Source organism: Streptomyces sp. NPDC056222 (assembly GCF_042264065.1).
Classification (GTDB): domain Bacteria; phylum Actinomycetota; class Actinomycetes; order Streptomycetales; family Streptomycetaceae; genus Streptomyces.
Genome location: NZ_JBHJTL010000025.1, coordinates 1 through 54,123 on the forward strand (window position 1 = coordinate 1; position 54,123 = coordinate 54,123).

Consider the following 54,123-nt stretch of genomic DNA (forward strand, 5'->3'; position numbering starts at 1 on the left):
CGTCCGGAAGGAGCTTCCGAGGGGTGGGGGTGTCGGGTTCGGCCATGGTGGTCCGCCTGCCTGCGCGGGGCCGCCGGCACCTGATGGCCGGCGAGGTACTGCCGTGGTCTTCACGGTACTCCGCGCGCCTGTGGTCCTGCCCGCGGAGTACCGGCCCAGGCAGTGCCCGGTGGAAATCACCTGGTCGGAACGGCTCGTCCGACCCCGGCGCGGAGTAGGCTGAGGGTACCGGGAGTAACTCGAACACCCGCTCCCACGCGGACGTCGTTTCCGGCGATCAAGACACTGGGCCGCCCTGCAGGACGGCCCGGAGACGGGTCCGCGATCATGACGACCTTCGCACCCCCTCTTTCGGTGCGCCTTTCGCTGACGCCGAAGACCACACTCACCGGCCTGTTGGACGGTGCCTGGTGGCCTCGCTCGCGTGACCTCACCGCCGAACTTCCGCCCCTGGTCGACGCGCTGGAGGGGCGCTACGGGCGCATCACACGCGTCATGGTGAACCCCACTCGTTGGCCCGTCGTCCCTCACAAGGTTTCTGTCACCGGGCACATCGTGCACGTCGGCTGGTTCACCGAACAGGATCCCGACAAGATGATCCTGCTCTCCTACACCGTCGGCCGCTGCGATCTGCTGGTGATCCCGCCCGAGAGCGAACCCGCCGCAGCCGCCCGGCTCATGACCGCCGCCACCGTTCCCGGCAGCGCCCTCACCGCCGGTGTGCTGATGTCCGACGAAACCTCGACCGGCCGCCGTATGCGGGACACCCGAAACAGCGAGGACGCCTGGGAGACCGAAGGCGGGTCCGCCCTGCCGCCGCTCCGGCACCCGATCGTCGGAGCGCGGATGATCCCACTACCGGGGAACCCGCGGAGGTGACGTCATGGAGACCTTGATCGCGCTCGCGGCAGGCGCCCTCCTGATCGCGCTCGGCATGCGCCTGATCCACCAACTCAACGCCCAGCACGACGCACGCATCGCGGCCTACCACTTCAGCGACCCCTATCCGGCCATCGCCCGTCCACCCGGCCACAGCCACCGCAGTTCGTCAGGGCAAGCGCCCAGCCGCAGGCGTACGGGCACCTGGCCCTGACCCCAGACCACTCCTCCGACCGAAGGCCGCGGGTGGGGCACCCGACACCCGGGACAACCCACCCGCCGGCCTCTCGCTCACCCGTGAAGGGACCCTGCCCCTTGCACCCCGCCGACACGGCGAGCGTCGGCCGTTCCTCACGAACATGAAAGGACTCGGTCATGGCGACACTCCGCGAGCGACAGGTCTACCGCGAACGGGTCCTGACCGCCCTCTACGAAGCCACCGAAGGCAACCGTCTCCTCGGAGTCCCGGGGCCGAAGCTGCGGAACGACCTCCGCATCCCGGAGGAAGACCTGGCCGCTGCCTGCACCTACCTCGCCGGCGAGGACCTGATCACCGTCGACTGGGAACCGGGCAACACACCCGCGATGGTCTCCCTCACCCACCAGGGAATCCGCCGCATGGAGGCCGAAGAGGAAGAACGCAGCTGAGCCGGACTGCCCACGGGCCCGCTGTCCCTCTCGGCCTGTCCGGTCCGCGGTCGTAGAATGGAACGTGGATCGAGCACGCTCACGTGTGGCGATCCGGAAGGGCGGCCTCGGCGGAGTGAATGCGCTGGGGCCGTTGTGACGACCGCCGCCATGAGCCCCGCGCGGGCGCTAGTCGTGGAAGCCTCCGACCGGTGGGCACCGTAGGCATGTCCCTCCTGGGAGCCCTCTGGGAGCCGACTTGCTCCCCAAACCCCCGCGACACCGCCCGAGCCCGCCGCACACCAACGCTGTGACCAGGCGAAACGACAAACCGGCCGGATCACTTCCAGCTGGACGCCGCGGCCGGAAAGCAGGGACACGAAGCTGTGCCGGAACTCCCGAGGCGTCCACTCGTCGGCAGACGGCAGGTCGCCATCGGGCGCAGTTCCGGAGACCGCAGCGTCGTCGCCATGCCCCGTACGTGCCCCGGTCAGACCGCTCAGTCCCCGATGAACCACAGGTACCGGTGTGTTCCACTTTGAACGACCTGGCACAACTCCCGAGCCTGGCCCACCCACTCGCCGCCGTGTGCTTCGGGAAGTCGATCAAGCTCTGCCAGCAGCAACGGCACCTGCCGCTTATTGAAGATGGCATCCCCGTAGGGATCCAAGGCCCACAGCATCGGGAAGTTCACCGGGTCCAGCGCAGGAAAGAGGTCCGTCCACTCCAGTCCGACCTGGGCACGAGCTATGGGTTTTCCCAGGTCTCCACGCACGTTCATGTTGATCACGGGCCGACCGTACTGGCAGTTCCGCACGTCCGCATCGAAGTCGCCTACGGATTTCGTGGGCGGCCTCCGGCGTTGTACATGACCCGGCGCTCATGGGCTCCGTCACGGTGTCGATCAGTGGGGCCTCGCGCCCGGTGTGCGGGAAGCGCCGCGGGGGCGCCCGTCGTGGGGGACGCGGGGGCTCGTGGACGAGATGTCGATCAAGCGGCTCTACCCTGGAACGGCATCGGGCGCCGACAGCGGAGTACGGCGACGCGTGCTCTGTCAGGTTGGCTTGCCTGTCAGGTTGGCTTGCCGTCGAAAGGCTGGGTCTCAGGTGCTGGTCGCGGACCGATATCGGCTCCACTCGTGTGTCGGGCGTGGCGGCATGGGCGAGGTGTGGCAGGCCACCGACGAGGTGCTCGGGCGGGCCGTGGCCGTGAAGTTGATGCTGGGTCATGGGACCGACCCCTCGGCGGCCGACCGGTTCCGGCTGGAGGCGCAGACGGCGGCGCGGCTGAGTCATCCGCATGTGGTCGGCGTCTTCGACTTCGGTACGTGGGACGGAAAGCTGTTCCTCGTCATGGAGTTGGTCGAAGGGGAGAGCCTCGCCGGAAACCCGGGGACCCCGCTCGTGCTGCCCGCGGAGCGGGTGGCCCACGTCGCCGCCCACGCCGCCGCCGGGCTGGCCGCCGCGCACCGGGAGGGGGTCGTGCACCGGGACATCAAGCCCGGGAACCTGCTGCTCGACGGCGACGGGACCGTGAAGCTCGCGGACTTCGGCATCGCCCGCTTCGTCGACGACCCCTCCGCCGGGCTCACCACCACGGGGCAGATCGTCGGCACCGGTCTCTACCTCGCCCCCGAGCGTGCCCTCGGCCGGCCCGCGTCGCCGGCGTCGGACGTGTACTCGCTCGGCTGTGTGCTGTACCAACTCCTCACCGGACGGCCTCCGTTCCAGGGCGACACCGCGACCGCCCTGCTGTACCAGCACATCGACACGCCGCCGGCGCCGCCCCGGCAGCTCGGGGTGGGGTTGCCGGCCGCGTTCGAGGAGTACCTCCTCACGCTGCTGGCCAAGGAGCCCGAGCAGAGACCCCCCGCCCAGGCGATCGCGGACTGGTTCTCCTCGGGCGCCTGGCGCGGTCACCCTCAACCGCATCCCCAGCGCCGGCCTCAGCAACGCCACCCTCAGCCGCACCAGCACCCCCAGCAGGGCCGCCACCAGCAGGGCCGGCCCCAGCAACCCCGTCACACGCCGGCGCAGCCGCCGTCACCACCGCACTCACGGCCCCGGCCTCAGGCTGCCGTCTCCGCTCCGCGACGACAGGCGCGTCGCAACGAGGGCGGTCTCGCCGCCCTCTCCCGGCGCCGTCCCAGGAAGACCGCCGCCGTGGCCGGCGGCATAGCCTTCGTCGTGTTCCTGCTCATCGGTATGGCCTGGCTGTCCTAGGCTCCGACGCGGGCGCGCATGCGAGTTGAACAGCGTTCAAGACGGTCGGATACGCTGAGCCCATGCCGCGTGAGACCTTGACCCGGGACCAGATCGTCCGAGCCGCCGTCGAGCTGCTCGACAGCGAGGGCATCGACGGCCTGAGCATGCGTAAGCTCGGTCAGCGGCTGGGTTCGGCGGCGACGGCCATGTACTGGCACGTCGGCAGCAAGGAGAGCCTGATCATGCTCGCGGCCGACGCGGCATGGAGCGAGCTGACGTTCCTCGACCCGGCCGAGCTCGGCTGGCGCGCCGCCGCCCGCGCGCTGGTCCACGACACGTACGCGCTGGGCAAGCGCCACCCGTGGCTCATCCCGGCCATCAGCTCGCACTTCGTCTACGGCCACGGCATGGCCCGCTTCCAGGACCACTCGTGCGCGATCTACCAGGCGGCCGGTTTCAAGGGCTGGGAGCTCGACTGGGCCGTGAACTCCGCCTTCACCTTCGTGGCCGGCACCCTGCTCGTCGACGCGACCGAGGCCACGATCGCCACCGCCCAGGCACCCCGGGGCAAGGGCGACGAGGGGAAGCCGGCGCAGAGCGTCACCGAGTGGGCGTACGGGATCGCGGCCCAGTACCCCCGGCTGCGAGCGCGCATGGAGGAGCAGCGGGGCGTCGACCCCACCACGATGGCGGGCGAGAAGTTCGAGTTCGGCGTCGAGGCCATCCTCGACGGCCTCGAAGCCCGGCTCCGCACCACTGCGCACGACACCGCCTGAGCCCCGGAGCCGGCTACGGATCACGCCCGTCTGCCCTGACGTAGACACCGCCTGAACCCGGAGCGTCCACCCCGGACCTCCGACACGGCCTGAACCCAGGGCCGCCCGCCCCGGACCCCGACCCCATCAGAGCCCGGGAACCGCCCGCCCCGGACCCCGAACGGGGTCCGCCGGGTGGCCCGGTGGCTCCCGTTCCGGTCCCCTGGGGACATGCACCCCCTCCAAACAGCCGCCGAGGCGGCGGCCACCGTTCCCGCCGATGTCGTCTCCGACTCCGGCCCGTCCGCCCTCGCCCTCGGCCTCGGCGCCGCCGCACTCGCCGGCGCCATCGGCACCGCCGTCGTCCGCAGCCGTCTGTCGAAGACGATCAGCGGATCACACCGGCAGACACCCCCGGCGGGATCGCCGTCGGACACCACCCGCGGCTGACCACCGCGTGCGCGAGCCCTGCCCATTCCGACCGGCGTGACGGACAATGACCGCCATGGAGTTCGCCGTGTTCGTGACGCTGCCGGGGCTGGTCATCCTGCTCACCGTGGTCGCCTTCGCCGACCAGATCCTGCGCGCGACCGGGCGCGGCCGCCGGAGCGGCCAGGTCTCCTCGACCGGCTTCGAGCAGCTGCACGCCACCTTCTCGCAGGGCAAGCAGAACGAGCTCAAGGAGCGGCAGAGCGCGCTCGTGCTGCGCGACGACGAGGAGGACGGCGCTCCGCCGCACCGCTCCACGGTGGACCTGGCCGGCGGTCGCGCGGTGATCCGCGTCAGCGGGGGCGGGACGCCTTGAGCGAGTACATCAGCGGGATCCGCGGCCGGTCGGCCGAGAAGCGGTAGTACCCGTCCTCCTGCCGCTGAAGCGTCTCGTACCGGGGGTAGAGCGAGACGTCGTGCTCGTGGAGGAACTCGATGCGCAGCCCCGCCTTGGCGACGGCCGTGACGACCTCGCCGACCGGGTGCACCCACTCCACGCTCCGGTTGTGGACGGTGGCGGCCTCCATGTCCGCGTACGTGCCCGAGCTGGAATCCACCCAGGGTTCGCGGACGAAGTAGTCGTTGACGATCCGGCTCCCCGTCTCGTCGTCGAGGGAGTCGGTGAGCGGATGGAACTCGGCGACGTACAGGAATCCGCCCGGGGCGACGAGCGAGGCGGCGGTCTCGGCCCAGCGCTCGATGTCGGGGAGCCAGTTCAGCGCCCCTGTTCCGGTGTAGACGATGTCGTACGAGGAGTCCGGGACGGCCTCGGCGGCGTCGTACGCGTCGGCGGCGACGAACGCGGCCCGGTCCGTGGAGAAGCCGAGGTCCGTGGCGAGCGAGCGGGCCGTCTCGACGGCGGGCTCGGAGAAGTCCAGGCCGACGACGTGCGAGGCGCCGTGCCGGGCCCAGGACAGGGTGTCCAGGCCGATGTGGCACTGGAGGTGGAGGAGGGAACGGCCGGTGACGTCGCCGACCTCCGCGAGCTCGAAGTCGCGCAGCACCTCCTTGCCGGCCCGGAACGCGTCGAGATCGTAGAAGGCGCTGGCGGCGTGGATCGGGACACGTTCGTCCCAGCGGGCGCGGTTGGCCTCGAGCCAGTCGTCGGGCGTCGGTGCGTACATGCCCGGGAGGTTATCCACAGGTTGCGGACGATGCGAACGGATTGTCGGCGGATCGGAGCATCATGGGGCCATGACTGAGAGCAATGAGACGGCGGACCGACCGGGCGAGATCGCGGACGGCTCGGGCCCTTCGCCGGAGATCCCGGTGTGGGAGCAGCGGTTCCGGGCGCCGCGTGTGTCCCTGCCCGAGTGGGCCGAGCAGGCACCGGACCGTTCGCTGTTCGTGTCCAATGCGACGGGGACGTACGAGCTGTACGCCTGGGACCGGGCGACGGGCGCGCAGCGGCAGGTGACGGACCGGCCGAACGGGACGACGGACGGCACGCTTTCCCCGGACGGGCAGTGGATCTGGTGGTTCTCGGACACGGACGGGGACGAGTTCGGGGTGTGGATGCGCCAGCCCTTCGAGGGCGGCGCGGACGAGCCCGCGGTGCCCGGGCTCGCGGCCTCCTATCCGGCGGGTCTCGCGATCGGCCGCGACGGCACGGTCGTCGTCGGCCGCTCGACGGACGACGAGGGTTCGACGGTCCATCTCGTACGCGGGGGCGCGGTGCCGCTGGAGATCTACCGGCACCGGGAGTCGGCCGGGGTGGGCGACCTCTCGCACGACGGCTCGCTGATCGCGATCGAGCACACCGAGCACGGCGACGCGATGCACTCGGCCCTGCGGGTGCTGCGCGCCGAGGACTCCTCGGTGGTGGCCGAGCTGGACGACTCCGAGGGCGGTACGGAGGAGCTGGGCCTCGCGGTGCTGGGCTTCGCGCCGTTGGACGGGGACACGCGGCTGCTCGTCGGGCATCAGCGGCGGGGGCGCTGGGAGCCGCTGCTGTGGGACGTGGCGACGGGGCAGGAGACCGATCTCCGGCTCGATCTGCCGGGCGACGTGTCGGCGGAGTGGTACGAGGACGGCACGGGTCTGCTGATCGTGCACAGCTTCGAGGCGCGCAGCGAGCTGTGGCGGTACGACATCGCGACGGGCGCGCTGGTGCGGGTGGAGACCCCGGCCGGTTCGGTGTCGGAGGCCACGACCCGCCCCGACGGCACCGTGGAGTATCTGTGGTCCTCGGCGGCGCAGCCGCCGGTGGTGCGCTCGACGGACGGCGGGATCGTGCTGGACCCGCCGGGCGCGAAGGCGCCGGGTTCGGTGCCGGTCGAGGACGTGTGGGTGGAGGGGCCCGGCGGCCGGATCCACGCGCTCGTGCAGCGGCCGACCGAGGGCGAAGGTCCGTTCCCCACGATCTTCGAGGTGCACGGCGGGCCGGCCTGGCACGACAGCGACGCCTTCGCCTCCGGCCCGGCGGCCTGGCTCGACCACGGTTACGCGGTGGTCCGGGTCAACTACCGCGGCTCGACGGGCTACGGCCGGGAGTGGACGGACGCGCTCAAGCACCGGGTCGGCCTGATCGAGCTGGAGGACGTCGCCGCGGTCCGCGAGTGGGCGGTCGCCTCCGGTCTCGCCGACCCGGCGAAGCTGGTCCTGTCGGGCGGCTCGTGGGGCGGGTATCTGACGCTGCTCGGGCTCGGCACGCAGCCGGACGCCTGGTCGGTGGGGCTCGCGGCCGTCCCGGTCGCGGACTACGTGACGGCGTACGAGGACGAGATGGAGGCCCTGAAGGCGCTGGACCGGACGCTGTTCGGCGGTTCGCCGGAGGAGGTGCCGGAGCGGTTCGAGGTCTCGTCCCCGCTGACGTACGTGGACAAGGTCACGGCTCCGGTCTACATCTCGGCGGGCGTGAACGACCCGCGTTGCCCGATCCGGCAGATCGACAACTACGTGGACCGGCTGGCGGCCCGGTCCGCGGTGCACGAGGTGTACAGGTACGACGCGGGGCACGGCTCGCTGGTGGTGGAGGAGCGGATCAAGCAGGTCCGTCTGGAGCTGGCTTTCGCCGCGCGCCACCTGGGGACCCGCCCGGTCGGGGGGTGAGGCGGCTGCGTACCGTGGAGGGGTGTACCGGTTCCTGAAAACGCCCCGCTGGTGGGGGATCAACGTCTTCGTCCTGATGGCGATCCCGTTCTGCCTGTTCATGGGGACCTGGCAGATGGGCAAGTTCGAGGACCGCGTCGACTCTCACCAGGAGGCGGAGCGCGCCCCGGACCCGGGCACCCTGAGGACCGAGCCGCTGGACGACCTGCTGCCGGTGGACCAGGAGACGTCCGGCCGGCACGCGCAGGCGAGCGGCCGGTACGGGGAGCAGTTCCTGGTACCGGACCGTGAGCTGGACGGCCGACGCGGCAGCTATGTGCTGACGATGCTGAAGACGGACGGCGGCAAGTCTCTGCCGGTGGTACGGGGCTGGCTGCCGGCCGGCGCGAAGGTGCCGGCCCCGCCGTCCGGCGAGGTCACCGTGGTGGGCGCCCTCCAGGCGTCCGAGAACGCGGGGACCAAGGGCGTCCACGCGGCGGGCGGGCTCCCCGAGGGCCAGCTCGGCATGATCAGCGCGAGCGCCCTGATCAACCTGGTCACCGACGAGGTCTACGACGCGTGGATCACGGTCGTGGACTCCCCGGCCGGGCTGACGCCGGTCCCGGCGGCCGCCGCGGCGGGCACGTCGCTGGACCTGAAGGCGTTCCAGAACCTCGGCTACACGGCGGAGTGGTTCGTCTTCGCGGGCTTCGTGGTCTTCATGTGGTTCCGCCTCCTGCGCCGCGAGACGGAGGCCCAGCGGGACGAGGCGCTGGGGCTCTAGGCCCCACCGGCTCCGCTCGCGAGGCGCCCGGCCGGATCGGCACGTCGTACGCCCTGCCGATCCGCACGTCATGCGCCCGGCCGGCTCGTACGCCGAGCGCCCGGGTCCCGAGCGCCGACTCCCGGGCCCGAGCGCCGGCTGCCTGGCCCCGCGGGCCTCGGCGCCGGATGACCGGCACCTGGCCCCGGGGGGCACGGACGCCCAGGCCTCCCCCCGGAATCCTGGCCCCCGGACAGGAGGACACCCCCAGGAGTCGGCCCAGGGCGCCCCAGGGGCGCCTCCGCGGCCTCTAGGAAGCGTCGAGGACGCCGGTGCGGTAGATCGTGCCCGCGCAGGCGTTCGGGATCGTCGTGGCCGCCTGCGGGCCGCCCGGCTCCGCGGTGTGGTTGACCGCGACGCTGCCGTCCACGGTCCCCTCCGCGCCGAGCTGGGTCGCCGCGCCGTCGGTTTCCGCACCGTTGCCGGTCGAACCCGTGGCCCCCGCCGACGTACCGCCCGCGCCGTCCGTCGTCGTGCTCGGGTCCGGGGAGGGATTGACGGTCGGGCAGGTCTCCGAGGGGACCCAGGCGAACTTCACCTCGTACGCGTTGTCCGGCTTGAGGACCAGCGTGGGCGACTCCTGCGAGGGGTCGGGAAGGCCGCTCGCCGCGTCGCCGGGCGCGTGCGCCACGACCGAGATCTTGGAGCCGTCCGCCGCCCCCAGGGCCTGGAAGCCGACGCTGCCGCCGCCGCTCACCACACACTCCTTGCCGGAGACGTTGGCGATGCGGAAGGTGCCGTAGACCTTGCCCTCGGCGTCCGGTCCGCCCGCCTGTGCCGAACTGACGCCCAGCTGTCCGGCCTCGCACACCGGTGAGGAGGAGTCCGGCAGGGAGTCCTCCGGTGCCTTCGAACCGGTGCCCGTGCCACCCGACTTCCCGGCCTCGGACTGTTCGGGCGTGCCCGCCCCCTCGGCCGCGCCCTGGCTCGGGCTCGCGGCGCCGGTCGGCGTGCCGGCGGTCTGCTGGCCGCCCTCGACACCGGTCTCGGAGCCGGTGCCGCCCTGGGCCTGCTCGCCGTGGCCGGCGTTCACGGCCTGGTCGGCGGTGATGCCACCCGAGTTGGCGACGTGCACGAAGGCGGGGACGGCCGTGCCGATCAGCACCGCGGCCGCGGCGAAGCCGACGATGGCCTGGCGCTTGCGGGTGCGCCGCACGGGAACCGCACGACGCAGGTGGTCCAGTGCGCCCTCGGAGGGGTTGAGATCCGCCACGGCGCCGTGGAGCAGACGCCGCAGCGCCAGTTCGTCGCCCGCGAAGGGGACGTCGCCCCCGAAGAGGTCGGCGGCCCGCTCGTCGCCGTGCACGCCGTCGCCCGACTCACCGTCGCCGAGCACGCCGCTGCCGGAGGCTGTGTCGTCCGACGTCCAGTTGCCGAAGGCCCCGCTGCCGGACGCCCTGCCATCGGAAGCCCAGCTACCGAAGGCCCTGCTGTCGGACGCCCTGTCGTGGGACACCTCGCCGTCGGACACCCCGCTGCCGGAAGCCCTGTCGCCAGGCATGCCACCAGAGGTCGCCCCACCGTCGAGAGCCCCGCCGCCGGACGCCCCACTGCCGTTGGCCACACCGTCGGACGGCGCACCGTCGGACGCCCCACCGTCGAAGGCCCCGTTGTCCGGCCCGTCGTTCACAATGCCGTGCCCCATGTCGTCGCGACGCTCGTCGGGCAGCCCGCTCGTCGCATCCGGGCCCCTGTCGTCCGGGCCCTTGCCTTCGGAGCTCATGCCGTCGCCTCCATCGCGACGCGCAGCGCCGCGATGCCACGCGAGCCGTACGCCTTCACCGACCCCAGGGATATGCCGAGTGTCTCGGCGACCTGTGCCTCCGTCATGTCCGCGAAGTACCGGAGCACCAGTACCTCGCGCTGTCGCCGCTGCAGCCCTCGCATCGCCTTGATGAGCGCGTCCCGCTCCAGCTGGTCGTACGCGCCCTCCTCCGCGCTCGCCATGTCCGGCATCGGCTTGGACAGCAGCTTGAGTCCGAGGATGCGGCGGCGCAGCGCGGAACGGGACAGGTTGACGACCGTCTGGCGCAGATACGCCAGCGTCTTCTCGGGGTCCCGGACCCGGTTGCGGGCGGAGTGGACGCGGATGAACGCCTCCTGGACGACGTCCTCGCAGGAGGCCGTGTCGTCGAGGAGCAGCGCGGCGAGGCCGAGGAGCGAACGGTAGTGCGCTCGATACGTCTCGGTCAGGTGATCGACGGTGGTGCCCGCGGCCACGATGCCTTCAGCGCTCTCGCGCGGCGAGGGGATGCCGATCACACCGGACGTCCGGGTTCCGGTGGGCACGGGAGCGATCACCGGCATGCCGCCGGCCGGACGCGGGCGCCTGAGAGGGCGCGCCGCCGTGCCGCGTACGGGGACCGCGAGTCCGCCCCGCAAGGGGACGACTGCCGCGCCTCGGAGCGGGACGACCGCTGTGATGTCGAGTACCTCTGCCACGCCTGTTGGACACGCTTCCCCCCGTCAGGGTTGTACGAGTACGCCACCGTTTTTGACGGTGAGCCACTTGTCATCATGCGTACCCGATCTTCCCCAATGCCCCGTTTTGACAGCACCTCATGCGATACACCACCAGAGCGCACGCAGAGACGCGGCCCACCCAACTACCGGTTGCGGCAAGCGGGAAGAGCATCGTCGAACATGCCGTCACCCCAGTTCAAGGGGCATCCGTCGCCGACTTGCTCACAGGGTGTTCACAGATGCTACAAACTCGAACGATCCTGTGTCGCCGATTTCCGGACACTCGGGGACGCTCAGGGGCGCTCGCGATCATCCAGATGGTCTGGACCATTAGGACGCTCCGGGCGAATGATCGACTCCGCGATCTGTACGGCGTTCAGCGCCGCGCCCTTGCGGAGGTTGTCGCCGCAGACGAAGAACTCGAGCGCACGCTCGTCGTCCATCGATCGGCGCACCCGCCCCACCCAGACCGGATCCGTGCCCACGACGTCGGCGGGCGTGGGGAAATCGCCCGAGGCCGGATCGTCGTAGAGGACCACACCCGGCGACGTCGCCAGGATCTCGTGCGCCCGCGCCACGCTCACCGGCTGCTCGAACCGCGCGTGGACGGAGACGGAGTGCGCGGTCACGACCGGCACGCGCACGCACGTGGCCGCCACCGGAAGCCCGGGCAGGTCGAGGATCTTGCGCGTCTCCTCGCGGATCCGCAGCTCCTCGGAGGACCAGCCGTCCTCCCCCAGGGACCCGGACCACGGCAGCACATTGAGCGCGACGGGACCGGGGAAGGGCCCGGTGTCGTCACCGACGGCCCGCCGTACGTCGCCGGGATGGTTGCCCAGATCGGTCCCGGCCACCAGCGACAGCTGCTCGCGCAGGGCGGCCACACCCGCCTGCCCGCCCCCGCTCGCGGCCTGCTGGGCGGTCACCACCAGCTCACCCACCCCGAACTCGGCGTGCAGGGCGCCCACGGCGACGATCAGCGCCAGCGTGGAGCAGCCCGGGCTCGCCACGATGCCCCGGGGCCGTACCCGTACGGCGTGGGGGTTGATCTCCGGGACCACCAGCGGCACGTCCGGGTCCGCCCGGAACGCGACGGAGGTGTCCACGACCACCGCGCCCTTGGCGACGGCGATCGGCGCCCACCGCGCCGCGATGTCCTCGGGCACGAGGAAGAGCGCGAGGTCGACGCCCTCCAGGACGTCCTCGCTCAACGCGAGTACCTCGACCTCCTCCCCGCGCACGGCCAGCTTGCGGCCGGCCGAGCGCGGGGAGGCGACGAGTCGGATCTCGCCCCAGACATCTGCGTGCTGCGACAGGAGCTGGAGCATCACCGCACCGACGGCCCCGGTCGCTCCCACGACCGCGAGCGTCGGCTTGGCGGTCATCGGTTCGTCACCGGCCGGTGCCGCCGTAGACGACGGCCTCGTCCGAGTCGCTGTCGAGCCCGAACGCGGTGTGGACGGCCGTCACGGCCTCGTTCACGTCGTCCGCGCGGGTGACAACCGAGATCCGGATCTCGGAGGTCGAGATCAGCTCGATGTTCACACCGGCGTCGGACAGCGCCTGGAAGAACGACGCGGTGACGCCCGGGTTCGTCTTCATACCCGCGCCGACCAGGGAGATCTTGCCGATCTGGTCGTCGTAGCGCAGCGAGTCGAAGCCGATCGCGCCCTTCGCCTTGTCCAGGGCGTCCATGGCCTTGCGGCCCTCGGCCTTGGGAAGCGTGAAGGAGATGTCCGTCAGACCGGTGGAGGCGGCGGACACGTTCTGCACGATCATGTCGATGTTGATCTCGGCGTCCGCGACGGCCCGGAAGATGGCCGCGGCCTCGCCCGGCTTGTCCGGCACACCGACGACGGTGATCTTCGCCTCGGAGGTGTCGTGGGCGACGCCCGAGATGATGGCCTGCTCCACCTTGCGGTCCCCTTGCGGCTCGTTGCTGACCCAGGTGCCCTGCAGCCCCGAGAAGGACGAGCGGACGTGGATCGGGATGTTGTATCGGCGTGCGTACTCGACGCACCGGTGCAGCAGCACCTTGGAGCCGGAGGCGGCGAGCTCCAGCATGTCCTCGAAGGAGATCCAGTCGATCTTCTTCGCCTTCTTCACCACGCGCGGGTCGGCCGTGAACACACCGTCGACGTCGGTGTAGATCTCGCAGACCTCGGCGTCGAGCGCGGCGGCCAGCGCGACGGCCGTCGTGTCGGACCCGCCACGCCCCAGCGTGGTGATGTCCTTCTTGTCCTGGGACACGCCCTGGAAGCCGGCGACGATCGCGATGTTGCCCTCGTCGAGGGCGGTACGGATCCGGCCCGGCGTGACATCGATGATGCGCGCTTTGTTGTGGACCGAGTCGGTGATGACACCGGCCTGGCTGCCCGTGAACGACTGGGCCTCGTGGCCCAGGTTTTTGATCGCCATGGCCAGCAGGGCCATGGAGATCCGCTCTCCGGCGGTCAGCAGCATGTCGAACTCACGCCCGGCAGGGATCGGGGATACCTGCTCGGCGAGATCGATCAACTCGTCCGTCGTGTCGCCCATCGCGGAAACCACGACGACCACCTGGTGGCCGTTCTTCTTGGCATCCACGATCCGCTTGGCGACGCGCTTGATGCCTTCGGCATCGGCAACGGAGGAGCCTCCGTACTTCTGCACGACAAGGCCCACGTGCGCTCCTCGCTCAGTCTCTGCCGCAGTCATTACTGCGGTCGGCTCAGTTTAACGAGCGGCCCGGAATCGCCGACCGTATATCAGATCCTGAGATGTCCCGCTCAGGAAGTGATCTCGGCCGAACGCCCGGGCCGCCCATGGAACACCGTCTGCCCGGGAGGGCCGTGGGTACGCGGGGTTGTGGGCGGCCTCACACGCGGAGGTCGCCCGGCGGGGCGGCCGGCCCGGTGGGCGGACGTGCCGGAGGCCCGGTCAGCCCGGTGGGCGGACGTGCCGGAGGTGGGCGGTGAAGGGGTGGTCGTCCCCCAGGAACCGGACACTGTCGTCCACGATCCGCCCGAACTCCTCCGCCGCCCGGTCGCCCTGCCCGACCACCTCGTACATCCACACCAGATTGAGCCGCGAGGTCAGCGTGTCCGGATGCCCGGGGCCGAACTGCGCCCTTCGCCGCTCCAGGGTGCGCTCGTTCAGCGTGATCGCCCGCTCCGGACGTCCGTCCTCCTGGCAGGCGACGGCCAGGTTGTTCATCGCCCACAGGGTGTCGCGGTGGCCCGGCCCCAGCAGCCGTTCGAGCCCGGCGACCGCGCCTTCCAGGAGCTCGATCGCACTCCGCGTCTCGCCCATGTGCCGCATGGTGACCGCGAGGCGGCTCCGGGCCCGGTGCGTCTCGGGGCGCTCCTCTCCGAGGGCCAGCTCAAGATCGGCGACGGCCCGTTCCTGCAGCTCGGCGGCATCGAACAGCGCCCCTTCCCTGGCCCATGCCTCGGCGATGCCCTCCCTTCCGCAGGCCGTCAGCCAGTGATCCGCACCGAACAGCCGCTCCCGGCACTCGACGACCCGGTCGAACAGCTCCACGGCGGCCGCCAGGGAGTCCCCCCGGAACAGCAGGAACCAGCCCGCGCGGCCCAGCAGCTCCGCCGTGCTCCCGGTGTCCTTCTCGGCAGGGACATGCTGCGCGTACGTCTCGATGTGCGGGAGCAGCTCCCGCCAGGTCCCCCACTCCGCCGCGCTCCCGCTCTCCACCGGCGCCACCAGGCCCAGCGTGTCCTCGGCGACGAGCCGGGCCGCCTCGATGTCCTCCGCCCGCCGGTGCGGATCGCTGTCGTCCGCCGTGCGCGCGACGGCCTGCACGAGCCGGTGCACGGACACCGCACCGTCCTCGTGAAGCGTGAGCATGCTGTGCGAGGCGAGCCGGCCGAGCGCCCGCCGGACGGCGAAGGGTGCGGCGATCCGGTCGAGCAGGCTGCGGGGGATCCGGTCCGGCCCCCACCAGGCGAGGACCCGCAGGATCGTCCCGGTGAGCGGGTCGGCCGTCGCGAGGCGGTCGAGGGTCAGCCTCCAGGTCCAGGCGACGGCCTGCCCGCCGTCGACCCCGCCCTCGACAGGAATCTCGTACAACTTCCCCGGGTACTGAGCGAGTTGCTCCAGGTACTCGACAGCGGACGTACGGGTCTCCGCGCAGTACGCGGCCGCCTGCGCCACCGCGAGCGGCAGCTGCCCCAGCGTCGCGCACAGGGAGTACGCCCCGGACGTGTCGCGCGGCCCGGCGTGCGTGAGGATCCGGGTGAACATCTCGACGGACTCGCTCCGCTCCGGCACGTCCAGCGTGAGGACCCTCGCGATCCCGTACCAGCCGCCGGCCTGCCGGGTGGTGATCAGGACCTTCCCGCGGCCGACGCGGGCCAGCAGGGGCTCGATGTCGGCGGGTTCGGAGACGTTGTCGAGAACGAGCAGCCAGGTGTCGTGGGAGGAAAGCCACTGCAACGCCCGCTCGCGCAGAGCCTCCTGGGTCAGTACGTCGATGAGGGCGGGCTGCATGGCGGCGGCGAGGCCGGCGAGCCCGGCATCCAGCTCCGACCGGTTCTCCGCGGTGATCCACCAGACGAGGTCGTGGTCCTCGGTCTTCCCGGAGACCCAGCGTGCGGCGAGCGTGGACTTGCCGACACCGCCGAGCCCGCAGATGACGAGGACGTCGAACCGCTCGTCGAGGAGCGCGATTTCGCGCTGCCTGCCGACGAAGTGGGCATGGCGCCGGGGCACGTTCAGCAGTCTGTCCGGGTACGCGGACGAGACCAGCGCCTCGGGCGGCAGCAGGACCGCCCGCTCGACCTGGGTGACGTGGTCCCCGGTCGTGACCCGCCCGATGTTCCCGCCGGCGGCGACCGACCGGTCCCCGGAGGCTTCGGCGCCGCTCACGCGTCGCCCGTCGACACGCTCCCGATGTCTCCACCTGCGGCGACGGACCGGTCCCCGGACGCGGTGACGGACCCGGGAGCGGGGGCGGGCGTGGTTCCAGGGGCGGGAGCGGGTGCAGCAGCGGGCGCGGGCGCGGTTCCAGGAGCGGTAGCGGGGGTCGGCGCAGGGGCCGGTGCGGGGCTCGTACCGCTGCCCGTCGACACGGACCCGATGCTGCCCCCCGCCGCGACGGCGCCCGCACCCGAAGCGGTCACGCTCGTACCGGTCACGGTGGGCGCTGTCGCCCCGCCCCGGCCGAACTGTCCCCAGAGGGAGAGCCCGAGACCGACGGCGGCCAGGACAGCCCCGACGACACTCGCGATCTGGTCCGCCTTCCCCAGGTCGCCGACGGCGACCGCGATCAGCGCGACGGCCCCGGCCGCTCCGAGAGCGACACCCGTCCACAGCAACGTTCCTGACTGTCCCCCAGCTGCCATGCGCCCATCATGACAGCGCGGGGGAGCCCGGCGGGACGGACCCCGGAGTCTCGCGGCCCACGAACAAGCGCGTGCGCTCCGGGAGATGGACCAGTCCCGCCGGGGAGACCGTCAGCGCCTCCGGCGGCAGGCGCTACTTCTTCAGCGTGCCCAGCCCCAGCGGTCCCGCGATCTCCTCCGCCATGACCCGGCCCGCCTCCTCCGCGAGGTCGTCCTCGGCCAGGTCCTCGTCCGTGTCGAGGCCGTCCAGGGCCGCCAGCGGCTGGTCGAGGCGTACGTGCGCGACGAGCGACTGCAGCGCCCGCAGGGTCGCCGAGGCCGTCGGGCCCCAGTTGGAGAAGTAGGAGAACTGCCACCACCACAGCGCCTCGCTCACGCGCCCGGCCCGGTAGTGGGCCAGACCGTGCCGCAGATCGGTGACGATGTCGGCGAGGTTGTCGGAGATCCGGGCCGGAACCGGCGCCTTGCGCGGCTCGTACGGGTCGAAGACCTCCGAGAAGACGTCCACCGGGTCCAGCATCACCGCGAACCGCTCGCGCAGGTCGTCCACGTCCGGCTCCGGACCCGTGTCGGTCTCGTACCGCTCGTCCGGGACGATGTCCTCGTGCGCGCCCAGCCGGCCGCCGGCGAGCAGCAGCTGGGAGATCTCCAGGAGCAGGAAGGGCACCGCGCTGTCGGGCTCGTCGCCCTTGGCCACTTCCGTGGTGGCCACGATGAAGGACTCGATCGAGTCGGCGATCTGGACCGCGAAGTCGTCCGGATCCTGCGTGATCGCGTGCAGTGTGGCGTCAGACATCGCGAGTGCCTCCTTCGGGCGCGGGCGCGCGAACCCTGTCGTCATACATCTAGCAGTCGCCGCCCCTCGAAGGCACGCCCCAGCGTGACCTCGTCGGCGTACTCCAGATCGCCGCCGACCGGCAGCCCGCTCGCCAGACGCGTGACCTTGAGGCCCATGGGCTTGATCATCCGCGCCAGGTACGTCGCGGTGGCCTCGCCCTCCAGGTTCGGGTCGGTCGCGAGGATCAGCTCGGTGACCGTCCCGTCCGCGAGCCGCGCGAGCAGCTCACGGATGCGCAGGTCGTCCGGGCCGACGCCCTCGATCGGGCTGATCGCGCCGCCGAGCACGTGATAGCGCCCGCGGAACTCGCGCGTCCGCTCGATCGCCACGACGTCCTTCGGCTCCTCGACGACACAGATGACCGACAGGTCCCGGCGAGGGTCGCGGCAGATGTTGCACTGCTCCTGCTGCGCCACATTGCCGCAGACCGCGCAGAACCTGACCTTCTCCTTGACCTCCAGGAGCGCGTGCGCGAGACGGCGTACGTCGGTCGGCTCGGCCTGGAGGATGTGGAAGGCGATCCGCTGCGCGCTCTTGGGACCGACGCCGGGCAGCCTGCCCAGCTCGTCGATGAGGTCCTGAACCACGCCTTCGTACAACGGAACGCCCTTCTGAGAAGTGCTTGATTCTTACGGTAGTGGCTGCCGGGGCACCTTAGAAGCCCGGGCGCGGAAGCGGCTCAGAAGCCGAGGCCCGGCATTCCGCCCAGGCCCTGCGTCAGCGGGCCCAGCTTGGCCTGCTGAAGCTGCTGTGCGTTGTCGTTGGCGGCCTGGACTGCGGCCACGATCAGGTCGGCCAGCGTCTCGGTGTCCTCGGGGTCCACGGCCTTGGGGTCGATCACCAGGCCGCGCAGCTCGCCGGAGCCGGTGACCGTCGCCGTCACCAGGCCACCGCCCGCCTGACCGTCGACCTCGGTCGCGGCGAGCTCCTCCTGGGCGCGCGCGAGATCCTGCTGCATCTTCTGGGCCTGCTGGAGGAGCTGCTGCATATTGGGCTGGCCACCACCGGGAATCACGGTCACTCCTGGCATTTCGACGGTATACGGATGACATCCGGACGACTGATGTGACGACTGACGTTCGGTACGGCCGAGCCTACGTGGTCCATGCCCGGCCTGCCGCCACAACTCTTTCGAGTGAGAAACTGCGGGCTCCTCTACCTGATCAAGACCCCCTTGTGGGCGGAAAACCCGGGATTCCGGGCCCACAGCCCACCATTCGGCGGTAGGAAGGGCAGGCACCACGTGCACCGCACGTCACAGAAGGACACGAGCGCCGAGCTGAACAGAGGAGTGCCCCGGTGAGCCAGCAGCCGGAGATGCAGCCGCCGCAGCAGCCGCCGGGGCAGCCGGGACAGCCCGGGGGGCCCGCAGCGAGCCGCGATCTGACCGGGACGCCGTTCCCGCTCGGCGACTGGGGCGAGCCTGCGGAGCGTCTGGACGAGCTCTACCGCTGGGTCGAGTCGAATGCTCTGCGCACGGCGGAGTGGTATCTGTCCGACCGGGTCTGGAAGCGCCGCTGCGCCCGGATCCTGCGGGTCGGCACGGCGCTGGGTGTCATCGCGGGCGCGGCGCTGCCGCTGCTCGACGTCACCGACATGGCGGACGGGGCGGCGGGCTGGGGGTATCTGTCGCTGCTGCTCGGCGCGGCCTGTCTGGTCTGCGACCGGTACTTCGGTCTGACGTCCGGCTGGATAAGGGACGTGGCGACGGCCCAGGCGGTGCAGCGCAGGCTGCAGGCTCTGCAGTTCGACTGGGCGTCGGAGAGCGTACGGGAGGTCCTCGGGCCCACGGAGGGGACCGCCAGCGAGGCGGCGGAGCGCTGCCTCGGAGTGCTGCGGCGGTTCTCGGAGGACGTGACGGAGCTCGTACGGGCCGAGACGGCGGACTGGATGATCGAGTTCCGTTCGGGCCCCGCGCCGCTGGCCCTCCAGTCGGTGGGTGCCGGCGCGGCCCGCCCCGAGGGCTCCCACCCCTCGTCCCGCTTTCCCCTCCCCCCGGGCACCCGCCCGAACATGCCGCGCCAGCGGCCTCCGGAGCCGCGCTGACCGGCAGCACACGTGAGAAGGGCGCCCCGCGCCATGAGGGGCGCCCTTCTCATCGGTCGGATGTCTGCCGGGCTCAGCTCAGGATGATCATCGAGCCCTGTCCGAGGCTCCGCGTCGCCGCCGCGTGCAGCCCGAGCCACACATGACGCTCGCGCGCGAACGGACTGTCGTCGTACGCGATGGCTCCCGCCGGCTCCTCGAGCGTGGTCGGGCGCTCCGGTGGGAGCGGGGCGGCCGGCGGGTTGGCCGGGTCGATCCCGATCGCCGGGGCGACGAACTCCAGCTCCCGCAGCAGGCCGTGCGAGGACCCCAGCGGGCCGCCGCCCTCCAGGAGCTCGTCGTTGGAGAGCGGGGCGGGGAAGTCCACGGGGACGTACGCGCCGGCGTGGTCGTAGTGCCAGACCAGATGGGACTGTTGTGCGGTCGCCTCGAACATCTCGAGGAGCTGCTCGTAGTCACCGCCGAGCTCGTCGACCGGTTCGACCGCGAGACCGCACATCAGCAGCAGATAGGCGCGGCGGAGGAAGTGCAGGGCCTCGTAGTCGAATCCGGCGACGGGCGCCACGTCGCCCGAGAGCCCCGGCATGTAGGCGAAGACGGGAACGGTGGGCAGACCGGACGCGGTCAGAGCCTTGTCGTAGGCGGCGATCTCTTCGGCGAAGGGATTGTCGGGGCTGTGACACAGCACGTCGACAAGAGGGACCAGCCACAGGTCACAGGCCAAGGGAGGCTCTCTCTCCGTCAGTTGCAGGGACGGCCAGGGTAGTCGGCGCGGTCCGTGCCGCACACCCGCTGGTGACCTGCCCTTCGACACTCCCGCCGACACCCTCGCGCCGCCGTCACTCCGAGAGTCGCTCCAGGCGGTCCGCCCACGCCAGGGACTGGCTGTTGTACGCCTGGACGACCGCGACGGCCGCCTCGGCGTCCCCGAGCGTGAGCGCGTCGACGAGGTCGACGTGCCCGCTCCACAGCCAGCCGAGGACATCGCGGTCGGACCGCAGATACGGCACGGAGAACACCCACGCCTGGACCCGCAGCCGGTGCAGGAAGTCGGCGATGTAGTCGTTGTTGGAGACCAGCCTGGCCAGTTCGCGCCAGTAGCGGATGTCGTACCCGATGAGGATGTCCAGGTCGCCCGCGCGGGCCGCCCGCGCCGCCGCCTCGCCCCGGCGCCGTACCGAGACGAGCGCGACCCCGCGGGAGACGTCGGGCTCGGCGGGCGGCACGGGGGTGGGTGTGTGGCGGCGGAAGATGCCGTCCACGACGAGCATCCGGGCCTCGACCATCCCGCGGTAGTCGTCCACCGAGAACTGGTGCACCCGGAAGCCGCGGTGCTGGTCGGAGTCGAGGAGCCCCTGCGCGGAGAGGTCGACGAGGGCTTCGCGTACGGGCGTCGCCGACACCCCGTACTGCTCGGCGATCTGCTTGACGGTGAATTCCTCGCCGGGCTGCAAACGCCCAGCGAGCACCTCGTCACGGAGCGCGTCCGCGATCTGCCGCCGCAGGGTGTTGCGGGTGACAGCTCCGCTCGCGGGCATCTTGGTCGGCCCCCTCCGTCCGGCTTCGCACACCCTAGACCAGACGGAGGGAAGCCTCCGTGACGCCGGTTACGCGACGTTTGCGCCACCGGCCGCGCACCCGACGGCGCCGCGTTACGCGGTGTGCTCGTCGGCCACGCTCAGGGCCGCGTCGAGGGCGGCGAGGCCCTCCTTGGCCTCGGCCTCGGAGACGTTGCAGGCGGGGACGGCGTGGGTGCGGTTCATGTTGATGAAGGGCCACAGGCCGTGCTTCTTGGCCTCCGCGCCGAAGGCCGCCATGGGGGCGTTGGCCGCGCCCGTCGCGTTGTACGGGACGAGCGGCTCGCGGGTCTCCTTGTTCTTGACCAGGTCGAGCGCCCAGAACGTACCCATGCCGCGCACCTCGCCGACCGACGGGTGACGCTCGGCGAGCTCGCGCAGGCCGGGGCCGAGGACGGTCTCGCCGATGCGGGCGGAGTGCTCGACGACCTTCTCGTCCTCCATGACCTGGATGGTGGCCACGGCGGCGGCACAGGCGAGCGGGTGACCGGAGTAGGTCAGTCCGCCCGGGTAGGGCCGCTTGTCGAAGGTCGCGGCGATCTCGGCGCTGATGGCGACGCCGCCGAGAGGCACGTAGCCGGAGTTCACACCCTTGGCGAAGGTCATCAGGTCGGGCACGACGTCGAAGTGCTCGGCGGCGAACCACTTGCCGGTGCGGCCGAAGCCGGCCATGACCTCGTCGAGGACGAAGACGATGCCGTACTTGTCGCAGATCTCTCGGACGCCGGCGAGGTAGCCGGGCGGCGGGGTCATGATGCCGGCGGTGCCGGGGACCGTCTCCAGGATGATCGCGGCGATGGTCGCCGGACCCTCGAAGGCGATGGTGTCCTCCAGGTGCGCGAGAGCGCGCTCGCACTCCTGCTGCTCGTTCTCGGCGTAGAACGGCGAGCGGTAGAGGAACGGCGCCCAGAAGCGCACGACGCCGGCGGAGCCGGTGTCGGAGGCCCAGCGGCGCGGGTCGCCGGTGAGGTTGATCGCGGTGGAGGTGGCGCCGTGGTACGACCGGAAGGCGGAGAGCACCTTGTGGCGGCCCGTGTGCAGACGGGCCATCCGTACGGCGTTCTCGACGGCCTCGGCGCCGCCGTTGGTGAAGAAGATCTTGTCCAGGTCGCCGGGGGTGCGCTCGGCGATGAGGCGTGCGGCCTCGGAGCGTACGTCGATGGCGAAGGCGGGCGCGAAGGTGGTGAGCTTCGCGGCCTGCTCCTGGATGGCGGCGACCACGCGCGGGTGCTGGTAGCCGATGTTGGTGTAGACGAGGCCGCTGGTGAAGTCGAGGTAGCGGTTGCCGTCGTAGTCCCAGAAGTACGAACCCTCGGCACCGGCGACGGCGAGCGGGTCGATCAGGCCCTGGGCGGACCAGGAGTGGAACACGTGCGCACGGTCGGCGGCCTTCACGGCCGCGCCGGCCTGGGGGTCGGGTTCGACATGAGGGGTCATATGCCAAGGGTAAGGACGCGCAGGTCGGAGCGGCCATGACCATCTTGTCCACCGAGACCGCGGGCGACACGACACGTTGCCGCGCCCGCTCCGCGCGGGCGCGCCCGCCCGCGCTCTCCGTGCCCTGACCCAGCTCGCCATTGACAGCATCCTGTCGACATGACAGCCTTCTGTCATACAAGGAACGGCATCGACACGAACGCTGGAGGCCCAGAAATGCCCCGCACCGTCCACCTCGCCGTGTACGACACCCTCGCCGACTGGGAGACCGGCCACGCCACCGCCTGGCTCGCCCGCTCCGGCTTCACCGTCAGCACCGTCGGCCCCGTCGCCGACAAGCCCGTCACCACCATCGGCGGCACGCGGATCGTCCCCGACCTCTCCCTCGAGGACCTCCGCCCGGAGGACAGCGCGCTCCTGCTCCTCCCCGGCGCCGACCTCTGGGACACGAGCGACGACCTCGCCCCGTTCGCGGCGACGGCCCGCCGCTTCCTCGACGCCGGCGTCCCCGTCGCCGCCATCTGCGGCGCCACCGCCGGGCTGGCCCGCGAGGGCCTCCTCGACGACCGCGCGCACACCAGCGCGATCTCGTTCTACCTGGCCGCGACCGGCTACAAGGGCGGCGAGCACTACGTCGACGCCGACGCGGTCACGGACAAGGGCGTCGACGGCGTCGGCGACCTGATCACCGCCGGACCGACCGAGCCGGTCGCCTTCGCCCGCGAGGTGCTCGGGAACATGGGCGCCTTCGACGGCACCAGGCTGGACGCCTGGTACCGCCTCTTCCACGACTCCGACCCGGCGGCCTACGAAGAGCTCAACGCGGACGAAGAGGCCTCGTGAGCCGCGAGCAGCAGGACGCCCTCGCCCGCACCGCGCTGAGCGTCTTCCGGCTCAACGGCCAGTTCCTCGCCGCCTCGGAGGAACTGGCCCGCCCCGTCGGCCTCACGGCCGCCTGGTGGCAGGTCCTCGGAGCCGTACTCCGCACCCCGCAGCCCGTCGCGGGCATCGCCCGCACCATGGGCATCACCCGCCAGAGCGTCCAGCGGATCGCGGACCTCCTGGTGGAGCGGGGCCTCGCCGTGTACGAGCCCAATCCGGCCCACCGCCGCGCGAAGCTCCTGTCACCGACCCCGGAAGGGCTGGCGGCCGTCGAGCGGCTCGACCCCGGCCACGCCGACCTCGCGGCCCGACTCGCCGACGCCCTCGGCGGCCAGGCGGAGTTCGACGAGACCGTACGGGTCCTGGAACGGCTCTCCAGGGCGCTGGAAGCGGTCACCGAGGCGGATCCTGCTCCCCCGGTCGGTACATGGCCCCCGTCACGTACTCCATCGCCCGAGTGAAGACGGGGTCCGTCATCCGGCGGCCCATCTCCTCCTCGTCGACGTCCTCGATATGGGTCTGGATCCACCAGAGATTCCCGAACGGATCGCGGACCCGGCCGACCTTGTCGCCGAAGAAGAGGTGGGTCACCTCCGTGACGGACGCACCGCCCGCCGCGACGGCCTGCCGGTGCGTGGCCTCCGCGTCCTCCACGTACAGCCGGATGAACGCGGGCGTCGCGTCCCAGCCCGGCGGGCTGTCGAAGGCCATCAGCCGGCCGTTCCCGATCCTGAGCTCGGCGTGCCCGATCTTCCCGTCGTCCATGACGACGCGGCCCAGGTCCTCGGCCCCGAAGGCGCGCTCCAGGTAGTCGATGAGCCCGGCGGTGTCATGGCCGATGACCCACGGGGTGACCGTGGTGTACCCCTCGGGAATCGGCTGGACCTGACGCTGATCCTGCTTGTTCTCGCTCATGCCCCGAAGGTAGGGCGCAATGAGGCCGGATCCCGTCCTAGTACTCGAGCCGAACCCTGGGTTCCTGACCCGGGACGATGCCGAGCGGCTGGAGTCGGTCCCTGGGATCCCCGCGCAGAACCCGTAATGGACTGCCGACTTTCACCCAATCGGTGACCAATCTTTGATCCTCGGCGAGTAGCTTTCCAATGCACGCATTCTCGGGAGTGCTCTTAGTACACTCCCGAGAGTTACTGGTGCGGCGCCGATGATTGGGCACGAATTGACCGTCGAGGCTAGTGCAAAAACCGAACAGGCAGTTCTGCAGAAGACATGGCGGAGCATTCTGGTTCGACGTGTCATCTTGTCGTATCGACGCGCCAGACTGGCAATCTTCTGCTACCTGGCATGCAAGGTCCTGGGCGTCTCCTGGATTGCGATGCAATCCAGCGAGAGCGACAAGTCGCTTGCCACAATGCTGGGTTATGTATGGGATGCGCAGTGGTACCTGGGCATTGCGCAGAATGGCTACGGGCAGGCAGAACTGATCCCGGGCTACGGCGGTGGCCCGGCCGGCAGATGGCAGGACCTCGCGTTCTTCCCGTTGTATCCGGGGGTCGTGCGCGCAGTCAGCGAAGTGCTACCGATGACGATCGTCGGTACCGCACTGCTGATCACATTCGTGTCCTCCTGCGTCGCCGCATGGGGGATCCATGCTCTCGGAACAGCCCTGCACGGCAAGCGCGTCGGGCTCGTGCTCGTCATCCTGTGGGGTCTGCTGCCGCAGGCGTTCATCCAGTCCATGGCCTACCCGGAGGCACTGTTCACCGCGCTGTGCGCCTGGTCGCTGTATGCGCTGGTGACGCAGCGTCTGATCACGGCGTCCCTCCTTGCCGTGGCTGCGGGCCTGACCCGCCCCTTGGGCGTAGCAGTAGTGGCTGCTGTCGTCGTTACGGCGGTGCTCACTTCTCCGCGCGGGCGTCGAACGCTCTCCGCGATCCTCATCGCGCCACTGGGATTGCTCAGCTATTTCGTGTGGGCCGCAGTGTGTACCGGGCGACCGCTGGGCTACTTCGATGTACAGCGCGACTGGAAGACGCACGTCGACTTCGGCGAGTCGGTGATCGCGGCCACAACCAGGGTGGCCGCCGGCCACGTGAGCGCGGTGGAGCAAACCTCCGTGCTCATCGTGATCGCAGGCCTCGTACTCCTGTGGGCACTCCTGAGCTCGCGTCCGCCGACAGCGGTAGTCGTCTTCACCTTGATCCTGGTAGCCGTAGCTGTGGGCGTGAGCGGCTTCATTCAGATCAAGCCCCGCTTTCTGCTGCCCGGATTCACACTACTGCTGCCCGCGGCCACCTCTCTGGCCAAGGCGAGGCCGATCACACTTGTCATGACGCTCGCCGCACTGGCGTTCATTTCCTTCACGTACGGGGCCTACTTCGTCACCTCCGGATATACGCCGTAGCGCACGTTCGGGAGCGACGCCGGAGCGTGGCCTGGGGCGGAGCGGGCAGATGCGCGCGCTACAGCGGAACGGAACGAAGAGGGGTGCCTCCGTCGGCAGGAACCCGCATCGAGATCCGCTTCTGAAACGCCCTAGTCCGCCAGCATTTCGGTGACCGCGCTGCGCAGAAGCAGAGGATGCACGAACCTCCCCGGCCCGGTCGGCGGAAACCGCCAGGCCAGCGGCCAGGTCCGCCCCGTCAACGCCGGTACGGGTACGTAACTCGCATGGGCGGGCCCGGCATTGAGCCGGGTCACACCACGCGGCCAGGACCGTCGTGCGGTCGTACCGGCCGGAACGAGGAAGTAGACGCCCCGCCGCCCGTTGGCCTCGGTGACGACCGGGCCGGGGTCGCCGCCCGTGAGCTCTTCCATCCAGTCGGCGAGCCGACGGCCGTCTCCGCCGTCGACACGGACGGCGTCGAATTGCACGCCGGCCTTACGGAGTTGGAATCCGGAAACTGGAATCCAATCCATGTTTACCTGTCGATTCTCTACATTCACGAGGACATGTTCCCGCGCCGAAGCTAGCGTTTTCCACGACTGAGGAGGGCGCGTCGGCAACCCCTTGACCTGCGCCAACGCACCTTACAGGCAGTCGAATTCGGCGGAGAGCAGTTGAGACCGGTTGAGATCGGTTGAGTCCGGATGGGGACGGTAATGGCGCGTGCGGAGAACAAGGAAACGGCGGGTCCGGCGGCGCGGATGGCGGCCGCGGTGGCGAAGAGATTGCGGTTGAAGAAGGGCTGGGCGCAGGAGCAGTTGGGGGCGCGAATGGGTTACACCGGCGCGGCGATCAGCGCCATGGAGTGTCTTTCGCAACCGGTGAGCGACGAGATGCTGGTGAAGCTGGAGGAGGTGCTGGGGGACGGTACGGGCATCTTCGAGGAGATGCGGGAGCTGGTGCGGCTGGAGAAGTTGCCGGAGCAGTTCCGGGGGTACGCGCCGATCGAGCAGAAGGCGGTGAGCCTGTGCCTGTACGCCAGCCATGTCGTGCACGGGCTCTTCCAGACGGAGGCGTACGCGCGGGCGCTGATCGCGGGTGGTTATCCGGAGCCGACGCCGGAGCGGGTGGAAGAGCTGGTGGTCGGGCGTATGGCCCGCAAGGCGCTCTTCGACCGCAAGCCGACGTGCGAGATCGAACTGGTGCTGGACGAGTCGGTGCTGCGGCGGCCGATCGGGAGCGCGGAGATCATGCGCGAGCAGCTCACGCACCTCGTGGAGTGCGCGCGGAGGAGGAACGTGAACCTTCAGGTCCTGCCGCTGGACGCGGGCCTGGGCGGTGAGTACGCAGGTGCCCGGGGCGAGTTGAACCTGGTCGAGACCCCGGCCCACGACCGCGTGACTTTCCTGGAGATCCAGGGCGAGAGCCTGCTGATCACCGAGCGGGCAAAGGTCAGTACGCACACTCAGCGGTATGCGAAGATCCGGGCACAGGCCCTGGACCCGCGCGGGTCGCTGGGCCTCATCGAGCGGTTGGCAGGAGAACTGAGATGAGCGAGAACCTGCGCTGGTTCAAATCCAGCTACAGCGACGATGGCGGCGGCAACTGCGTCGAAGTGGCCTTCGACTGGAGGAAGTCGTCCTACAGCGACAGCGGCGGCGGCGACTGCGTCGAGATCGCCACCTGCCCCCACTCCGTCCACCTTCGCGACTCCAAGGTCCCCGACGGTCCCACCTTCGTCGTCGCCCCGGCCTCCTGGTCCGCGTTCCTGGCCGCCTGTCAGGACTGACGTCGTCCCGGCCCTGTCCGGGGCCTCGTCCGGGCCCTGTCCCGGACGCGTCCCGGACGGGACCATGCCTTGAGCGGGTTCGCCGGACGCGACCAGAGTGGTGCCCCGTCAGGCCCCGGAGTCTCCGGAGCCCACACGACGGAGGTGTCAATCAGCATGGTTGTTCGCACGTTATTCGCGAGCGCAGGCATCGGTGCCGCGCTCGCGCTGGGCGCCATGGCCGCTCCGGCGCAGGCCGCGCCCGCACAGGCCGCGTCGTCCCAAGCGTCGCCGTCCCAAGCGTCGGCGTCCGATGTCGTGATCATGTCCTGTCCGCCGCCTCCCACCTCGCCGACGCCCCGTGCGGGCTACCGCTGCCTCTCGTCGTACTCCACCGAGGCGCAGTGCAACACCGGCGTCCTGCGTCACATCGCAGCGACTCCCGCGACCGCGGGCTACTGCCAGAGCAAGGGTTCGAGCTGGTGGGGCTTCGTCAACAGGTACTGATGCTCGACACGCCGGTTCCCGGGGCCCTCCGCCGAGGGTCCCGGGAACCGGCGTGTCCGTACGGGGGCGTCAGCAGTACAGGTTCGCGCCGGTCGGCACGCCGAGGATCTGCGTGAACTGCTGGTACTTGCTCACGCGGCTCTGGACCTGCGCCGGGTTCTTGCCGTCGCACTCCAGCGAGCCGTTGATCGAGCGGATCGTCTGGCCGAAGCCCGCACCGTTGACCATGGCGTTGTGGCCGGTCATCGTGCCGGGGCCGCTCTGGGTGTTCCAGTACCAGAGGCCGGTCTTCCAGGCGATGGGCGCCTCGCGCTCGACGCGGTACGGGTTGTTGAGCAGGTCGATGCCCAGGGCGTCACCCGCGGCCTTGTAGTTGAAGTTCCAGGAGAGCTGGATGGGGCCGCGGCCGTAGTAGGCGGCCTGGCCGGCGGGGCAGCCGTAGGGCTGGCTGCTGTCGCAGTAGTGCGGGTAGTTGGCGGTGTTCTGCTCGACGATGTGGACCAGACCGCCGGTCTCGTGGCTGACGTTGGCGAGGAAGGCGGCGGCCTCCTGCTTCTTCACCGTGTCGTTTCCGGTGTTGGCGAAGCCGGGGTAGGCGCTGAGGGCGGCCGTGAGACCGCTGTACGTGTAGAAGGAGTTCCGGCTCGGGAACATCTGGTTGAACTGGGCCTCGGAGACGACGAATCCGGAGGGGTTCGGGGTCGTACCGCCTCCGCCGCAGGAACCCTCGTCGCGCCAGACGTCGGACGAGCCGGGGCGTTCGTTCTGGGTCCACCACTTGGCGTACCAGTTGTGGCCGTTGTACGAGGCGGTCATGCCGCCGGTGTACACGCTGCCGGAGTTCCAGGCGGCGACGCAGGCGGGCGCGGCGCCCGCCGAGGTTGCCGGGATGAACACGGCCAGCCCGACAGCCGTACAGAGTGCGGACAGGAGGATGAGCAGACGTCGCTTCATGAACTCGCCTTTCCGTGGGGGAAGGCCAGCGAAGCGTCTTTGGTCTGGACCTGTCAAGGTCTAGACCATCACTTGTGACAATCGGCGGTCGAACCACTCGCGGCCGGGCTCAGTGGTTGAGGACGCGCTCCAACAGGCTTGTCAGCAGCTCGCGTTCGAGCTTCGACAGGGGTTCCATCAGCTCGTCCTGGACTCCTGCGAACACCTCGTCCAGGCGCTCCAGATGACTACCGCCCTGCTCGGTCAGGGTGATGACGTTGCGTCGGCGGTCCTCGGGGTCGGGGGTGCGCTCGACGTGCCCACGTTCGGCGAGTTCGTTGATGACGGCGACGAGGTCGCTGCGGTAGATGCCGGTGCGGCGGCTCAGGCCGGCCTGGCTGGTCGGGCCGTACTCGTCGAGCGAGGCGAGCACCGCGTAGTGCCACTTACGGGCGTCCTCCCCCGCGAGCCCCTCGCTGATCAGGCGGTCCGCGCGGGCGGCGGTCAGGGCCAGCAGGCGGCTGGGCAGACCGCGGAGGCGGGCCGGGGTCTGGCGCTCATCCATCTCGGAGGCATCGCCTCCGCTGTCCGTCGTCATGACCGCAGATTACCCCTTGCGTTAGTCGTCCGAACGATGTAGCTTCATTAGCGGCATAAACGTTAGGGTAATAAACGTTAGAGGAGTGAACGGATCATGGCGACGATCAATGTCCTCGACTCGACGATGTACTACGAGGAGTCGGGCGCAGTCGGCAGCGCTGCCGGCGCGGGTGCCGCCCCGCTCGTCTTCCTGCACGGCAACCCCACCTCCTCCCACCTGTGGCGCCATGTCCTCCCGGCCGTCGGCGGCGGGCGGCGGCTGCTCGCTCCGGACCTGATCGGGATGGGGCGGTCGGGCAAGCCGGACCTCGACTACACGTACGCGGACCAGGCGCGGTATCTGGACGCCTGGTTCGAGGCGCTCGGGCTCGACGAGGTCGTGCTGGTGGGGATCGACTGGGGCGGGTCGCTGGCCTTCGACTGGGGCGCCCGGCACCCGGAGCGGGTGCGGGGTGCGGCGTTCATGGAGACGATCCTGCGGCCGATGAGCTGGGAGGAGTTCCCGGAGAAGGCGCGGGACCGGTTCAAGGCGTTCAAGACGCCCGGGGTCGGCGAGGAGCTGGTCCTGGAGAAGAACCTCTTCATCGAGGACTCCTTCACGCAGACCGTGCTCACCGGTCTGGGCGAGGAGGACCTCGATGTCTACCGGGCGCCGTACCCGACGCCCGAGTCCCGGCGTCCGATGCTCGAATGGCCGCGCGCGATGCCGCTGGACGGCGAGCCGGCCGAGGTCGTCTCCCGCATCGAGGCGTACGACACGTGGTTGGCGGACAGCACGGACGTGCCGAAGCTCCTCCTGACCTTCGACGGCTCACCGACCCTGATGGTCGACCCGCCGATGGCGGCCTGGTGCGAGGCGAACATAGCCGCGCTGGAGACCACCCACTGCGGCCCGGCCGGCCACCAGGCCCCGGAGGACCGCCCGAAGGAGATCGCGGCCGCGATCACGGACTGGGCGGACCGACATGGACTGGGGCTGTAGCGCACGAGGCCCCCGGGGCACGGCGGCCGACCGCGGGAGCGGCGCGTTGGCCGGCTGTTGGACCAGCACCGTGACCGGCCACGGGAGCGGCGCCGTGGCTGGCCGCGCGAGCTGCCGACGCCGCGTCCGGCTGGGCCTGCCCTGCGCCGAGCGTCGGTCGTGTCAGCGCCCCCGGGTCTCAGATCATCAGGATCATGCGGCCCGGCCGGTGCCCCGCCTCCGCCCTGCGGTGAGCCTCCGCGACCTCCTCCAGGGGCATGACGTCGGCCACCCGGGTGATGATCTCCCGATCCGCCACCTTCTCCAGGGTCTCCTTCAGCCGTGCGGCGTCCGGCTTCCCGCGGACGGTCTCGACGCGAATGTTCCGTTCGGGGGCCGGCGTCCGGTTGGCGGCGAGCGCGACGAAGGCGCCGCCGTCCTTCACCACTGGGAGAACCGGAGCTGCGTGGAGCGCCCCGTCGAAGACTGCGTCGACCCCCTCCGGGACGAAGTCCAGCACCTTCCGGACCACGTCCTCGGGTGTGCCGCGGGTGACGCTGTGCTCCGCGCCGAGGACCTTCAGTTCGTGCTCGTCGCCCTCGTGGGCGACGGCCACCACCCGCAGTCCGGCCGCCGCGGCGTACTGCAGCGCGAGGCGGCCGACCACCCCGCTGGCGCCGGTCACGACCAGCGTCGACCCAGCGGGGAGCCCGAGCCGGTCGAGGCTCTGCTGGGCGGTGGCAGAGGCCAGCGGGATGGAGGCGGCCACCGTGTAGTCCACGTCGTCCGGGATCGGGGCCACCCACTCCGGGGCGACGCGTACGACCTCGGCGTACGTGCCTTCGCCCGTCAGCTCCTCCCACCAGGGCACGAACCCGGCCACGCGGGTCCCGGCCGCCATGCCCGGCACCGGATCGAGGAGCTTGCCCGCGAAGTCGGTCCCGAGGACGAACGGGGGCTTGAGGTCACCGACCTCGTCGGCGTACACACCGGCGCGGATCCGCAGATCCGCCTGGTTCACACCGGCCGCCTTCAGGCGCACCCGTACCCGTCCCGGGACGTCTCCGGCCTCGGGCTCGGGCCGGCGGGCCATCCTCAGGACCTCAGGGCCACCGTAGGCGGTCACTTCGACGACACGCATGGGGTTCCTCTCCGACAGGCCCCCTCGTGGCCATTACACCCACGGTCCTCACCCCCGGCAACACATGCTCCGCCAACCCGTGCGGCCCCGCGACCGCCGCTGAACGAAGGGAGAACTCCATGTGGCGGGATGCGACCTCCCCCGCGGAACCGCACACGCGTCCGTACCGTCTCGCTCGTGGACTGGCTTACCGCTGAGAACGTCATCGCCGTGGTCACCGCGCTCCTCGGTGTCCTCGTCTCCGCCGGCGTGGTCGCGTACGAGCGCTTCCTCCAGCGGGGCAGGAGGCTCGGCTACCGCGTACAGCTCAACACCCCGCTCCGCGACGCGGGCGAGACCGCCGGCGACCTGACGCTGTGGGACGGCGACATCGGCGACTCCAACGGGTCCACGCTCGTGCTGCTCCGGATCGAGAACGACGGTCTGCGGGACATCACCCACGGCGAATACACCCAGGGGGACGACACCGGAGGGCTGAAGGTCACCTTCGGCGACCGGCTCGTGCGGGCCGTCGTCGCGACGATCCCGCGCGCGTTCGAGCCGGTGAAGATCGACATGGCCGCCGGGCTCGGGCTGCGCAAGCACGAGAACTCCGTCCTGATCCCCAAGGTCTCGCTCGAACGGAAGCAGTACTTCAAGCTGCTCGTCCTGCTCTCCGGCAGCGTGGTCGAAGGCGCGATCCGGATCAACGGCTTCCATGAGACGGTCGAGGTCCACCACAACAAGAGCATGAGCGTCGACGACCGCAGACCGACGTTCAGCCCCGCCGCCCGGAACATCACCCTCGTCCTCGCCGCCTGTGTGCTCGCCCTCGCCACGATCATCGTCCGCAGCGAGACGCCGCCGCCGATCGGCTGCGCCCGGGGCACGCTCACGGTCACCGGGTCGACCGCGTTCGCCCCGGTGGCGCGGGAGCTGGCGAAGAAGTACGAGAAGGACTGCGAGGGCGCCACGGTCGTGGTGGACGCGCACGGTTCGACGGCCGGCATCAGGGAGCTGGCGACGGTCGGCGCCGAGAGCGGCTCCAAGGGCTCCCCTGCCGTCATCGCCCTCTCCGACGGGCGCAAGCCCGGCGGTTATCCGCAGCTGCGGGAAAGCATGGTCGCCGTCTCCCTGTTCACGCTCGTTCTGAACAACGAGATACCGGTCACGAACCTCACCATCGACGAGGTCCGCCGCCTGTACCGGGGCGAGATCACCAACTGGAACCAGATCCCCGGCGGGCCGGACCGTCCGGTCCTGCTGGTCAGCAGGGGCGCCAACTCCGGTACGCGGGAGGTCTTCCAGCGCCGTGTCCTCGGCCGCAACGAGCCCGCCAACTCCTCGCTCGACTGCGTGACCAAGGACGACCCGGGGGCACCGGTCGTCCGCTGCGAACTCGACACCACGGACCAGGTGGTGTCGACCGTCGCCAAGCTCCCGGGTGCCATCGGCTACACCGAACTCCGCTCCGGTACCGGACTGAAGGGCCTGCACCGGGTGTCGATCGACAACCGTGTGCCGAACGTCGACGAGATCGGCGAGTCGACGTACCCGTACCGGGAGATCGAGTACGCCTACACCTGGGGAGAGCCGCCGGCCGACTCGCTGACCTCCAGCTTCCTCACCTACCTGAGCCGTGGCAGCGGCCAGGACGTGATCCGCACCCACGGGCACCTGCCCTGCGCGACACCCAAGGGCCTGCGGATCTGCGGTGAAGGGTGACAACGGGAGGGAGAACCGGCGGGACCGGTCTGGCATCCTCTTTCGACGTGGAGCCTTTGAACACGGAAGACCCGGTCAGCATCGGCCCGTTCCGCCTGCTCGGCCGACTTGGCGTGGGTGGGATGGGTCGGGTGTTCCTGGCGCGTTCGGCCGGCGGCAGGACGGTCGCGGTGAAGGTCGTACACACCGAGCTGGCGGCGCAGGACGAGTTCCGGCGCCGGTTCGCCCGTGAGGTCGCCGCCCTGGAGCGGGTCGGCGGCACGGGCACGACCCCGGTCCTCGGTTCGGACACGGCCGCCGAAGCCCCCTGGGTGGCCATCGGCTACGTACCGGGGCCGTCGCTGCGGACCGTGGTGGGCGACGAGTTCGGGCCGCTGCCCCCTACGACCGTACGGTCCCTGGCGTCCGGGCTCGCGCGGGCGCTCACCCATGTGCACACCGCCGGGCTCGTCCACCGCGATCTGAAGCCCTCGAACGTGCTGCTCACCGTCGACGGCCCGCAGATCATCGACTTCGGCATCGCCCGCGCCGTCGACACGATCACCGACGGCGGACTGACCAGCACCGGAGCGGTGGTCGGCTCCCCCGGCTTCATGTCCCCCGAGCAGGTGCGCGGCGAGAAGCTGAGCCCGGCATCGGACATCTTCTGCCTCGGCTCGGTCCTCGTGTACGCGGCGACGGGCCGCTCCCCGTTCGGTACGGCGGACAGCGGCGTCCACGCCACGATGTTCCGCATCGCCCACGACGAGCCCGACCTGACCGACGTCCCGCCCGAGCTCGCCGGCCTGGTGCGGGCCTGCCTGGCCAAGGACCCGGCGGCCCGGCCCTCCGCCACCGAGCTGGTGGAGACGATCACCGTCGCCGACCCGTGGCTGCCGGCGGAGGTACTGGCCCGCCTCGGCCGCCACGCCGCCCGGGTCCTGGAGGCCGAGGCGGAGTCGACCGCCACCGACGGCACACCGGCCCGCCCGGACGACCCCACACCGCCTCCCGCCCCGAAGGCGACCGGAAAGCGGCGGCGCACCGGCCTGATCGCCGCCGCGACGGCCCTCGTGCTCGCCGCGGCGGCCACGCTCACGTACGTCTTCTGGCCCGACCCGGACAAGGGCATGGACGAGCAGAAGAACCAGGCACGCGGGAAGACCGGTGACGTGTCCGCCCGCCCGGCGGGGATCGTGCCGGCGGCGTTCCTCGGTGCGTGGGAGGGCGTCCAGCGCGGCTCGGCCGACCACCCCAGGGCGACCATGCGGATCGAGATCGGCCAGGGCGCCATGGGCGCCAAGACCGCCGTCTACGTCCAGGTGAACGAGGATCAGCTGTGCATGGGCCGCTCCCGGCTCGTCTCCGCCGACGAGGACAAGGTGGTCCTCGGCGAATCCGACGTCACCACGAGCGTTCCCGCCCAGCGCTGCACGCCCGCCGCCCACCAGACCCTCACCCTGCGCTCCCCCGAGGTCCTGGAGTGGACCTCGGGAGCCGCGAAGACCACCTTCCGCAAGGCCAAGACCGGCACGAACATCGTGCCGACGCAGTTCCTCGGCCGGTGGAAGATGGAGAACGACCCGCTGATCTTCGGTGAGAACGTCGACCGCTACAGCGACGAGGTGACCATCACCCAGGGCCCTGTCGGCGCCACCGTCTTCCGCCGTGTGCACGTCTACCCACGCACCGACGACGAGGGCAACCCGACCCCCGACTCGGTCGCCTGCACCTTCACCGCGATCCTCGCCGGATCAGGAACGCCCCTGATCATCGGCCCGGGAACGTCGGACCCGGACGCCTCCGACCGCGACTGCGAGCGGGCCGACATCTCCGGCTATCTGTCGATCGTCCCCTTCAAGGGGCGGGACAAGCTGTTGGTGTTCCCGATGCTGGACGGGGAGCCGGGCGAATACTTCCGCAGCTAGGGCCTGTGAGAGGTCTGATGACGACCCCACACAGGCCCTGGGGGCGGCCTGGCGGCGCGCCCTGCTGGGCCACAGGGTCCCATCGTCAGGGCGCGTCGGCCGAGAGGTCGGGCCTAGAGCAGCGCGATCACGCGCTCGACCGCCGCGACGAGCGGAGCGCCGATCGCGCCCGCCGCCCCGGCGATCTCCGCGATCCGGTCCAGCGCCCGGCGCCGCTCCTCCGGCTCGGCAGCCGGACCGGCGGCGATGGCCGGCAGGGTGGCGTCGAGGGACTGTGCCGTTCCCGCGGGCACGTTGCCGCGCAGCTCCACGAGCAGGCGGAGCAGCTCCTGCACGGCGGCCTCCATTGCGGGAGAGGTGGCCTGGGCGCCGACCGTCCCCGACTGGTGGTTCACCATGCCGGTGTTGTTCGTCCCGTCGTGCATGTTGACGGTGTTGCCGTAGAAGTAGTTGTCGCCGCTCATCCGTTGGACATCCCCACGTTGCCGCTGCCGCCGTACATGTTCACGGCGTTGCCGAAGAAGTAGTTGGCGGGATTGCTGATCATCACCCGTTCGACCTTCACCGCGAACTCGTTGTCCGGGTTCTCGATCGCCTCCGCGAGGGTGTGGACGAGCTGCCTGAGGTAGGCACGGTCCCGGCTGGTTACGACGGCCTGCGAGGGGCCGGACGTCTCGACGGCCAGGACGAAGTGGGACTTGGCCAGCACCACGCTGAGCATGTCGCCGACGAAGTAGATCACCAGGCACACCACGATGAACCAGAGGAACGGTGTGACCGGGTCCGAGTCGTTCTCGTAGGACGACGAGCCGAGGGAGGTCTCCTCCGTGACGAAGGCCAGGAGCAGCCCCACCAGAAGGAGGACCGCCATCCGCTTCATGAAGCGTACGAAGGCCTCGGCGCGGCGCGGGTGGAGCGTGAACGTGTAGACGCGGGCGATGTTCTGGAGCGGATACGCCGCTCCGTCGACCCAGAGCAGTCGCTTGCTCAGCTTGACCTCGACCACGTCCCCGACCACCGGTGGCGCGGACGGCGGCGCCGGCGGGGCCGCCTTCCACGGCCGCGGCGGTGTGGAAGGCGGTGGTGGCGCCTTCGGTTCTTCTGCCATGAGTCCCCCTGATTCCGACGACGGGTCGACAAGTGTGACCGGAGAAAGGGAAGTTGACGAGAGGGATTCAGGGCAGAGTGCGTGTCGCCGCCGCTCGGGCGTAGTCCTGGACGAGCTGCCGGGTGTCGTCCGCGCGCCAGGCCAGGGCGAAGCGGCTCGGGGACACCCCGTCGACGGGCAGGACGACGACCCCGCCCCGGGTGAGCAGCGGCGCGTTGCCCGCGGCCACCAGGCAGATACCGAGGCCGTCGACGAGCGCCTCGTAGGTCTCGTCCGTACTGGCGATCTCCCCGCCGATCACCGGGGGCCGGCCGTCGCGCGCGTCCAGCGCCAGCCAGTGGTCGCGCAGTTCGGGTGTGGTGGCGGGCAGCGCGAGGAACGGTTCGTCGAGGAGCTCGGCGAAGTCGACACGCTCGCGCCCGGCGAGCGGGTGAGTCTCCGGCAGGGCGACCAGGCGGGGTTCGGTGGCGACGACGGCCCAGCGGTAGCGCTCGGCGTCCGCCAGGGGCAGCCAGACGAAGGCGACGTCGCTGCTGCCGTCGGCGAGCCCGGCCGTCGGGTCCTCCCAGCCCACCTGCCGCAGCTTCAGCCGGATCTCCGGGTGGGCCTCGGTGAAGCGGGAGCGGATCGCCGGCAGCAGCCCGCCCCGGCCCGGGCTGGTGGACATCCCGACGACGAGGGTGGCCTGCTCGACGGCGCGGGCCCGCCGCACGGCCTCGTCCGCCTCCGCCCAGGCGGCGAGCACGGCACGGGCGTGCGGAAGCAGCGCCGTACCGACGGGGGTGAGGCGGACGCCGTGCCGGTCACGGTCGAAGAGCGGGGCACCGAGCTGCCGCTCCAGGGCCCTGATCTGCTTGCTCAGCGCGGGCTGGGAGACGTAGAGCTTCTCGGCGGCTCGGGTGAAGTGCAGTTCCTCGGCGACGGCGACGAAGTACCGCAGGTCCCGCCCGTGCACGTCCATGGTCATAACCATGGGCTATCACGGCAGGTCTTGGACCGGCAATGTCCCTGTGGCACAGGCTGGTTGTGTCATCGAAACGAGGGAGAACGGTCCATATGAGCAAGGTCTGGCTGATCACGGGTGCCAACAGCGGTTTCGGACGCGCCTTCGCCGAGGCGGCGATCGCGGCCGGGGACGTGGTCGTCGCCGCGGCCCGCCGGGTCGCGTCCCTGGACGACCTGGTCGCCGCCCACCCGGACCAGGTCGACGCGGTCGCGCTCGACGTCACCGACACGGCCGCGATCGACCGGGTCGTGGGCGAGGTCGCCGAGCGCCACGGCCGTATCGACGTCCTGGTGAACAACGCGGGCCGCACGCACGTCGGTTCGGTCGAGGAGACCGGCGACGCGGAGCTCCGCTCGCTCTTCGACGTGCACGTCTTCGGCCCGGCGGCGCTGACCCGCGCGGTCCTGCCCCTGATGCGGGCCCGCCGCTCGGGCGCGATCGTACAGCTCAGCAGCGTGGGCGGGCAGATGTCGATGGCCGGCTTCGGCGCGTACAGCGCGACGAAGTTCGCCCTGGAGGGCATGTCGGAGGCGCTGGCCGACGAGGTCCGCCCGCTGGGCATCGATGTCCTGATCGTGGAGCCGGGCGCCTTCCGCACGAGCCTCTTCGGCAACCGCAGCGCGAGCGCGGACGGGATCGCCGACTACGCGGACACGGTGGGGGCGACCCGTACGTACGTGGAGACGAGCGGCGGCACGCAGCCGGGGGACCCGGCGAAGGCGGCGGCAGCGGTCCTGGCCGCCCTGGACGCGGAGGAGACGCCGCTGAGGCTGGCGCTGGGCGACGACTCGATCGACACGATCCTGGGGCACCTGGAGCAGGTGCGGTCGGATGTGACGACGTGGGAGAAGGTCGGCCGCGACACGAAGCTGGACGCGTAGGCGCCGCCCTGTTGTGGTTGGACACAACGGACGGCGCCCCCTCGCCGGGCCTGGGCTCCGGTGACTGAGAGGGCGCCGTACGGTGGGGCGCCGTCGTGGGTTGTGCCCACCCGTTCCTCCCCCTAGGGCTGGCGCCCTGGGGGGACCCCCACTGCGGAACGATTGCCCACAACCCGTGCGGTCTTCCTACAGGAACGAGTTGATCTCGATCGTTTCCGTGCGGCCCGGGCCCACGCCGATCGCCGAGATCGGCGCGCCCGACATCTCCTCCAGCGCCTTCACGTACGCCTGCGCGTTCTTCGGCAGGTCCGCGAAGGTCTTCGCCTTGGTGATGTCCTCGGACCAGCCCGGCAGCATCTCGTAGATCGGCTTCGCGTGGTGGAAGTCGGTCTGCGAGTACGGCAGCTCCTCGACGCGCTTGCCGTCGATCTCGTACGCGACACAGACCGGGATCTGCTCCCAGCCCGTCAGCACGTCGAGCTTGGTGAGGAAGAAGTCCGTCAGGCCGTTGACCCGGGTCGCGTACCGCGCGATGACCGCGTCGAACCAGCCGCAGCGACGGTCACGGCCGGTGGTGACACCGCGCTCGCCGCCGATGCGGCGCAGCGCCTCGCCGTCCTCGTCGAACAGCTCCGTCGGGAACGGGCCGGCGCCGACACGGGTCGTGTAGGCCTTGAGGATGCCGATGACCCGGCTGATCTTCGTCGGACCCACGCCGGCGCCGGTGCAGGCGCCGCCCGCGGTCGGGTTCGAGGAGGTGACGAAGGGGTACGTGCCGTGGTCGACGTCCAGGAGCGTGCCCTGGCCGCCCTCGAAGAGCACGACCTTGTCCTCGTCCAGCGCGTTGTTGAGGATCAGGGTGGTGTCCGCGACGAACGGCTTGATCTGCTCCGCGTACTGGAGCATCTCCTCGACGATCTGCGCGGCGTCGATGGAGCGGCGGTTGTAGAGCTTGGCGAGCAGCTGGTTCTTGCCCTCCAGCGCCGCCTCGACCTTCTGGGTGAGGATCGACTCGTCGTACAGGTCCTGGACCCGGATGCCGACGCGGTTGATCTTGTCGGCGTAGGTCGGGCCGATGCCGCGACCCGTGGTGCCGATCTTGCGCTTCCCGAGGAACCGTTCCGTCACCTTGTCGAGGGTGACGTTGTACGGCGTGATCAGATGCGCGTTGCCGCTGATCAGGAGCTTGGACGTGTCAACGCCGCGCTCGTTCAGTCCGCTCAGCTCGGAGAGCAGGACCGCCGGGTCGACGACGACGCCGTTTCCGATCACCGGGGTGCACCCCGGGGAGAGGATTCCGGAAGGGAGAAGATGGAGCGCGTACTTCTGGTCGCCGACGACGACGGTGTGGCCGGCGTTGTTGCCGCCCTGGTAACGCACTACATAGTCAACGGATCCACCGAGGAGGTCGGTGGCCTTTCCCTTGCCCTCGTCACCCCACTGAGCACCGAGCAGCACAAGTGCGGGCACAGGCGTACACCCCTTCCGGGCGGGGCATGTCCAAGGTCAGGGGGCCATAATGCCGCCTCACCGGTGTGCCCCGGAATAGACGAAGCCCCTGGCGCAATAGCGCAAGGGGCTCTTGCACAAAGATGCTACCCGAGGAAGGACCGAGGTGTCGGCTCACGACCAGCTGCTGGTGGTCATCGACCCGGTCGCCCGCCGAAGTGACGGCGAGTCCGTACGGATCGCGAAAGATGTGTTGTGTGCGGGAGCAGAGACGAAGATCTGTCTTCCGGACAGCCCGGAAGAATTCTTCCGGGCCCTTGCGCGGCGGGGCTCCCGCCGCCCTGTGGTGGTCGGCGACGACCGCACGCTGCTACGGACGGTGACGGTCCTGCACCGGGAGCGTGAGCTCGCGGACGGGGCTCTGTCCCTGGTCCCGATCGGCGCCCCGGGATCCCTGGAAGTCGCGTACGCGCTCGGCGTGCCGCAGAGCGCGGTGACGGCGGCGCGGGCGGTGCTCGACGGGGCCGTACGCCGCCTGGACCTGCTGGTCGACGACAGCGACGGGGTCGTGCTCGGTGACCTGAGCATCCCGGCGACGCCGGGGCGCACGGTGACCGATGCCGCGCCCTCCGTCTGGGACACCTGCCGTTCCCTGGTCCGCACCCTGGTCCGGCCCGCCCCCTCCCAGCTCGCGGTGCGCACGCACCGCCTCCGGGTGGAGGCGGACGGTGTCCTGCTCAGCGATGTGAACGCCCCCGTCGAGGGGGTCAGCGTCCACTCCGTGGCCGGCGTGGCGGACATCACCATCCACCCCCCGTCCGCGCCTCCCATCCACACCGGCGCCCACACGCTCACGGTCTCGGGCCCGGACTTCCGCTACCGCGCGGACACGGTGGTGTCGGGGCCGGTGCGCAGACGGACGTGGGTGGTGCGCGAAGGGGCGTGGGGGCTGACGCTGCCCAAGGCGTGAGGCGCTTTCGGGCGGACGCATGGGCTCAGCACTTGCCATGCCTATCGATTATCAATAGATTTCCATCGTGACTCGATTGAAGGAGCGACGATGGGAAGACTGACGGTGCTCGCGCTGCGCGCCGTGCTCGTGGTGGTGCTCACCGGCACCGCGCTCGTACAGGCGTTGATGGTGTGGACGCTGGTCAGCGGGAACGACCCGGAGGACGGATCCCTCCCGCTGACCCCGCTGCGCGTGCTCACGATCCTGGGCCTGGCGTCGGCCCAGGTCGCCCTGGTCTGCGTATGGCGGCTGGTGACGATGGTGAGACGCGGAACCGTGTTCTCCCACACCGCGTTCCGGTACGTGGACATCGTGATCGGCGCGATCGTGGCGGCTTCCCTCGTGTGGTTCGCGGTCACGGCCCTCAACGCACCGGGTCAGCGGGAGGATCCCGGCGTCACCGTGATCATGGGCGGGATCGGCCTGGCGATCCTGGGGGTCGCGCTGATCGTGCTCGTCCTGCGGACGCTGCTCGCCCAGGCCGTCGCGCGCGATGTCGAGGCGACGGCGATGCGGGCAGAGCTGGACGAGGTGATCTGATGCCGATCACCGTCGACATCGACGTGATGATGGCCAGGCGGAAGATGTCCGTCGGGGAGCTCGCGGAGCGCGTCGGGATCACGCCGGCGAACCTGGCGGTGCTCAAGAACGGCCGCGCGAAGGCGGTGCGCTTCACGACGCTCGCGGCGCTCTGCGAGGTACTGGAGTGCCAGCCGGGGGATCTGCTGCGGTGGGAACCCGGGCCGGAGAACGGATCCGAGACGGGATCCGAGGGCGAACGCACCGCCGACGCCGAAGCCGCGGCCGACATCGCGACGAGCGGCTGACCCCGACCGCCCACGCCCCGGACCCAGACCCGAGGCCCGCCAGACCCGGACCGAGGCCCGGACCCAGACGCGGACCGAGGCCCGGCCCGGACCCGGGCCGAGGCCCGGGCCTACGCCTCGGCCTCGGCCTTCGCCTTGGCCGCCCTGTGCTCCCGCCAGCGGCCCATCATCCCGAGCATCTCCTCCTGGAGGAACTCGAAGAACTCCGCGGTCTCGGCCGTCCGCCGCCCCGCCGCCGTGCCCGTACCGAGGATCTCGGAGCCGTCCCGGAGGACCTTCTCCCAGCGGACCAGGATCTGGTCGCGGCGGGTGATCGTCTCGTACCAGACCTCGTTGTGAAGGACGTAGCGCTCGCGGCGCGAGCCGGGGTCGCGTTCACGGCTGACCATGCCGACCTGGTTGAGGTACCGGACGGCTCCGGAGACGGCGGCCGGGCTGATCTGCAGCTGCTCCGCCAGTTCGGCGGAGGTCATGGACGCCGATTCCGAGGCCAGCAGCGCCGCGAACACGCGTGATGCCATCCGCTGCATGCCGGCCTCGGTGAGTTCGGCGGCGAAGCGCTCCACGAACCGGGACACGGCCTCGTCGTTGCCGTCGCCGCCGGCACCGGTCGTCGTCATCTCGCTCATCCCCCAACTTTATACGGTTCCTTAACTTCACAATTTTGTGAAAGTAGCGTACGTTCTGAAGAATGACGAAGGCAATCACCATCGCCGGACTGCACAAGTCCTTCGGGCGGACGCATGCGCTGGACGGCCTCGACCTCGCGGTCGAGACCGGTGAGGTCCACGGCTTCCTCGGACCCAACGGCGCCGGGAAGTCCACCACCATCCGGGTCCTGCTCGGGCTGCTGCGGGCCGACTCCGGCGCCGCCCAGCTCCTCGGCCGCGACCCGTGGAAGGACGCCGTCGAGCTGCACCGCCGGATCGCGTACGTCCCCGGTGACGTGACGCTCTGGCGCAACCTCTCCGGCGGCGAGGTCATCGACCTCTACGGCCGGCTCCGCGGGGGACTCGACAAGGCGCGGCGGGCCGATCTGATCGAGCGGTTCGAGCTCGACCCGACGAAGAAGGGGCGGACGTACTCCAAGGGCAACCGCCAGAAAGTCGCCCTGGTCGCCGCCTTCGCCTCCGACGTCGACCTGCTCATCCTCGACGAACCCACCAGTGGCCTCGACCCGCTGATGGAGGAGGTCTTCCAGAGCTGTGTCGCCGAGGCGCGCGAGCGCGGGTGCACGATCCTGCTGTCCTCGCACATCCTCAGCGAGGTCGAGACCCTCTGCGACCGGGTCAGCATCATCCGCAAGGGGCAGACGGTGGAGAGCGGTTCGCTCGCGGACCTGCGCCATCTCACCCGTACCAGCGTCACCGCCGAACTCGCCGGCGCGCCGAACGGGCTCGCGCACCTCCCCGGCGTCCACGATCTCGCCGTCCAGGGCCACAAGGTGCGGCTCCAGGTCGACACCGACAAGCTCGACGCGGTGCTGCGCTCGTTGACCGAGTCGGGAGTGCGTTCGCTGACGAGCACTCCGCCCACGCTGGAGGAGCTCTTCCTCCGCCACTACGCCGACGAGACTGTCGAGGTGACCGCGCGATGAGCACGCTCGCCGTGCATCTGACCGGGACCGGGTCCCTGGCGCGGCTGGCGCTGCGCCGCGACCGCGTGATGCTGCCGATCTGGGCGCTCGTGACCGGCGGCATGGTCGCCAGCGGCGTCGGCTCCCTGGAGGGCCTGTACGGCACCCAGGAACAGCGGACCGAGCTGGCCACGTCGATGAACGCCAACAGCTCGATGCGCTCGCTGTACGGGCCGGTGTTCAGCGACTCCCTCGGCGGGCTGGTGGCCTGGCGCTTCAGCACCTTCGCCGCCGTTCTCGCGGCCGTGATGAGCCTGATCATCGTCGTTCGGCACACCAGGGAAGAGGAGGAGACCGGGCGTCAGGAGATGCTCTCCTCGGCGGTGGTGGGCCGCCGGGCCCCGCTGACCGCCGCGCTGCTCGCGGCGCTCGTCGCCAACACGGCCGTCGCGCTCCTGATCACGGCCGGACTCGCCGGTCAGGGTGCGGGCGGGGCGCTCGCCCTCGGGCTCGCGGTCGGCGGCACGGGGATGCTCTTCGCCACGATGGCGGCGATCGTGGCGCAGCTGACGGAGAGCGCGCGGCTCGCGAAGGGCCTGACGGCGGCCGTGCTGGGTCTTGCCTTCGTGCTGCGGGCGGCGGGGGACGCGGGGACGGCGGACGGCTCGTCGGTGCTGACGTGGCTCTCGCCGATCGGCTGGGCCGAGAACGTGCGTGCCTTCGCGGGTGAGCGGTGGTGGGTTCTGCTGCTGATCGGCGCGGGCGTGCTCGTACAGGCGGCGGTGGCGTACGAGCTGGCCGGCCGGCGCGATGTGGGCATGAGCTTCCTGCCGACGCGGCCGGGCCCGGCGGAGGGGCTGCTCGGGACGGCCGGCGCGCTCGCCTGGCGGCTGCAGCGGGGCAGTGTGCTCGGCTGGTCGATCGGCTTCCTGCTCGGCGGGATCGTCTTCGGCGGGATGGTCGAGGGCGCGGCGGACATCGTGGGCGACAACGAGCAGGCGCGGCAGATCTTCGAGCGGATGGGGGGCCAGACGGGGCTGACCAACGCGTTCCTCGCGACGATGGTGGGCCTGTTCGGGATGATCGCGGCGCTGTACGCGGTGGGTTCGGTGCTGCGGCTGCACGGTGAGGAGACGTCGCAGCGGGCGGAACCGATCCTGGCGAACGCGGTGGGGCGGGTGCGGTGGGCGGCCGGGCATCTGCTGATCGCCTTCGGGGGCGCTGCGTTGGTCATGCTGCTGAGCGGCTTCGGCCTGTACGTCTCGTACGGCTCGGACCTCGGTCCGATCCTGGGCGCGTCGCTGGCGCAACTCCCCGCGATCTGGACGCTGGCGGGGCTCGCGGTGCTGCTGTGGGGCGCGTTCCCCGGGGCGGCGGTTGCGGGGTGGGGGGCGGCGGGCCTGTGCCTGGCGCTCGGCTGGATCGGCCCGGCGCTGGATCTTCCGCGGTCGATCCTGAACCTGTCCCCTTTCGGGCACCTGCCGAAGCTGCCGGGCGGTGACATGGCGTGGGGCCCGCTGCTGACACTGACGGCCCTGTCCCTGGCCTTCGTCACGACGGGCCTCTGGCGCCTCCGCGTCCGCGACGTGACGACGTCCTGACGCCACCATGAAGGGCCTCCGGAAACGGGGGCCCTTCGCGGTGCCTGTGGCCTGGGCGAGGGCTCTTACACCTCCACCTGGAGTTCGTTCACGCTCCTGATCACATAGCCCGGGTTCCAGGTCGGTTCTGCCGTCAGGCGCAGGCGTGGGGCCTTGCGGATCAACTCTCCGAAGAGTGACGTCAGTTCCAGGCGGGCCAGTGGTGCGCCCAGGCAGTAGTGGATGCCCGCGCCGAAGGTGATGTGAGGGTTCTCCGCTCGGGAGAGGTCCAGCACGTCGGGGGAGGCGAAGCGGGCGGGGTCCCGGTTCGCCGAGCCGAAGAGGAGGGCCACCTCCGAGCCGCGGGGGATCCGGACGTCGCCCACCTCGATGTCGTCCAGGACCCAGCGCTCGAACATCTGCAGCGGGGTGTCGTAACGCAGCAGCTCTTCCACAGCTGTGGACAACATCCCGTCCGGATCCCGACGCAGCGCCGCCAGCTGCTCCGGATGCCGCAGCAACGTCCACCAGCCGTTGACCGTGGTGTTCACCGTCGCCTCGTGCCCCGCGTTCAGCAGCAGCACGCAGGTGGAGATCATCTCCTGCTCGGTCAGCTCCTCCACCGCGATCAGCGAGGAGATCAGATCCTCCCCCGGATCCTTCCGCCGCCGCTCGATCAGCTCCCGCAGATACGCCGAGAAGTCGAGCGACGCCTGGACCGCCCGACGCGCGGTCTCCTCCGACGGGTTCAGCTCGAACATGCCGCAGATGTCCGCCGACCAGGGCCGCAGCCGCCCCCGCTCCTCGTCCTCCGCAGGGATGCCCAGCATCTCCGCGATCACGGCGACCGGCAGGGGTTCGGCGACGTCGGCGAGCAGGTCTCCGCCGCCCCGCTCGACCAGGCCGTCGACGAGCTCCGCCGCCAGCCTGCGCACCGTCGGCGCCAGGTTCTCCACCGTCCGGGGCGTGAACGCCTTCGAGACCAGGCGCCGGATCCGCGTGTGGTCGGCCGCCTCCAGGTCGAGCAGACCGTGGTCGTTCAGCGTGTGGAAGGGCTCGTGCGCCGCGGGCGGAGGCGTGCGCCCGAACTCCTCGTGCGTGAACCGGTGCGTGTACGTACGGCCGAGGCGCCGGTCCCGCAGCAGCGCCGACACGTCCTCGTAGTGCGGGATCAGCCATTGCCGCGTCGGCCCGTACCAGTGCGCCCGGCCCGTCGCCCGCAGTTCGGCGTAGGCGGGGTACGGATTCGCGACGAAGGCCGGCGACCACGGCTCGAAAGGAACATCCATGGCCGGACGCTACCGGGCGCGCACCGACCGGCCTAGCCATCGACCGGCCTAGCCTCCGACCTGCACCAGCCTCGCCTCGTACGCGAACACCGCCGCCTGCGTCCGGTCCCGCAGCCCCAGCTTCACCAGGATCCGGCTGACGTGCGTCTTGATCGTCGATTCGGCCACCACCAGATGGTCGGCGATCTCGGCGTTCGACAGGCCCTGCGCGATCAGCACGAGCACCTCGGTCTCACGCTCGGTCAGATCCCCGACCTGCGCCAGCGTCGGCGGCCTCGGCGTCTCGGCCGCCTTCGCGAACTCGGTGATCAGCCGCTTCGTCACGGTCGGCGCCAGCAGCGCCTCGCCGGCCGCCACGACCCGTACGCCGTCGGCCAGCTGCCGCGCCGACGCGTCCTTGAGCAGGAAGCCCGAGGCCCCGGCGCGCAGCGCCTGGTACACGTACTCGTCCAGGTCGAACGTGGTCAGGACGAGGACCTTCGCGTCGGCGTCCGCCGCGACGATCTCGCGGGTCGCCTCGATGCCGTTCAGCTCCGGCATCCGGATGTCCATCAGGACCACGTCCGGGCGCAACGCCGCCACCTGCGCGATCGCCTCGCGGCCGTTGACGGCCTCGCCGACGACCTCGATGTCAGGCATCGCGCCGAGCAGCACCGAGAAGCCCTCGCGGACCATCATCTGGTCGTCGACGATCAGTACTCGGATCACTGGTCCGTCTCCTCACGCGTCACGGGGATGAAGGCCGTGACCTCGTAGCCGCCGTCCTCGGTCGGCTCGGACGTCATCTCGCCGTTCAGCATCGACACCCGCTCCCGCATCCCGGTGATGCCGTGCCCCGCTCCCGGGGAGGGCTTCACCAGGCCGCGCGCCGGGCCGTTGACTATCCGCAGGCCCAGGCCACCGAGGACGTAACTCACCTCGACCTTCGCCCCGGCGCCGGGCGCGTGCCGCAGCACGTTGCTCAGCGCCTCCTGGATGATCCGGTACGCCGAGAGTTCCACACCCTGCGGCAGCTCCCGCACCGCGCCGGTCACCGTCTTCTCGACGTCGAGTCCGGCCTCGCGGACGTTGCCGATCAGCCCGTCGAGTTCGGCGAGCGTGGGCTGTGGGGCGTCGGGGGCCTCGTAGTCCTCCGCCCGTACGACCCCGAGGACACGCCGCAGCTCGGTCAGGGCGGCGACCGCGTTCTCGCGGATGGTGACGAAGGCCTGCTCCAGCTCCGGCGGCGGGTTCTCGACCCGGTAGGGCGCGGCCTCCGCCTGGATGGCGACCACCGACATGTGGTGGGCGACGACGTCGTGCAGCTCGCGGGCGATGGTGGTGCGCTCTTCGAGGAGCGTGCGCTTGGAGCGTTCCGCGGCGGTCACGGTCTGCTGGGCGGTGACGGTCTGCTCGGCCTCGCGGCGGACCTGGAGGACGGTCACGGCGAGCAGGGCGAGCGCGGAGGGGAAGAGGACCGACAGGGCGTTGTCGCTGCCTCCTCGGAGGGAGGTGGCGAAGAAGGCGTACACGAGGGTGACGACCCATATCCAGGCGGCGGTACGGGGCCGGGTGCGGGCGGCCACCACCGTCATCACCACGACCTGGGCGATGCCGGAGGTCGGGCCCCACGGCCAGCCGTGGTCGTACGAGCCGAGGAAGGCGACGAAGGGGGTGAAGGTCAGCGACGCCCAGAACGCGAGCACGGGGCGGATCAGCGTCAGCAGCACGGCCACGGCCGGCATCCCGGCGTAGATGAGGACGAACACGCCGTTGCCGGACCCGAGGTCCATCCCCATCGCGAAGACGAAGAACGCGAAGGCGGCCACGATCGCATGCGGCGTCCAGCGGGCCTTCCTGCGCATCCGCCCCGGCAGGCGCCGCGTCAGCGGTCCGTCGACCGCCATCGGAGGCAGCGGCCGGTAGGCGAAGGCGTCATGGAAGAGGTCCTGGCGCAGCCCGCCGAGGGCACCCTGGGCCAGGCGGAACTCGGGGCTGCGGCTCGTTTCACGGGTGTCGGTCACATCAGCCAAGGTACGGGGGCGGGCGGACGCGGTCGTCACCTTGAATATGGATCCTCCCGCGTCCTCCCTGAGTACTACGGCGCTGACCAGGGCGTGTGCGCGCTCACCGACGTACGCGTGCTCGCGGTCGGCGGCGCCGCGTGCGCACGGTCACGCGCGGAAGGCCTCCGCACGGTCACGCGCGGAAGGCCTCCGCATGGTCCGCGGCCCACCGCTCGAAGGTCCGCGCCGGGCGGCCGGTGACCCGCTCCACCGTGTCGGCGACCGTGCGGCCGACCTCGGGGGTGTTCCCGTACGCCTCCAGCAGGAAGCCGATCACGTACTCGTCCAGGCCCGCCGTCCGCCACTGGCCGACGGCCTCCTCCTCGGTCAGCTCGACCAGCCGGACCTCCCGGCCGCGGGCCGCGCCGAGGGTCGCGACCTTGTCGTGCAGGGTGAGCACCTCGGGGCCGGTCACGACGTACGACTGCCCGCCGTGCCCCTCCTCGGTGAGCGCGACGGCGGCGACCGCGCCGATGTCGCCCTCGTGGACCATGGCGCTGAGCCTGCCGACGAACGGCTCGCGGACCTCGTCGTCGGCCTGGATGCCGGGCGCCCACTCCAGGGCGTTGGACATGAACTCGACCGGCATGACCACCGTCCAGTCGAGCCCCTCGCTCTCCTTGACCGCCCGCTCCAGCGGGGTGTCCTCGCCACCGTGCAGCACGGTCACCCGGCGGACCCCCGCCTTCGCGGCGAGCTCCAGAATGCGCGGGCCGGTCTCCAGCGGGGCGAAGGCGGCGCCGCCGAAGGTGATCAGATGCAGGCCGGTGACGCCCTCCAGGGCGGGGGCGAGCGCGTCGGGGTCGGTGAGGTCGCCGACGGCGATCTCGACGGACTCGGGGAGCACGGTGCGGGCCTTGTCCGCGTCCCGGGTGAGGGCGCGGACGGCGTGGCCGCGGGCGAGGAGCTCGGCGACGACCTGGCGGCCGACGGTGCCGGTGGCTCCGGAGACGAGGACCTTCTGGCTGCTGGTGCTCTGCTGGTTCTTCATGCCTCGACGGTAGGAAGGCTTGCGGTCAGCTTCTGTCCGCAAGCCTCGGGCCCTGTGTCCGCTCAGAACGCGAGCTGGGCGATCTCCTCCGCGACCACCGCGCAGGCGTCCGCCGCCGGGTCGATCAGTGGGAAGTGGCCGACTTCCGGGAGGAGCGTGAAGCCGACCGTCTCGCCCGCCTTCGCCGCCGCCTCCACATAGGCGTCGGCCACGGCCTGCGGGACGACGATATCGTCCCGGCCCTGGACGACCGTCGTGGCGATCCCCGTCGGCAGCAGCAGCGCGGGGTCGGCATGGCGCGCCCGTACGTCGAACTCCCCTTCACCGCCCAGGAATTGGGTCACCGCACCACCGCACACCCCGAGCTCCACGGCTCGGTCGAAGTGCGCGATGGGGGCGAGCGCGACCACCCCGCGCAGCGCGGGCGGGGCGGGCAGCCGCCAGGGCGCGTCCGGCGCCAGCACGTGCCGGGCGGCGGCCCACAGCGCGAGATGCCCGCCCGCGGAGTGGCCGGTGAGCACGATCCGGCGGGGGTCGGCCTGCGGCAGATGCTCGGCGGCCAGCCGCGGTACGGCGTCCAGCGCCGCGGCCACGTCGTCGAAGGTCTCCGGCCAGCGCCCCGCGACGGGGGCGGTCCCGCCCTGCCGGGGGATGGCACTGCCACGCCGGTACTCGACGTTGGCGACGGCGAAACCTCTACGGGCCAGAAAGTCCACGAAAGGAGTCAGGTGCTGCCGGTCGTACGGCGCCCGCCAGGCACCGCCGTGCAGCGCGACGACGAGCGGGGCCCGCTGCCGGCCGTCGCGCGGCGCGTAGAAGTCGACGACCTGGTCGGGGTGTTCGCCGTACGCGGCGGACACATCAGGGGCGACGGCCGGGTGCGAGAAGGCCGATGCTTCTTCGGCGGCGTCGCGCGCGGCGGGGTCCGGCATTCTGTTCCAACCTCTCAGGGACGCGGCCGAATTGGCCTGACCTGCGGGGACCGTACCAGGACTGACGCCCCCACAGATCAAGCGACAATCGGACCTACGAACCCGACACGTCGGCCTGGGCCCCCGCCGGGACCTCGGCCAGCACGTCGGCGAGGACGCGCGCCGCCCGCTCCGCGTCCGCGAAGCCGACGTACAGCGGTGTGAATCCGAACCGCAGCACATCGGGGCGGCGCAGATCGCCGACCACCCCGCGCCGGATCAACTCCGCCATGATGTCCGGCGCCTCGGCGCACCGCAGCGCGACCTGGCTGCCGCGCTCCTCGTACGGCTCCGGGGTGAGCGACGCGACGCGGCCGGCCGGAACGTACTCCCGTACGCACTCCAGGAAGAAGTCGGTCAGGGCGAGGGACTTCACCCGGACGTCCTCGATGTCGACCCCGTCCCAGACGTCCAGTGCCGCGTCGAGCGCCAGCATGGACAGGATGTCGGGGGTGCCGACACGGCCCCGGAGCGCGCCCGCCGCCGCCTCGTAGCCCGGGGTCATCCCGAACGGGTCGACGTGCGAGTTCCAGCCGGGCAGCGGCGAGTCGAAGGCGGCCTGGTGGCGCTCGGCGACGTACAGGTACGCGGGCGAACCGGGGCCGCCGTTCAGGTACTTGTAGGTACAGCCGACGGCCAGGTCCACCCCGTGCTCGTCCAGGCCGACCGGCAGGGCGCCGGCGCTGTGGCACAGGTCCCAGACGGCGAGCGCGCCCGCCGAACGGAGCGCGGCCGTGATCCCGGGCAGGTCGTGCAGCCGGCCGGTGCGGAAGTCGACATGGTTGACCAGGGCGGCGGCCGTACGGGGCCCGACGGCGCCCGGCATGTCGGCGGGCGCGACCGGCACGATCCGGCGGCCGGTCACGCGGGCCGCGGACTGGGCGATGTACCCGTCCGTGGGAAAGGTCGTCGCGTCGACGAGGATCTCGTCCCGGTCGTCCGTGCTCAGCCGGGCGGCGGCGACCATCGCCTTGAAGACGTTCACACTGGTCGAGTCGCCGACGACTATCTGTCCGGGCGCGGCGCCGACCAGCGGGGCGATCCGGTCGCCGATCCGCTCGGGCGCGGTCCACCAGCCGCTCTCGTCCCAGGAGCGGATGCGCAGCTGCCCCCACTCGCGGGTGATGACATCGGCCATCCGGGCGGGGACGTGCGCGGGCAGGGCGCCGAGCGAGTTCCCGTCGAGGTAGACGGTCTCGTCGTCGAGGGCGAACTTCTCGCGCAGCTTGGCCAGCGGGTCCTCCGCGTCCCTGCGCAGCGCGTTCTCTCGCAGGGGCTCAGACATGGCTGCGCGCCGTCCACAGCTCGGGGAACACGTTCTTCTGCGCCCGCTTCTCCAGCCAGGCCACGCCGGCCGAGCCGCCGGTGCCCGTCTTGGAGCCCATGGCTCGGCGGGTGGCGACGAGGTGGTCGTTGCGCCAGCGCCAGATCAGCTCGGCGACGTCGCTCAGCGCCTCACCCAGACGGACGAGTTCGGCGTTCTGGTCGCTGTCGGCGTAGATCCCGGCCCAGATCTGCTCGATCTCGGGCGACGGCTCGTACTTCTTCGCCAGATCGCGGCCGAGCACGGCCTCCGGCACGGGCAGGCCGCGCCGGGCGAGGAGCCCGAGCACCTCGTCGTACAGGCTGGGCTCCTGGATCGCCTTCTCCAGCTCGGCGTGGACGCGGGGCGCGCCGCGGTGCGGCACCAGCATCGACGCGGACTTCTCGCCGAGCAGGAACTCCATCCGCCGGTACATCGCCGACTGGAAGCCGGAGCCCTCGCCGAGGGCGGCACGGTAGGAGTTGAACTGCGCGGGGGTGAGCTGGGCGAGCGGCCGCCAGGACTGGTTCAGCGCCTCCAGCTCGCGCACGGAGCGCTTGAGCGCGTCCATCGCCACCGGGATGCGGTCCTCGCGCAGCGCGCGGCCCGCGGTCTCCCACTCGTGGACGATGACGGTGAACCACAGCTCCATGACCTGGGTGGTGACCAGGAAGACCATCTCGCCCGGATCGTCGGAGCGGAGGTGCTGGAGGTGGGTGAGAACGTCCGCCTGTACGTAGTCCTCGTACGGCGTCGTGCCCGCGAAGTCGAGGTTCGGGTCTGCGACCGAACCGGCTCCGGAGGCATCGGGGAAGGTGGACATCGCTGTCTCCTCGATACGCAACTACCGGGTAGCGGTCCGCTCCTTCCGTTTGGCAAGTGGAGCCCCGGTCCCCTCGGGGCCGCGTGCTTCGTCGCGCGCGGTCCCATGCGCATCATGGCACGATCGGGCCCTGGATGTAGCTACCGTCTTCGTCATACGGAAATGCGTTCGATCGACAACCGTTGAGGCCCTTGATCTGCTGCATCATCACCGGCGCGGGCTTGCCCGGCCCCGGGCAGCTCATGTGCATCCGGATGCCGATCTCGTGTCCGACCTCGTGGTTGATGATCAGATGCCGGTACTCCGCCGGTGTGCCGGAGAAGGTCGGGGAGCCGAGCATCCAGCGCTTGAGGTTCACCACGACACCCTGGGTGGTCTCGCAGTTCAGCTCGCCGCGGGTGTTGAGGCCCTGCGCGAGACAGAGCCTGTCGGCGGTGTTCGGGGTGGCGATCCGGATGACGAAATCGGCGTTCTCGGAGACCAGCTGGAAGCGTCCCCGGCCGTGGGCGGCCCAGCCGCGCGGATGGTCGAGGATCTGCTGGATCTCGGTGGCGACCTGCCGGGCGGAGAGGTCGATGCCGTCCTCGACCTGGACGCGGTAGCGGCGCAGGGTGCCGCCGCTACCGACGGCGTCGCCGGTGGACTGGGCGGTGGTGAAGGTACCGGCGCCGGAGGCCGGCACGGTCGTCTTCTTGGGCGTCGGCTTCGGCTTCGGCTTGGGGGTGGTCGGCTTCGGCTTCGGCGGGGGTGTCGTGGCCGGCGGCGGGGGCGGCACGGTCGTCCGCTCGACGGTGGGGGCGGCGGCCTCGGCGGAATCGGGCTTCTGGCCGCTGTTGTAGTGGGCGAGGGCGACGCCTGCGCCGAGGGAGAGCGCGACCAGGGCGAGCGTGGGCAGGGCGAGCCGTCTTATGGGGCTTTTCGGACGCCTCTTGGACCGGCCCCGGCCCCGCCGGCGGCTCTGTGTGCGGCCCCGGCCTGCGGGTGCGGCGGCACGCTTGCCCAAGACAGACTTCTCCCCTGCGTAAGCCGGAGTGGGGGAAGAGGGTGGGGCCTCTGCGCCGGCGCTCGGTACAACGGTCCGAAGGATCGTAACCGTCACTTCGAACGCCTTCGAACGGCCACAGGACTATGACCGGATTTCCCCCTGCCCTTGGGGACAGGGGGAACCGAGCGTCACATCGGGTTCCACCGGGCGTCACCTCACGGCTGCACCAGGAGTCGCCTCACGGCTCCGCCGGGTGTCAGCCGAGGGTCTCGGCCGCCGTCTCGGAGGAGTCGCGCAGGAACGTCGAGCAGCGCTCGTACTCGTCCTTCTCGCCGATCTCGCCGGCGGCACGCGCCAGCGCGTGCAGCGCCCGCAGGAAGCCACGGTTCGGCTCGTGCTCCCACGGCACCGGACCGTGTCCCTTCCAGCCACTGCGGCGCAGCGCGTCCAGGCCGCGGTGGTAGCCCGTACGGGCGTATGCGTACGACTCGACGACACGACCGCCCTCGTACGCCTCGTCGGCGAGCTGGGCCCAGGCCAGCGAGGAGGTCGGGTACTTGGCGGCGACATCCGCCGGCGCGGCGCCGTTCGCGAGCAGCTCGCGCGGCTCCGGGTCGTCGGGCAGGTGGGTGGGGGGCGGTCCCCCCAGCAGGTTCTCATGCATGGCCATGGGGCCAGTCTGCCTCAGCTGGTGCCCGGGTCCAGCGGCGGCGCCGTCACCCCGCAGTGCACCTTGCACTCGGGGTGGCAGCCGGCCCGGCCGACGGGTACCCGCACCGTCGCCCAGGCGAGGACCGCCCCCGCCACCATGAGCCCCGCGCACATCGGCATCGCCCGCCGGAACGTCTCCCCGAACTCCTCCGCCGAGCGGTACGCCTCGGGCCCCATGCCCGCCAGCGCCGGCAGCGCCGCGACCGCGAGCAGGCCCGCCGCGCGGGCCGCCGCGTTGTTGATCCCGCTCGCCAGACCGGCGCGCGCCACGTCCACCGAGGCCAGGACGGTCGCCGTCAGCGGGGCCACCAC

59 protein-coding genes (1 of these 59 only partly in view) are annotated in these 54,123 nt (G+C 70.9%); 25 read left to right on the forward strand and 34 right to left on the reverse strand.

Going from position 1 to position 54,123, the window contains the following annotated elements; genetic code table 11:
- The first annotated feature begins 327 nt into the window (after positions 1–327).
- From ACFC0D_RS14590 to ACFC0D_RS14600, 3 genes are all read left to right on the forward strand, one after another.
- A complete protein-coding gene (locus ACFC0D_RS14590) occupies positions 328–879 on the forward strand; it encodes a DUF5994 family protein (RefSeq protein ID WP_376434784.1) in 552 nt (183 codons plus the stop codon).
- Between the two features lie 4 nt (positions 880–883).
- A complete protein-coding gene (locus ACFC0D_RS14595) occupies positions 884–1,093 on the forward strand; it encodes a hypothetical protein (protein ID WP_376434786.1) in 210 nt (69 codons plus the stop codon).
- Positions 1,094–1,254: 161 nt separating this feature from the next.
- Positions 1,255–1,527, forward strand: a complete 273-nt coding sequence (locus tag ACFC0D_RS14600) for a hypothetical protein (RefSeq protein WP_376434788.1) — start codon at positions 1,255–1,257, stop codon at positions 1,525–1,527.
- A gap of 478 nt (positions 1,528–2,005) precedes the next feature.
- On the opposite strand, the gene ACFC0D_RS14605 is transcribed toward ACFC0D_RS14600, so the two are convergent.
- Complete coding sequence (locus tag ACFC0D_RS14605; RefSeq protein ID WP_376434956.1) at positions 2,006–2,287, reverse strand: hypothetical protein; 282 nt, start codon at positions 2,285–2,287, stop codon at positions 2,006–2,008.
- A 325-nt stretch (positions 2,288–2,612) separates the two neighbouring features.
- Between ACFC0D_RS14605 and ACFC0D_RS14610 the strand changes: the two genes are divergently transcribed.
- From ACFC0D_RS14610 to ACFC0D_RS14625, 4 genes are all read left to right on the forward strand, one after another.
- Positions 2,613–3,728: a serine/threonine-protein kinase gene (locus ACFC0D_RS14610; RefSeq protein WP_376434790.1), complete on the forward strand. Its 1,116-nt coding sequence runs from the start codon at positions 2,613–2,615 to the stop codon at positions 3,726–3,728.
- Between the two features lie 62 nt (positions 3,729–3,790).
- Positions 3,791–4,486: a TetR/AcrR family transcriptional regulator gene (locus ACFC0D_RS14615; RefSeq protein WP_376434792.1), complete on the forward strand. Its 696-nt coding sequence runs from the start codon at positions 3,791–3,793 to the stop codon at positions 4,484–4,486.
- Between the two features lie 210 nt (positions 4,487–4,696).
- Positions 4,697–4,915, forward strand: coding sequence for a hypothetical protein (locus ACFC0D_RS14620; RefSeq protein WP_376434794.1), 219 nt, complete (start codon positions 4,697–4,699; stop codon positions 4,913–4,915).
- A 55-nt stretch (positions 4,916–4,970) separates the two neighbouring features.
- On the forward strand, positions 4,971–5,270 hold the full coding sequence (locus ACFC0D_RS14625) for a DUF6191 domain-containing protein (protein ID WP_329118920.1): 300 nt from the start codon (positions 4,971–4,973) through the stop codon (positions 5,268–5,270).
- Here the strand turns inward: ACFC0D_RS14625 and ACFC0D_RS14630 are convergent.
- Positions 5,248–6,078: a class I SAM-dependent methyltransferase gene (locus ACFC0D_RS14630; protein ID WP_376434797.1), complete on the reverse strand. Its 831-nt coding sequence runs from the start codon at positions 6,076–6,078 to the stop codon at positions 5,248–5,250. The genes ACFC0D_RS14625 and ACFC0D_RS14630 overlap by 23 nt on opposite strands.
- 70 nt (positions 6,079–6,148) lie before the next feature.
- Here ACFC0D_RS14630 and ACFC0D_RS14635 point away from each other — a divergent pair, with 70 nt between their 5' ends.
- Together ACFC0D_RS14635 and ACFC0D_RS14640 are read left to right on the forward strand one after the other, a co-directional pair.
- Positions 6,149–8,005, forward strand: a complete 1,857-nt coding sequence (locus ACFC0D_RS14635) for a S9 family peptidase (protein ID WP_376434799.1) — start codon at positions 6,149–6,151, stop codon at positions 8,003–8,005.
- A gap of 22 nt (positions 8,006–8,027) precedes the next feature.
- Positions 8,028–8,768 carry an SURF1 family protein gene (locus ACFC0D_RS14640; RefSeq protein ID WP_376434801.1) on the forward strand — a complete coding sequence of 247 codons (741 nt, stop codon included), beginning with the start codon at positions 8,028–8,030 and terminating at the stop codon, positions 8,766–8,768.
- Positions 8,769–9,057: 289 nt separating this feature from the next.
- Here the strand turns inward: ACFC0D_RS14640 and ACFC0D_RS14645 are convergent, their stop codons facing one another.
- The 9 genes from ACFC0D_RS14645 to ACFC0D_RS14685 form a co-directional block, all read right to left on the reverse strand.
- Positions 9,058–10,530, reverse strand: coding sequence for a hypothetical protein (locus ACFC0D_RS14645; RefSeq protein ID WP_376434803.1), 1,473 nt, complete (start codon positions 10,528–10,530; stop codon positions 9,058–9,060).
- Positions 10,527–11,114, reverse strand: a complete 588-nt coding sequence (locus ACFC0D_RS14650) for a SigE family RNA polymerase sigma factor (RefSeq protein ID WP_376434958.1) — start codon at positions 11,112–11,114, stop codon at positions 10,527–10,529. Before ACFC0D_RS14650 ends, ACFC0D_RS14645 begins: the two co-directional genes overlap by 4 nt.
- A 449-nt stretch (positions 11,115–11,563) precedes the next feature.
- On the reverse strand, positions 11,564–12,655 hold the full coding sequence (locus ACFC0D_RS14655) for an aspartate-semialdehyde dehydrogenase (RefSeq protein WP_376434805.1): 1,092 nt from the start codon (positions 12,653–12,655) through the stop codon (positions 11,564–11,566).
- Positions 12,656–12,662: 7 nt separating this feature from the next.
- Positions 12,663–13,934 (reverse strand): aspartate kinase, encoded by a 1,272-nt coding sequence (locus ACFC0D_RS14660; protein ID WP_329118906.1) that lies wholly within the window; start codon positions 13,932–13,934, stop codon positions 12,663–12,665.
- A gap of 255 nt (positions 13,935–14,189) precedes the next feature.
- The gene (fxsT, locus tag ACFC0D_RS14665) at positions 14,190–16,133 is read right to left on the reverse strand and encodes an FxSxx-COOH system tetratricopeptide repeat protein (RefSeq protein ID WP_376434808.1); all 1,944 of its coding nucleotides are present in this window, start codon (positions 16,131–16,133) and stop codon (positions 14,190–14,192) included.
- Positions 16,130–16,609, reverse strand: coding sequence for a hypothetical protein (locus tag ACFC0D_RS14670; protein WP_376434810.1), 480 nt, complete (start codon positions 16,607–16,609; stop codon positions 16,130–16,132). The genes fxsT and ACFC0D_RS14670 overlap by 4 nt, the downstream gene beginning before the upstream one ends.
- Positions 16,610–16,742: 133 nt before the next feature.
- Positions 16,743–17,405 carry a DUF5063 domain-containing protein gene (locus tag ACFC0D_RS14675; RefSeq protein ID WP_376434812.1) on the reverse strand — a complete coding sequence of 221 codons (663 nt, stop codon included), beginning with the start codon at positions 17,403–17,405 and terminating at the stop codon, positions 16,743–16,745.
- 41 nt (positions 17,406–17,446) lie between these two features.
- Positions 17,447–18,046 (reverse strand): recombination mediator RecR, encoded by a 600-nt coding sequence (gene recR, locus ACFC0D_RS14680; protein ID WP_356888252.1) that lies wholly within the window; start codon positions 18,044–18,046, stop codon positions 17,447–17,449.
- A gap of 80 nt (positions 18,047–18,126) precedes the next feature.
- Positions 18,127–18,462, reverse strand: coding sequence for a YbaB/EbfC family nucleoid-associated protein (locus ACFC0D_RS14685; RefSeq protein ID WP_362363380.1), 336 nt, complete (start codon positions 18,460–18,462; stop codon positions 18,127–18,129).
- Positions 18,463–18,764: 302 nt separating this feature from the next.
- Here ACFC0D_RS14685 and ACFC0D_RS14690 point away from each other — a divergent pair, with 302 nt between their 5' ends.
- The gene (locus ACFC0D_RS14690; RefSeq protein WP_376434960.1) at positions 18,765–19,493 is read left to right on the forward strand and encodes an SLATT domain-containing protein; all 729 of its coding nucleotides are present in this window, start codon (positions 18,765–18,767) and stop codon (positions 19,491–19,493) included.
- 73 nt (positions 19,494–19,566) lie between these two features.
- Here the strand turns inward: ACFC0D_RS14690 and ACFC0D_RS14695 are convergent, their stop codons facing one another.
- The 3 genes from ACFC0D_RS14695 to ACFC0D_RS14705 form a co-directional block, all read right to left on the reverse strand.
- The gene (locus tag ACFC0D_RS14695; RefSeq protein ID WP_376434815.1) at positions 19,567–20,217 is read right to left on the reverse strand and encodes a hypothetical protein; all 651 of its coding nucleotides are present in this window, start codon (positions 20,215–20,217) and stop codon (positions 19,567–19,569) included.
- Between the two features lie 115 nt (positions 20,218–20,332).
- The gene (locus ACFC0D_RS14700; protein WP_376434817.1) at positions 20,333–21,031 is read right to left on the reverse strand and encodes a GntR family transcriptional regulator; all 699 of its coding nucleotides are present in this window, start codon (positions 21,029–21,031) and stop codon (positions 20,333–20,335) included.
- A gap of 114 nt (positions 21,032–21,145) precedes the next feature.
- The gene (locus ACFC0D_RS14705; RefSeq protein ID WP_376434819.1) at positions 21,146–22,507 is read right to left on the reverse strand and encodes an aspartate aminotransferase family protein; all 1,362 of its coding nucleotides are present in this window, start codon (positions 22,505–22,507) and stop codon (positions 21,146–21,148) included.
- 216 nt (positions 22,508–22,723) lie between these two features.
- Between ACFC0D_RS14705 and ACFC0D_RS14710 the strand changes: the two genes are divergently transcribed.
- Together ACFC0D_RS14710 and ACFC0D_RS14715 are read left to right on the forward strand one after the other, a co-directional pair.
- A complete protein-coding gene (locus ACFC0D_RS14710) occupies positions 22,724–23,350 on the forward strand; it encodes a DJ-1/PfpI family protein (protein ID WP_376434821.1) in 627 nt (208 codons plus the stop codon).
- Positions 23,347–23,850 (forward strand): helix-turn-helix domain-containing protein, encoded by a 504-nt coding sequence (locus ACFC0D_RS14715; protein ID WP_329118887.1) that lies wholly within the window; start codon positions 23,347–23,349, stop codon positions 23,848–23,850. Before ACFC0D_RS14710 ends, ACFC0D_RS14715 begins: the two co-directional genes overlap by 4 nt.
- Here the strand turns inward: ACFC0D_RS14715 and ACFC0D_RS14720 are convergent.
- A complete protein-coding gene (locus ACFC0D_RS14720; RefSeq protein ID WP_376434824.1) occupies positions 23,783–24,304 on the reverse strand; it encodes a VOC family protein in 522 nt (173 codons plus the stop codon). The two genes, ACFC0D_RS14715 and ACFC0D_RS14720, sit on opposite strands and share 68 nt — an antisense overlap.
- A gap of 247 nt (positions 24,305–24,551) precedes the next feature.
- Here ACFC0D_RS14720 and ACFC0D_RS14725 point away from each other — a divergent pair, with 247 nt between their 5' ends.
- Complete coding sequence (locus ACFC0D_RS14725) at positions 24,552–25,751, forward strand: hypothetical protein (RefSeq protein WP_376434826.1); 1,200 nt, start codon at positions 24,552–24,554, stop codon at positions 25,749–25,751.
- A gap of 131 nt (positions 25,752–25,882) precedes the next feature.
- Here ACFC0D_RS14725 and ACFC0D_RS14730 read toward each other — a convergent pair whose 3' ends face one another.
- Positions 25,883–26,266 (reverse strand): hypothetical protein, encoded by a 384-nt coding sequence (locus ACFC0D_RS14730; protein ID WP_376434828.1) that lies wholly within the window; start codon positions 26,264–26,266, stop codon positions 25,883–25,885.
- Between the two features lie 183 nt (positions 26,267–26,449).
- Here ACFC0D_RS14730 and ACFC0D_RS14735 point away from each other — a divergent pair, with 183 nt between their 5' ends.
- The 3 genes from ACFC0D_RS14735 (at position 26,450) to ACFC0D_RS14745 (ending at position 28,008) form a co-directional block, all read left to right on the forward strand.
- Positions 26,450–27,286, forward strand: a complete 837-nt coding sequence (locus tag ACFC0D_RS14735; protein ID WP_376434830.1) for a helix-turn-helix transcriptional regulator — start codon at positions 26,450–26,452, stop codon at positions 27,284–27,286.
- Positions 27,283–27,522 carry a DUF397 domain-containing protein gene (locus ACFC0D_RS14740; RefSeq protein WP_376434832.1) on the forward strand — a complete coding sequence of 80 codons (240 nt, stop codon included), beginning with the start codon at positions 27,283–27,285 and terminating at the stop codon, positions 27,520–27,522. Before ACFC0D_RS14735 ends, ACFC0D_RS14740 begins: the two co-directional genes overlap by 4 nt.
- 156 nt (positions 27,523–27,678) lie before the next feature.
- A complete protein-coding gene (locus ACFC0D_RS14745; RefSeq protein ID WP_376434834.1) occupies positions 27,679–28,008 on the forward strand; it encodes a hypothetical protein in 330 nt (109 codons plus the stop codon).
- Between the two features lie 69 nt (positions 28,009–28,077).
- Here ACFC0D_RS14745 and ACFC0D_RS14750 read toward each other — a convergent pair whose 3' ends face one another.
- Both ACFC0D_RS14750 and ACFC0D_RS14755 read right to left on the reverse strand, forming a co-directional pair.
- Positions 28,078–28,962, reverse strand: a complete 885-nt coding sequence (locus ACFC0D_RS14750; RefSeq protein ID WP_376434836.1) for a glycoside hydrolase family 19 protein — start codon at positions 28,960–28,962, stop codon at positions 28,078–28,080.
- 109 nt (positions 28,963–29,071) lie between these two features.
- Positions 29,072–29,539 carry a MarR family winged helix-turn-helix transcriptional regulator gene (locus ACFC0D_RS14755; protein WP_376434838.1) on the reverse strand — a complete coding sequence of 156 codons (468 nt, stop codon included), beginning with the start codon at positions 29,537–29,539 and terminating at the stop codon, positions 29,072–29,074.
- A 96-nt stretch (positions 29,540–29,635) separates the two neighbouring features.
- Here ACFC0D_RS14755 and ACFC0D_RS14760 point away from each other — a divergent pair, with 96 nt between their 5' ends.
- On the forward strand, positions 29,636–30,523 hold the full coding sequence (locus tag ACFC0D_RS14760; protein ID WP_376434840.1) for a haloalkane dehalogenase: 888 nt from the start codon (positions 29,636–29,638) through the stop codon (positions 30,521–30,523).
- Between the two features lie 178 nt (positions 30,524–30,701).
- Here the strand turns inward: ACFC0D_RS14760 and ACFC0D_RS14765 are convergent, their stop codons facing one another.
- A complete protein-coding gene (locus ACFC0D_RS14765) occupies positions 30,702–31,643 on the reverse strand; it encodes an NADP-dependent oxidoreductase (RefSeq protein ID WP_376434842.1) in 942 nt (313 codons plus the stop codon).
- A 177-nt stretch (positions 31,644–31,820) separates the two neighbouring features.
- Here ACFC0D_RS14765 and ACFC0D_RS14770 point away from each other — a divergent pair, with 177 nt between their 5' ends.
- Both ACFC0D_RS14770 and ACFC0D_RS14775 read left to right on the forward strand, forming a co-directional pair.
- On the forward strand, positions 31,821–33,347 hold the full coding sequence (locus ACFC0D_RS14770; RefSeq protein ID WP_376434845.1) for a PstS family phosphate ABC transporter substrate-binding protein: 1,527 nt from the start codon (positions 31,821–31,823) through the stop codon (positions 33,345–33,347).
- Between the two features lie 47 nt (positions 33,348–33,394).
- Positions 33,395–35,254, forward strand: coding sequence for a serine/threonine-protein kinase (locus ACFC0D_RS14775; protein ID WP_376434847.1), 1,860 nt, complete (start codon positions 33,395–33,397; stop codon positions 35,252–35,254).
- Between the two features lie 113 nt (positions 35,255–35,367).
- Here ACFC0D_RS14775 and ACFC0D_RS14780 read toward each other — a convergent pair whose 3' ends face one another.
- The 3 genes from ACFC0D_RS14780 to ACFC0D_RS14790 form a co-directional block, all read right to left on the reverse strand.
- Positions 35,368–35,718, reverse strand: coding sequence for a hypothetical protein (locus tag ACFC0D_RS14780; RefSeq protein ID WP_376434849.1), 351 nt, complete (start codon positions 35,716–35,718; stop codon positions 35,368–35,370).
- Positions 35,715–36,362 (reverse strand): DUF6232 family protein, encoded by a 648-nt coding sequence (locus ACFC0D_RS14785; protein WP_376434851.1) that lies wholly within the window; start codon positions 36,360–36,362, stop codon positions 35,715–35,717. Before ACFC0D_RS14785 ends, ACFC0D_RS14780 begins: the two co-directional genes overlap by 4 nt.
- Positions 36,363–36,429: 67 nt before the next feature.
- The gene (locus ACFC0D_RS14790) at positions 36,430–37,329 is read right to left on the reverse strand and encodes a LysR family transcriptional regulator (RefSeq protein WP_376434853.1); all 900 of its coding nucleotides are present in this window, start codon (positions 37,327–37,329) and stop codon (positions 36,430–36,432) included.
- Between the two features lie 89 nt (positions 37,330–37,418).
- Between ACFC0D_RS14790 and ACFC0D_RS14795 the strand changes: the two genes are divergently transcribed.
- On the forward strand, positions 37,419–38,249 hold the full coding sequence (locus ACFC0D_RS14795; RefSeq protein WP_376434855.1) for an oxidoreductase: 831 nt from the start codon (positions 37,419–37,421) through the stop codon (positions 38,247–38,249).
- Between the two features lie 186 nt (positions 38,250–38,435).
- Here ACFC0D_RS14795 and ACFC0D_RS14800 read toward each other — a convergent pair whose 3' ends face one another.
- Entirely contained in the window at positions 38,436–39,719 is a 1,284-nt protein-coding gene (locus ACFC0D_RS14800; protein WP_376434857.1) for an adenylosuccinate synthase, read from the reverse strand.
- Between the two features lie 145 nt (positions 39,720–39,864).
- Here ACFC0D_RS14800 and ACFC0D_RS14805 point away from each other — a divergent pair, with 145 nt between their 5' ends.
- From ACFC0D_RS14805 to ACFC0D_RS14815, 3 genes are all read left to right on the forward strand, one after another.
- Complete coding sequence (locus ACFC0D_RS14805; RefSeq protein ID WP_376434859.1) at positions 39,865–40,668, forward strand: diacylglycerol kinase; 804 nt, start codon at positions 39,865–39,867, stop codon at positions 40,666–40,668.
- Between the two features lie 90 nt (positions 40,669–40,758).
- Positions 40,759–41,250 carry a DUF2975 domain-containing protein gene (locus tag ACFC0D_RS14810; protein WP_376434861.1) on the forward strand — a complete coding sequence of 164 codons (492 nt, stop codon included), beginning with the start codon at positions 40,759–40,761 and terminating at the stop codon, positions 41,248–41,250.
- The gene (locus ACFC0D_RS14815) at positions 41,250–41,537 is read left to right on the forward strand and encodes a helix-turn-helix domain-containing protein (protein WP_376434863.1); all 288 of its coding nucleotides are present in this window, start codon (positions 41,250–41,252) and stop codon (positions 41,535–41,537) included. The genes ACFC0D_RS14810 and ACFC0D_RS14815 overlap by 1 nt, the downstream gene beginning before the upstream one ends.
- A 110-nt stretch (positions 41,538–41,647) precedes the next feature.
- Here the strand turns inward: ACFC0D_RS14815 and ACFC0D_RS14820 are convergent, their stop codons facing one another.
- Entirely contained in the window at positions 41,648–42,166 is a 519-nt protein-coding gene (locus ACFC0D_RS14820; RefSeq protein WP_376434865.1) for a GbsR/MarR family transcriptional regulator, read from the reverse strand.
- 62 nt (positions 42,167–42,228) lie between these two features.
- Between ACFC0D_RS14820 and ACFC0D_RS14825 the strand changes: the two genes are divergently transcribed.
- Both ACFC0D_RS14825 and ACFC0D_RS14830 read left to right on the forward strand, forming a co-directional pair.
- Positions 42,229–43,134: an ATP-binding cassette domain-containing protein gene (locus ACFC0D_RS14825; RefSeq protein ID WP_376434867.1), complete on the forward strand. Its 906-nt coding sequence runs from the start codon at positions 42,229–42,231 to the stop codon at positions 43,132–43,134.
- Complete coding sequence (locus tag ACFC0D_RS14830) at positions 43,131–44,714, forward strand: ABC transporter permease (protein ID WP_376434869.1); 1,584 nt, start codon at positions 43,131–43,133, stop codon at positions 44,712–44,714. The genes ACFC0D_RS14825 and ACFC0D_RS14830 overlap by 4 nt, the downstream gene beginning before the upstream one ends.
- A 65-nt stretch (positions 44,715–44,779) precedes the next feature.
- On the opposite strand, the gene ACFC0D_RS14835 is transcribed toward ACFC0D_RS14830, so the two are convergent.
- From ACFC0D_RS14835 to ACFC0D_RS14880, 10 genes are all read right to left on the reverse strand, one after another.
- Entirely contained in the window at positions 44,780–45,982 is a 1,203-nt protein-coding gene (locus tag ACFC0D_RS14835) for a cytochrome P450 (RefSeq protein WP_376434871.1), read from the reverse strand.
- Positions 45,983–46,030: 48 nt separating this feature from the next.
- Positions 46,031–46,690 (reverse strand): response regulator transcription factor, encoded by a 660-nt coding sequence (locus ACFC0D_RS14840; RefSeq protein ID WP_329118839.1) that lies wholly within the window; start codon positions 46,688–46,690, stop codon positions 46,031–46,033.
- Positions 46,687–47,994 (reverse strand): sensor histidine kinase, encoded by a 1,308-nt coding sequence (locus ACFC0D_RS14845; RefSeq protein ID WP_376434962.1) that lies wholly within the window; start codon positions 47,992–47,994, stop codon positions 46,687–46,689. Before ACFC0D_RS14845 ends, ACFC0D_RS14840 begins: the two co-directional genes overlap by 4 nt.
- A gap of 166 nt (positions 47,995–48,160) precedes the next feature.
- Complete coding sequence (locus tag ACFC0D_RS14850; RefSeq protein ID WP_376434874.1) at positions 48,161–49,018, reverse strand: NAD(P)H-binding protein; 858 nt, start codon at positions 49,016–49,018, stop codon at positions 48,161–48,163.
- 62 nt (positions 49,019–49,080) lie between these two features.
- Positions 49,081–49,950: an alpha/beta hydrolase gene (locus tag ACFC0D_RS14855; protein ID WP_376434876.1), complete on the reverse strand. Its 870-nt coding sequence runs from the start codon at positions 49,948–49,950 to the stop codon at positions 49,081–49,083.
- A 94-nt stretch (positions 49,951–50,044) separates the two neighbouring features.
- Positions 50,045–51,274 carry a kynureninase gene (kynU, locus tag ACFC0D_RS14860; RefSeq protein WP_376434878.1) on the reverse strand — a complete coding sequence of 410 codons (1,230 nt, stop codon included), beginning with the start codon at positions 51,272–51,274 and terminating at the stop codon, positions 50,045–50,047.
- A complete protein-coding gene (locus tag ACFC0D_RS14865; RefSeq protein ID WP_376434880.1) occupies positions 51,267–52,115 on the reverse strand; it encodes a tryptophan 2,3-dioxygenase family protein in 849 nt (282 codons plus the stop codon). Before ACFC0D_RS14865 ends, kynU begins: the two co-directional genes overlap by 8 nt.
- Positions 52,116–52,227: 112 nt before the next feature.
- A complete protein-coding gene (locus ACFC0D_RS14870) occupies positions 52,228–53,118 on the reverse strand; it encodes a DUF3152 domain-containing protein (RefSeq protein WP_376434882.1) in 891 nt (296 codons plus the stop codon).
- A gap of 238 nt (positions 53,119–53,356) precedes the next feature.
- Positions 53,357–53,770 carry a DUF3151 domain-containing protein gene (locus ACFC0D_RS14875; RefSeq protein ID WP_329118829.1) on the reverse strand — a complete coding sequence of 138 codons (414 nt, stop codon included), beginning with the start codon at positions 53,768–53,770 and terminating at the stop codon, positions 53,357–53,359.
- A 14-nt stretch (positions 53,771–53,784) separates the two neighbouring features.
- Positions 53,785–54,123, reverse strand: partial view of an MFS transporter gene (locus ACFC0D_RS14880; protein ID WP_376434885.1) — the 3' portion only. Its footprint extends 1,098 nt past the window's final position; the window shows 339 of its 1,437 coding nt (coding positions 1,099–1,437); the start codon falls outside the window, past its right edge; it ends in the stop codon at positions 53,785–53,787.

Bases quoted from the DNA above. Each gene is read 5' to 3' on its own strand.
- ACFC0D_RS14590 (WP_376434784.1), top strand. From the start codon at position 328: ATGACGACCTTCGCACCCCCTCTTTCGGTGCGCCTTTCGCTGACGCCG.
- ACFC0D_RS14595 (WP_376434786.1), top strand. From the start codon at position 884: ATGGAGACCTTGATCGCGCTCGCGGCAGGCGCCCTCCTGATCGCGCTC.
- ACFC0D_RS14600 (WP_376434788.1), top strand. From the start codon at position 1,255: ATGGCGACACTCCGCGAGCGACAGGTCTACCGCGAACGGGTCCTGACC.
- ACFC0D_RS14605 (WP_376434956.1), bottom strand. From the start codon at position 2,287: ATGAACGTGCGTGGAGACCTGGGAAAACCCATAGCTCGTGCCCAGGTC.
- ACFC0D_RS14615 (WP_376434792.1), top strand. From the start codon at position 3,791: ATGCCGCGTGAGACCTTGACCCGGGACCAGATCGTCCGAGCCGCCGTC.
- ACFC0D_RS14620 (WP_376434794.1), top strand. From the start codon at position 4,697: ATGCACCCCCTCCAAACAGCCGCCGAGGCGGCGGCCACCGTTCCCGCC.
- ACFC0D_RS14625 (WP_329118920.1), top strand. From the start codon at position 4,971: ATGGAGTTCGCCGTGTTCGTGACGCTGCCGGGGCTGGTCATCCTGCTC.
- ACFC0D_RS14630 (WP_376434797.1), bottom strand. From the start codon at position 6,078: ATGTACGCACCGACGCCCGACGACTGGCTCGAGGCCAACCGCGCCCGC.
- ACFC0D_RS14635 (WP_376434799.1), top strand. From the start codon at position 6,149: ATGACTGAGAGCAATGAGACGGCGGACCGACCGGGCGAGATCGCGGAC.
- ACFC0D_RS14645 (WP_376434803.1), bottom strand. From the start codon at position 10,530: ATGAGCTCCGAAGGCAAGGGCCCGGACGACAGGGGCCCGGATGCGACG.
- ACFC0D_RS14650 (WP_376434958.1), bottom strand. From the start codon at position 11,114: ATGCCGGTGATCGCTCCCGTGCCCACCGGAACCCGGACGTCCGGTGTG.
- ACFC0D_RS14655 (WP_376434805.1), bottom strand. From the start codon at position 12,655: ATGACCGCCAAGCCGACGCTCGCGGTCGTGGGAGCGACCGGGGCCGTC.
- ACFC0D_RS14670 (WP_376434810.1), bottom strand. From the start codon at position 16,609: ATGGCAGCTGGGGGACAGTCAGGAACGTTGCTGTGGACGGGTGTCGCT.
- ACFC0D_RS14675 (WP_376434812.1), bottom strand. From the start codon at position 17,405: ATGTCTGACGCCACACTGCACGCGATCACGCAGGATCCGGACGACTTC.
- ACFC0D_RS14690 (WP_376434960.1), top strand. From the start codon at position 18,765: ATGCAGCCGCCGCAGCAGCCGCCGGGGCAGCCGGGACAGCCCGGGGGG.
- ACFC0D_RS14700 (WP_376434817.1), bottom strand. From the start codon at position 21,031: ATGCCCGCGAGCGGAGCTGTCACCCGCAACACCCTGCGGCGGCAGATC.
- ACFC0D_RS14705 (WP_376434819.1), bottom strand. From the start codon at position 22,507: ATGACCCCTCATGTCGAACCCGACCCCCAGGCCGGCGCGGCCGTGAAG.
- ACFC0D_RS14710 (WP_376434821.1), top strand. From the start codon at position 22,724: ATGCCCCGCACCGTCCACCTCGCCGTGTACGACACCCTCGCCGACTGG.
- ACFC0D_RS14720 (WP_376434824.1), bottom strand. From the start codon at position 24,304: ATGAGCGAGAACAAGCAGGATCAGCGTCAGGTCCAGCCGATTCCCGAG.
- ACFC0D_RS14725 (WP_376434826.1), top strand. From the start codon at position 24,552: ATGATTGGGCACGAATTGACCGTCGAGGCTAGTGCAAAAACCGAACAG.
- ACFC0D_RS14730 (WP_376434828.1), bottom strand. From the start codon at position 26,266: ATGGATTGGATTCCAGTTTCCGGATTCCAACTCCGTAAGGCCGGCGTG.
- ACFC0D_RS14735 (WP_376434830.1), top strand. From the start codon at position 26,450: ATGGCGCGTGCGGAGAACAAGGAAACGGCGGGTCCGGCGGCGCGGATG.
- ACFC0D_RS14740 (WP_376434832.1), top strand. From the start codon at position 27,283: ATGAGCGAGAACCTGCGCTGGTTCAAATCCAGCTACAGCGACGATGGC.
- ACFC0D_RS14745 (WP_376434834.1), top strand. From the start codon at position 27,679: ATGGTTGTTCGCACGTTATTCGCGAGCGCAGGCATCGGTGCCGCGCTC.
- ACFC0D_RS14750 (WP_376434836.1), bottom strand. From the start codon at position 28,962: ATGAAGCGACGTCTGCTCATCCTCCTGTCCGCACTCTGTACGGCTGTC.
- ACFC0D_RS14755 (WP_376434838.1), bottom strand. From the start codon at position 29,539: ATGACGACGGACAGCGGAGGCGATGCCTCCGAGATGGATGAGCGCCAG.
- ACFC0D_RS14760 (WP_376434840.1), top strand. From the start codon at position 29,636: ATGGCGACGATCAATGTCCTCGACTCGACGATGTACTACGAGGAGTCG.
- ACFC0D_RS14765 (WP_376434842.1), bottom strand. From the start codon at position 31,643: ATGCGTGTCGTCGAAGTGACCGCCTACGGTGGCCCTGAGGTCCTGAGG.
- ACFC0D_RS14780 (WP_376434849.1), bottom strand. From the start codon at position 35,718: ATGAGCGGCGACAACTACTTCTACGGCAACACCGTCAACATGCACGAC.
- ACFC0D_RS14785 (WP_376434851.1), bottom strand. From the start codon at position 36,362: ATGGCAGAAGAACCGAAGGCGCCACCACCGCCTTCCACACCGCCGCGG.
- ACFC0D_RS14790 (WP_376434853.1), bottom strand. From the start codon at position 37,329: ATGACCATGGACGTGCACGGGCGGGACCTGCGGTACTTCGTCGCCGTC.
- ACFC0D_RS14795 (WP_376434855.1), top strand. From the start codon at position 37,419: ATGAGCAAGGTCTGGCTGATCACGGGTGCCAACAGCGGTTTCGGACGC.
- ACFC0D_RS14810 (WP_376434861.1), top strand. From the start codon at position 40,759: ATGGGAAGACTGACGGTGCTCGCGCTGCGCGCCGTGCTCGTGGTGGTG.
- ACFC0D_RS14815 (WP_376434863.1), top strand. From the start codon at position 41,250: ATGCCGATCACCGTCGACATCGACGTGATGATGGCCAGGCGGAAGATG.
- ACFC0D_RS14820 (WP_376434865.1), bottom strand. From the start codon at position 42,166: ATGAGCGAGATGACGACGACCGGTGCCGGCGGCGACGGCAACGACGAG.
- ACFC0D_RS14825 (WP_376434867.1), top strand. From the start codon at position 42,229: ATGACGAAGGCAATCACCATCGCCGGACTGCACAAGTCCTTCGGGCGG.
- ACFC0D_RS14830 (WP_376434869.1), top strand. From the start codon at position 43,131: ATGAGCACGCTCGCCGTGCATCTGACCGGGACCGGGTCCCTGGCGCGG.
- ACFC0D_RS14835 (WP_376434871.1), bottom strand. From the start codon at position 45,982: ATGGATGTTCCTTTCGAGCCGTGGTCGCCGGCCTTCGTCGCGAATCCG.
- ACFC0D_RS14850 (WP_376434874.1), bottom strand. From the start codon at position 49,018: ATGAAGAACCAGCAGAGCACCAGCAGCCAGAAGGTCCTCGTCTCCGGA.
- ACFC0D_RS14855 (WP_376434876.1), bottom strand. From the start codon at position 49,950: ATGCCGGACCCCGCCGCGCGCGACGCCGCCGAAGAAGCATCGGCCTTC.
- kynU (WP_376434878.1), bottom strand. From the start codon at position 51,274: ATGTCTGAGCCCCTGCGAGAGAACGCGCTGCGCAGGGACGCGGAGGAC.
- ACFC0D_RS14865 (WP_376434880.1), bottom strand. From the start codon at position 52,115: ATGTCCACCTTCCCCGATGCCTCCGGAGCCGGTTCGGTCGCAGACCCG.
- ACFC0D_RS14875 (WP_329118829.1), bottom strand. From the start codon at position 53,770: ATGGCCATGCATGAGAACCTGCTGGGGGGACCGCCCCCCACCCACCTG.